51 protein-coding genes, 3 tRNA genes and 2 rRNA genes (2 of these 56 cut by a window edge) are annotated in these 57,671 nt (G+C 37.0%); 7 read left to right on the top strand and 49 right to left on the bottom strand.

The window, feature by feature from the left end:
• Both KKI21_02470 and KKI21_02465 read right to left on the bottom strand, forming a co-directional pair.
• A 23S ribosomal RNA gene (locus KKI21_02470) occupies window positions 1-835 on the bottom strand (it extends 2,883 nt beyond the left edge of the window).
• A 245-nt stretch (window positions 836-1,080) separates the two neighbouring features.
• Window positions 1,081-1,749, bottom strand: a complete 669-nt coding sequence (locus KKI21_02465) for a hypothetical protein (GenBank protein MBU4285066.1) — start codon at window positions 1,747-1,749, stop codon at window positions 1,081-1,083.
• Window positions 1,750-1,903: 154 nt separating this feature from the next.
• Between KKI21_02465 and murC the strand changes: the two genes are divergently transcribed.
• Window positions 1,904-3,190 (top strand): UDP-N-acetylmuramate--L-alanine ligase, encoded by a 1,287-nt coding sequence (gene murC, locus KKI21_02460; protein MBU4285065.1) that lies wholly within the window; start codon window positions 1,904-1,906, stop codon window positions 3,188-3,190.
• A gap of 48 nt (window positions 3,191-3,238) precedes the next feature.
• Here murC and KKI21_02455 read toward each other — a convergent pair.
• The 12 genes from KKI21_02455 to rpmF all read right to left on the bottom strand — a co-directional run bounded on the left by KKI21_02455 (window position 3,239) and on the right by rpmF (window position 9,879).
• Window positions 3,239-3,309 (bottom strand) — tRNA-Ala (locus KKI21_02455).
• A gap of 23 nt (window positions 3,310-3,332) precedes the next feature.
• Window positions 3,333-3,404 (bottom strand) — tRNA-Ile (locus KKI21_02450).
• A 57-nt stretch (window positions 3,405-3,461) separates the two neighbouring features.
• A complete protein-coding gene (locus KKI21_02445) occupies window positions 3,462-3,620 on the bottom strand; it encodes a hypothetical protein (GenBank protein ID MBU4285064.1) in 159 nt (52 codons plus the stop codon).
• Between the two features lie 262 nt (window positions 3,621-3,882).
• Window positions 3,883-5,367 (bottom strand): 16S ribosomal RNA (locus KKI21_02440).
• Between the two features lie 320 nt (window positions 5,368-5,687).
• Window positions 5,688-5,957 (bottom strand): hypothetical protein, encoded by a 270-nt coding sequence (locus KKI21_02435; GenBank protein ID MBU4285063.1) that lies wholly within the window; start codon window positions 5,955-5,957, stop codon window positions 5,688-5,690.
• Window positions 5,958-6,016: 59 nt separating this feature from the next.
• A complete protein-coding gene (locus KKI21_02430; protein MBU4285062.1) occupies window positions 6,017-6,610 on the bottom strand; it encodes an NYN domain-containing protein in 594 nt (197 codons plus the stop codon).
• Between the two features lie 152 nt (window positions 6,611-6,762).
• Window positions 6,763-7,386, bottom strand: coding sequence for a tRNA (guanosine(37)-N1)-methyltransferase TrmD (trmD, locus tag KKI21_02425; GenBank protein ID MBU4285061.1), 624 nt, complete (start codon window positions 7,384-7,386; stop codon window positions 6,763-6,765).
• Window positions 7,387-7,568: 182 nt separating this feature from the next.
• Window positions 7,569-7,889 carry a KH domain-containing protein gene (locus KKI21_02420; protein ID MBU4285060.1) on the bottom strand — a complete coding sequence of 107 codons (321 nt, stop codon included), beginning with the start codon at window positions 7,887-7,889 and terminating at the stop codon, window positions 7,569-7,571.
• 91 nt (window positions 7,890-7,980) lie between these two features.
• Entirely contained in the window at window positions 7,981-8,370 is a 390-nt protein-coding gene (gene rpsP / locus KKI21_02415; protein ID MBU4285059.1) for a 30S ribosomal protein S16, read from the bottom strand.
• Between the two features lie 42 nt (window positions 8,371-8,412).
• Window positions 8,413-9,114: a ribonuclease III gene (gene rnc, locus KKI21_02410; protein MBU4285058.1), complete on the bottom strand. Its 702-nt coding sequence runs from the start codon at window positions 9,112-9,114 to the stop codon at window positions 8,413-8,415.
• A 5-nt stretch (window positions 9,115-9,119) separates the two neighbouring features.
• The gene (gene nusB / locus KKI21_02405; GenBank protein ID MBU4285057.1) at window positions 9,120-9,563 is read right to left on the bottom strand and encodes a transcription antitermination factor NusB; all 444 of its coding nucleotides are present in this window, start codon (window positions 9,561-9,563) and stop codon (window positions 9,120-9,122) included.
• Between the two features lies 1 nt (window position 9,564).
• Complete coding sequence (gene rpmF, locus KKI21_02400) at window positions 9,565-9,879, bottom strand: 50S ribosomal protein L32 (protein MBU4285056.1); 315 nt, start codon at window positions 9,877-9,879, stop codon at window positions 9,565-9,567.
• 63 nt (window positions 9,880-9,942) lie between these two features.
• Between rpmF and KKI21_02395 the strand changes: the two genes are divergently transcribed.
• The 3 genes from KKI21_02395 to miaA are packed head-to-tail and all read left to right on the top strand — an operon-like array spanning window position 9,943 to window position 16,744.
• A complete protein-coding gene (locus KKI21_02395; protein ID MBU4285055.1) occupies window positions 9,943-13,158 on the top strand; it encodes a DNA polymerase III subunit alpha in 3,216 nt (1,071 codons plus the stop codon).
• Window positions 13,155-14,876 (top strand): threonine--tRNA ligase, encoded by a 1,722-nt coding sequence (gene thrS, locus KKI21_02390; protein ID MBU4285054.1) that lies wholly within the window; start codon window positions 13,155-13,157, stop codon window positions 14,874-14,876. The genes KKI21_02395 and thrS overlap by 4 nt, the downstream gene beginning before the upstream one ends.
• Window positions 14,873-16,744: a tRNA (adenosine(37)-N6)-dimethylallyltransferase MiaA gene (gene miaA, locus KKI21_02385; GenBank protein ID MBU4285053.1), complete on the top strand. Its 1,872-nt coding sequence runs from the start codon at window positions 14,873-14,875 to the stop codon at window positions 16,742-16,744. Before thrS ends, miaA begins: the two co-directional genes overlap by 4 nt.
• An 8-nt stretch (window positions 16,745-16,752) precedes the next feature.
• On the opposite strand, the gene KKI21_02380 is transcribed toward miaA, so the two are convergent.
• From KKI21_02380 to KKI21_02280, 21 genes are all read right to left on the bottom strand, one after another.
• The gene (locus tag KKI21_02380; protein MBU4285052.1) at window positions 16,753-17,121 is read right to left on the bottom strand and encodes a hypothetical protein; all 369 of its coding nucleotides are present in this window, start codon (window positions 17,119-17,121) and stop codon (window positions 16,753-16,755) included.
• A 43-nt stretch (window positions 17,122-17,164) separates the two neighbouring features.
• Window positions 17,165-18,628 carry an Asp-tRNA(Asn)/Glu-tRNA(Gln) amidotransferase subunit GatB gene (gatB, locus tag KKI21_02375; protein ID MBU4285051.1) on the bottom strand — a complete coding sequence of 488 codons (1,464 nt, stop codon included), beginning with the start codon at window positions 18,626-18,628 and terminating at the stop codon, window positions 17,165-17,167.
• Between the two features lie 78 nt (window positions 18,629-18,706).
• Entirely contained in the window at window positions 18,707-19,402 is a 696-nt protein-coding gene (gene thyX, locus KKI21_02370; protein MBU4285050.1) for an FAD-dependent thymidylate synthase, read from the bottom strand.
• Window positions 19,395-19,868 (bottom strand): dCMP deaminase family protein, encoded by a 474-nt coding sequence (locus KKI21_02365; protein ID MBU4285049.1) that lies wholly within the window; start codon window positions 19,866-19,868, stop codon window positions 19,395-19,397. Before KKI21_02365 ends, thyX begins: the two co-directional genes overlap by 8 nt.
• A gap of 113 nt (window positions 19,869-19,981) precedes the next feature.
• Window positions 19,982-20,893, bottom strand: coding sequence for an FAD-dependent oxidoreductase (locus tag KKI21_02360; GenBank protein ID MBU4285048.1), 912 nt, complete (start codon window positions 20,891-20,893; stop codon window positions 19,982-19,984).
• Window positions 20,890-21,117 carry a glutathione S-transferase N-terminal domain-containing protein gene (locus tag KKI21_02355; GenBank protein MBU4285047.1) on the bottom strand — a complete coding sequence of 76 codons (228 nt, stop codon included), beginning with the start codon at window positions 21,115-21,117 and terminating at the stop codon, window positions 20,890-20,892. The genes KKI21_02360 and KKI21_02355 overlap by 4 nt, the downstream gene beginning before the upstream one ends.
• 4 nt (window positions 21,118-21,121) lie before the next feature.
• Window positions 21,122-21,574 (bottom strand): hypothetical protein, encoded by a 453-nt coding sequence (locus tag KKI21_02350; GenBank protein ID MBU4285046.1) that lies wholly within the window; start codon window positions 21,572-21,574, stop codon window positions 21,122-21,124.
• 30 nt (window positions 21,575-21,604) lie between these two features.
• Window positions 21,605-22,510, bottom strand: a complete 906-nt coding sequence (gene amrS, locus KKI21_02345; protein MBU4285045.1) for an AmmeMemoRadiSam system radical SAM enzyme — start codon at window positions 22,508-22,510, stop codon at window positions 21,605-21,607.
• Window positions 22,511-22,517: 7 nt separating this feature from the next.
• Complete coding sequence (locus KKI21_02340) at window positions 22,518-23,441, bottom strand: thioredoxin domain-containing protein (protein MBU4285044.1); 924 nt, start codon at window positions 23,439-23,441, stop codon at window positions 22,518-22,520.
• Window positions 23,442-23,447: 6 nt separating this feature from the next.
• Window positions 23,448-23,810 (bottom strand): iron-sulfur cluster assembly scaffold protein, encoded by a 363-nt coding sequence (locus KKI21_02335; protein ID MBU4285043.1) that lies wholly within the window; start codon window positions 23,808-23,810, stop codon window positions 23,448-23,450.
• A 10-nt stretch (window positions 23,811-23,820) separates the two neighbouring features.
• The gene (locus KKI21_02330) at window positions 23,821-25,014 is read right to left on the bottom strand and encodes a cysteine desulfurase (protein ID MBU4285042.1); all 1,194 of its coding nucleotides are present in this window, start codon (window positions 25,012-25,014) and stop codon (window positions 23,821-23,823) included.
• A gap of 4 nt (window positions 25,015-25,018) precedes the next feature.
• A complete protein-coding gene (locus KKI21_02325; protein MBU4285041.1) occupies window positions 25,019-25,903 on the bottom strand; it encodes an EamA family transporter in 885 nt (294 codons plus the stop codon).
• Window positions 25,900-27,066 (bottom strand): glycoside hydrolase family 1 protein, encoded by a 1,167-nt coding sequence (locus KKI21_02320; protein ID MBU4285040.1) that lies wholly within the window; start codon window positions 27,064-27,066, stop codon window positions 25,900-25,902. The genes KKI21_02325 and KKI21_02320 overlap by 4 nt, the downstream gene beginning before the upstream one ends.
• A complete protein-coding gene (locus KKI21_02315; protein ID MBU4285039.1) occupies window positions 27,066-28,226 on the bottom strand; it encodes a hypothetical protein in 1,161 nt (386 codons plus the stop codon). The genes KKI21_02320 and KKI21_02315 overlap by 1 nt, the downstream gene beginning before the upstream one ends.
• Before the next feature lie 19 nt (window positions 28,227-28,245).
• Complete coding sequence (locus tag KKI21_02310) at window positions 28,246-29,430, bottom strand: tyrosine--tRNA ligase (GenBank protein ID MBU4285038.1); 1,185 nt, start codon at window positions 29,428-29,430, stop codon at window positions 28,246-28,248.
• A 190-nt stretch (window positions 29,431-29,620) separates the two neighbouring features.
• Entirely contained in the window at window positions 29,621-30,787 is a 1,167-nt protein-coding gene (locus tag KKI21_02305) for an MFS transporter (GenBank protein MBU4285037.1), read from the bottom strand.
• A gap of 190 nt (window positions 30,788-30,977) precedes the next feature.
• A tRNA-Gln gene (locus tag KKI21_02300) sits at window positions 30,978-31,048 on the bottom strand.
• 15 nt (window positions 31,049-31,063) lie between these two features.
• Entirely contained in the window at window positions 31,064-32,179 is a 1,116-nt protein-coding gene (gene dnaX / locus KKI21_02295) for a DNA polymerase III subunit gamma/tau (GenBank protein ID MBU4285036.1), read from the bottom strand.
• A complete protein-coding gene (locus tag KKI21_02290) occupies window positions 32,148-32,837 on the bottom strand; it encodes a GtrA family protein (protein ID MBU4285035.1) in 690 nt (229 codons plus the stop codon). Before KKI21_02290 ends, dnaX begins: the two co-directional genes overlap by 32 nt.
• Before the next feature lie 22 nt (window positions 32,838-32,859).
• Window positions 32,860-35,316, bottom strand: coding sequence for a type IV secretion system DNA-binding domain-containing protein (locus KKI21_02285; GenBank protein ID MBU4285034.1), 2,457 nt, complete (start codon window positions 35,314-35,316; stop codon window positions 32,860-32,862).
• Between the two features lies 1 nt (window position 35,317).
• Window positions 35,318-35,692: a hypothetical protein gene (locus tag KKI21_02280; protein ID MBU4285033.1), complete on the bottom strand. Its 375-nt coding sequence runs from the start codon at window positions 35,690-35,692 to the stop codon at window positions 35,318-35,320.
• 40 nt (window positions 35,693-35,732) lie between these two features.
• Here KKI21_02280 and KKI21_02275 point away from each other — a divergent pair, with 40 nt between their 5' ends.
• A complete protein-coding gene (locus KKI21_02275; GenBank protein MBU4285032.1) occupies window positions 35,733-37,505 on the top strand; it encodes a glycosyltransferase family 39 protein in 1,773 nt (590 codons plus the stop codon).
• On the opposite strand, the gene KKI21_02270 is transcribed toward KKI21_02275, so the two are convergent.
• The 8 genes from KKI21_02270 to secD are packed head-to-tail and all read right to left on the bottom strand — an operon-like array spanning window position 37,506 to window position 46,801.
• Window positions 37,506-38,090, bottom strand: a complete 585-nt coding sequence (locus KKI21_02270) for a hypothetical protein (protein ID MBU4285031.1) — start codon at window positions 38,088-38,090, stop codon at window positions 37,506-37,508.
• Window positions 38,072-39,301 (bottom strand): serine--tRNA ligase, encoded by a 1,230-nt coding sequence (serS, locus tag KKI21_02265; protein ID MBU4285030.1) that lies wholly within the window; start codon window positions 39,299-39,301, stop codon window positions 38,072-38,074. The genes KKI21_02270 and serS overlap by 19 nt, the downstream gene beginning before the upstream one ends.
• 8 nt (window positions 39,302-39,309) lie before the next feature.
• Window positions 39,310-40,617 carry a lysine--tRNA ligase gene (locus KKI21_02260; GenBank protein ID MBU4285029.1) on the bottom strand — a complete coding sequence of 436 codons (1,308 nt, stop codon included), beginning with the start codon at window positions 40,615-40,617 and terminating at the stop codon, window positions 39,310-39,312.
• Window position 40,618: 1 nt separating this feature from the next.
• Window positions 40,619-42,157 carry a type IV secretion system DNA-binding domain-containing protein gene (locus KKI21_02255; protein MBU4285028.1) on the bottom strand — a complete coding sequence of 513 codons (1,539 nt, stop codon included), beginning with the start codon at window positions 42,155-42,157 and terminating at the stop codon, window positions 40,619-40,621.
• On the bottom strand, window positions 42,154-43,440 hold the full coding sequence (locus tag KKI21_02250; GenBank protein ID MBU4285027.1) for a hypothetical protein: 1,287 nt from the start codon (window positions 43,438-43,440) through the stop codon (window positions 42,154-42,156). Before KKI21_02250 ends, KKI21_02255 begins: the two co-directional genes overlap by 4 nt.
• A 32-nt stretch (window positions 43,441-43,472) precedes the next feature.
• Window positions 43,473-44,513: a hypothetical protein gene (locus KKI21_02245; protein MBU4285026.1), complete on the bottom strand. Its 1,041-nt coding sequence runs from the start codon at window positions 44,511-44,513 to the stop codon at window positions 43,473-43,475.
• A gap of 45 nt (window positions 44,514-44,558) precedes the next feature.
• Complete coding sequence (gene secF / locus KKI21_02240) at window positions 44,559-45,449, bottom strand: protein translocase subunit SecF (protein ID MBU4285025.1); 891 nt, start codon at window positions 45,447-45,449, stop codon at window positions 44,559-44,561.
• A 2-nt stretch (window positions 45,450-45,451) separates the two neighbouring features.
• Window positions 45,452-46,801, bottom strand: a complete 1,350-nt coding sequence (secD, locus tag KKI21_02235) for a protein translocase subunit SecD (GenBank protein ID MBU4285024.1) — start codon at window positions 46,799-46,801, stop codon at window positions 45,452-45,454.
• 109 nt (window positions 46,802-46,910) lie between these two features.
• On the opposite strand from secD, the gene KKI21_02230 reads away from it, so the two are divergent.
• Entirely contained in the window at window positions 46,911-47,294 is a 384-nt protein-coding gene (locus tag KKI21_02230; protein ID MBU4285023.1) for a hypothetical protein, read from the top strand.
• Window positions 47,295-47,494: 200 nt separating this feature from the next.
• On the opposite strand, the gene secA is transcribed toward KKI21_02230, so the two are convergent.
• The 6 genes from secA to KKI21_02200 all read right to left on the bottom strand — a co-directional run bounded on the left by secA (window position 47,495) and on the right by KKI21_02200 (window position 56,796).
• Window positions 47,495-50,053, bottom strand: coding sequence for a preprotein translocase subunit SecA (gene secA, locus KKI21_02225; protein ID MBU4285022.1), 2,559 nt, complete (start codon window positions 50,051-50,053; stop codon window positions 47,495-47,497).
• Window positions 50,054-50,055: 2 nt separating this feature from the next.
• Window positions 50,056-51,117, bottom strand: coding sequence for a hypothetical protein (locus tag KKI21_02220; protein ID MBU4285021.1), 1,062 nt, complete (start codon window positions 51,115-51,117; stop codon window positions 50,056-50,058).
• Window positions 51,118-51,140: 23 nt separating this feature from the next.
• Window positions 51,141-52,943, bottom strand: coding sequence for a hypothetical protein (locus KKI21_02215; GenBank protein MBU4285020.1), 1,803 nt, complete (start codon window positions 52,941-52,943; stop codon window positions 51,141-51,143).
• Window positions 52,944-53,213: 270 nt separating this feature from the next.
• Window positions 53,214-53,972: a hypothetical protein gene (locus tag KKI21_02210; protein MBU4285019.1), complete on the bottom strand. Its 759-nt coding sequence runs from the start codon at window positions 53,970-53,972 to the stop codon at window positions 53,214-53,216.
• 10 nt (window positions 53,973-53,982) lie between these two features.
• Complete coding sequence (locus KKI21_02205) at window positions 53,983-54,549, bottom strand: hypothetical protein (protein ID MBU4285018.1); 567 nt, start codon at window positions 54,547-54,549, stop codon at window positions 53,983-53,985.
• 12 nt (window positions 54,550-54,561) lie between these two features.
• Entirely contained in the window at window positions 54,562-56,796 is a 2,235-nt protein-coding gene (locus tag KKI21_02200; GenBank protein ID MBU4285017.1) for an O-antigen ligase family protein, read from the bottom strand.
• 80 nt (window positions 56,797-56,876) lie between these two features.
• On the opposite strand from KKI21_02200, the gene KKI21_02195 reads away from it, so the two are divergent.
• On the top strand, window positions 56,877-57,671 hold the 5' portion of the coding sequence (locus tag KKI21_02195; GenBank protein ID MBU4285016.1) for a sugar transferase. It continues 576 nt past the right edge of the window; 795 of the gene's 1,371 nt are visible here — the first part of the coding sequence; it begins with the start codon at window positions 56,877-56,879; its stop codon lies off the right edge, out of view.

The raw sequence follows: 57,671 nt of genomic DNA, 5'->3' as shown, positions 1-57,671 counted from the left end.
GCACGGCCGATGGGTTCGGACCTCCCCCCGATTTTCATCGGGGTTCATCCTGGCCATGGGTAGCTCACCTGGCTTCGGGTCTTACGCATACTGTTATAAAACGCGCTATTAACACTCGGTTTCCCTACGCCTCCGTCCTTTACGGACTTAGACAAAACAGTCTACGGTAAACTCGTTGGTTCGTTCTGCAAAAAGCACGCCGTCACCCCGCTAATGCGGGGCTCCGACTCTTTGTAAGTGTATGATTTCAGGTACTATTTCACTGCCCTTGTCGGGCTACTTTTCACCTTTCCCTCACGGTACTAGTTCACTATCGATCATTAGAAGTATTTAGCCTTTCCTAGATAGTTCAGGATGATTCCCGCGAGACTGCATGTTCTCGCGGTACTCAAGATTAATGACTAGGAGTATAAGACCCTTTTCGCTTACAGGACTATTACCTTCTTCGGTAGGGCTTTCCATCCCTTTCAACTAAGGAAGTCTTAGTTTTGTATTCACTCCCCGGGATTTCTCCCGACGTCACTATCTTACTACCCCTAATAATCCCACAAATGCGGGACCATCAGGTTTGGGCTCTTCCCTTTTCGCTCGCCACTACTTGGGGAATAAAGTTTTTCTCTGTTCCTCCGGCTACTGAAATGTTTTACTTCGCCGAGTTCACCTCCCAACAATAAAGTCGGGATAATATAGTTTATCACTATATTGGGTTTCCCCATTCGGACATCCCCGGATCTAAGGTCGCTACACACCTCCCCGAGGCTTATCGCAGTTACGCCACGTCCTTCTTCGTCTTCTAATGTCAAGGCATCCACCATACACCCTTAATATATAACCTGCTTAATATAGCTGGCAATTTATAGATACTACTACTTATTATTACTTTTATTACTTGCTATACATATTCAATTTTCAAAGTTCAGGATTGAAAAAACCGCTTTTAGCGGTTTGACATCCACGGGTATGAAAATACCTGGTTTTATCAACCGCTCTTTTTTATAAATTGTTTTTGGTTTTTTCTCATATAAACTAACAACACTACCATTGTAAATGGTAAAAAATCGCGTGTCAAGTCCTCTATTACTATCTATCGCTTAAATCCTGCCTAATTTTGTCCAGAATATTAGCTGCCAGATCCTTTCCTCCTAGGCCGAATGCAAGACCGCCTGCAATCGTAATCATAGCAATAATTCCAATAATGATTGTCTGGATTAAAGCTGCGGCAATTCCTAATTGGGTTAAAGCAATTACAAAACCGAAAATCAAAATTGCCCACTTCACAACTCCGGAAATCGCATTTGCTGATGAAAGGCCGGCAGTATCAGCACTGGCTTTCACTAATTTCTGCATAAACTTCGCAACAATAGCTGCGGCCAAAAGCATGATAGCGGCAATCACAACATTAGGTATGTAATAAAGGATGCCCTTTAAAAACAGAGTTACCTCTACTAATCCTAAAATCTCAACTGCTGTCATTAAGAAAACGATAATGAAAAACCATTTTACAAGTTCTTCAAAAAACTTCGGAGAGTCCAATTTTAATCTTGCTTTGGCTAATGCTTTCTGAAAATTAAGCCTTTCTAAAAGCAGATCAAGTTTTATAGCTTTTATCATTCGGTTAACCATCTTGCCCAAGAATATAGCAATCAACCAGCCTACAATGAAAACGATTAAAGATGCCAATAATGTCGGTAAGAACTCAATAAAGCTCTGCCAAATTTGCGTCAATGAATCAAGTAATATTTCTAACATAATAAAATAATTTTAATTCTTAATTCCCTGCCCGCCACGCAAGACAGTTTGCTGACGTTGCAGGCAGGTCGACCTTTAATTTAATTATAACATAATTAATTATAGCACAAAATTAATTTGGCAACAAAGATTCTCTGTGATAAAATTTAAACTTATGTTCGACCACGTTAAGAAAATACATTTTATCGGAATTGGGGGTGTCGGAGTGTCTGCAATTGCCAGAATGGCGCGGTTAAAAGGTATAAAGGTTACTGGTTCTGATATTTCCGCGGGAAAAACGACTGAACGGATTGAAAAAATCGGGGGGAAGGTTTTTATTGACCACAAAAAAGAAAATCTGCCTTCAGATACAAATATGATTATCTACTCCCCTGCCATAACCGAGGATAATCCAGAATTAATTTATGGCAGAACGCTAAACATTCCAATTTATTCGTATCCAGAAATCCTTGGATTGATTTCCAAAGATATGTATACCATTGCCATATCCGGAGCCCACGGCAAAACAACCACTACTTCCATGCTTGCTGAATTGATGATTTATGGAAACTTAGACCCTACTGTTGTTGTCGGCGGATTTTTAAAAAAACAGGAAGATAATTTTGTTTTAGGAAGCAGTAAATATTTTATTGTTGAAGCCTGCGAATATAAAGAATCATTCTTGAACCTGACTCCGAATATTCTCGTAATTTTAAATATTGATAGTGACCATTTGGATTATTATGAAAATATTGAAAACATCCAAAATGCTTTTGCAAAATTAATCGCCAAAACAAAAGAATATATTATCTGCGATTTAAATGACGAAAATACGGACAAAGCAATTAAAAAAGCAAAAAAAATAAACCAATTGGCAAAGATAATTGATTATAATGAAGGAAAAGCCGATATTAAATTATCCATTCCCGGCGAACACAATCTTAAAAATGCGCAAGCCGCGTTTGACGCGGCCAAATTGTGCGGAATAGAAGAAAAAACCGCTTTAAAAATCCTAAAAAATTATACTGGCACCTGGCGCAGGTTTGAATTTATGGGCAATGCAAAAAATGGCGCATTACTTTACAATGACTACGGCCACCACCCCACAGAAATAAAAGCAACTTTAAAAACCTGCAACGAACAATATCCAAACTATAAACTGATTGTTGTTTTCCAACCGCATTTATATTCGCGCACAAAACTTTTATTAAATGATTTTGCAGAAAGTTTTAATTTGGCAAATGAAGTTATTATCACTGATATCTATGCTACGCGTGAAAAAGATGACCACACAATCCATTCCAAAGATTTAGTTAAAGCAATGCAGACCGTCAATGCGAAATACATCAGTAGTTTTGACGAAATAAAAAACTATTTGGAACAAAATACTGATAAAAATAGTATTATTCTCTTTCTCGGCGCGGGAGATGTATATAAGATTGGAGAAGAAATGAAAAAATAAGATGAATTAAAATATTAAAAAATCTCGCATAGCGAGATTTTTTAATTGTGGACCTAAGCAGAATCGGACTGCTATTTCCGCATTGCAAATGCGGTGTTCTACCATTAAACTATAGGCCCGAACAAAATTAAGACGAGTTGAGTGGGCGTGGAAGGAGTCGAACCTTCTACTTCTTCATTATCAGTGAAGCGTTCTACCGGTGAACTACACGCCCTTCTCAAAATTAATCCCGCGTCGCGGGATTAATTTTGATAAGATTTTTTAAAATCTTTTAAGCTTTGCCTAAAATCCTGAACATTCCAGTTCCACAAACAGGACAAATTCCTTTCAATGCCCTTCTGTCTCCCCCCTTCCCTTTCATTTTAACCTCTACTGCATTTTTCATCTCTTCTTTTTTTCTGCATTTTACGCAGTATGCTACATCTGCCATAATGTTTTTTTTATTTAATAATTACTAATTCTATTATACAGCTAAAATAATACAATATGCAATAGAGAACTAAAAATCCCCCGCAACGCGGAGGATTTTTTGAATCAAATCTTTTATAGTTATCCTGATACTCGCCTCGCTTCGCGAGTCGAAGCGGGCCTGATTTTTATTTGGACAAAAATCTAAATCCCTCTTGTCCGCCGAAGCTTTACGCAAAGGCGGATTCAATCGACTCTCCTTAGCATCCAAAATGGTTACTAAGTAAAAATATTTTCCATCCACAGGTTCCCCTACGGATGCCTTGTTATGACTTCACCCTAGTCACCGAATTCACCTTAGGTCCCGCAATGCGAGAATGTCAGGTGCCCCCGGCTTCTCTGGTGTGACAGGCAGTGAGTACAAAGCTTGAGAACGTATTCACCGCAGCGTAGCTGATCTGCGATTACTAGCGATTCCAACTTCATGGGGTCGAATTGCAGACCCCAATCCGAACTGGGACCGACTTTGATGGGATTGGCTCCACCTTACGGCTTGGCAACCCATTGTATCGGCCATTGTAGCGCCTGTGTTGCCCAGGACATCAGAGGGCCATGCTGATTTGGCGTCATCCCTACCTTCCTCCCCGTATCACGGGGCAGTTTCGTCTGACACATATAACAGACAACAGGGGTTGCGCTTGTTACCCGAATTAACGGAGCAACTCACGCCACAAGCTGACGACAACCATGCAGCACCTGTTCTAGTGTCCTTGTAGAAGACCCGACTTTCATCGGGGTTTCACTAGAATTTCAAGTCCTGGTAAGGTTCTACGCTTATCATCGAATTAAACCAGACGCTCCACCGCTTGTGCAAGCTCCCGTCTATTCCTTTGAGTTTTAGTCTTGCGACCGTACTTCCCAGGCGGAATACTTAACGCGTTAGCTTCGCCACCTGAAGGGTCGATACTTCAGACAGCTAGTATTCATAGTTTAGGGCGTGGACTACAAGGGTATCTAATCCTTTTTGCTCCCCACGCTTTCGTCTCTCAGGGTCAGAAATGCACCAGCTGAATGCCTTCGCCTTTGGTGTTCCCTAAAGTATCAACGGATTTCACCCCTACTCCTTAAGTTCCATCAGCCTCTCACACTCTCTAGTCTGACCGTTTCCCCTGCAGCTCCGATGTTGAGCATCGAAATTTAACAGAAGACGTATCAAACCCCCTACAGACGCTTTACGCCCAGTAATTCCGGACAACGCTTGGGGCACTCGTATTACCGCTGCTGCTGGCACGAGTTTAGCAACCCCTTATTCATAAGGTACACTCAAAAAATTGCTCCCTTATAAAAGCATTTTACATCCCGAAGGACTTCTTCATGCACGCGGCGTCGCTCCATCAGGCTTTCGCCCATTGTGGAAGATTCTCGACTGCTGCCTCCCGTAGGAGTAAGGCCCGTATCTCAGTGCCCTCGTTGGGGAACACGCTCTCACGCCCCCTACCCGTCATAGCCTTGGTAAGCTATTACCTCACCAACTAGCTGATAGGCCGCAGGCCACTCTCTCACCGATTCCGATTTGCACCGGAACCTTTAGTCCCGATAAATCGGGACACCATTGGGAATTATCCCCGCTTTCGCGGGGTTATGCCCAAGTCAGAGGGATGTACCTACGTGTTACTAACTCGTTCGCCATGGGTCTAAACCCATTCGACTTGCATGCCTTATCCACGCCGCCAGCGTTCGTCCTGAGCTAGGATCAAACTCTCAATAATAATTTTAGTTGTATCAGAACAACTATAAAAGATTCGATCTCTAATAACTCACACAAACTTACTGTACAATTACATATTTCTATTTTAAAGAACAATTTAAAACAGAGCTCAATTTTTGAACTAAATTCCAAAACTAAACTCTGTTTTAAAGTACGTTTAATTGTTCGCTCTTTTTACATAAGAATTATGCTTGCCCCGTAGTCAAACCAAAGGTTTGTACTACTGGGGTTAATTAATTATGTGTTTAAAATATATATCAATTAAAATCACGTGTCAAGCCCCTCTTTGTTTTTAAACTACGAGGAAAAAATTAAAAATTTCTAACGCCACCATTCATTGCCGTATTTCAACGATTCCCAAATACAATAAATAATAAATGCTATTGTAAGTAATCCCCAAAACCAGTGTGATTCATTGCTGAATATTTTTTTAATAAATCCTGTTTTTTTATGTTCTTGAAATTTTTTTGCTATATTCTGATCATCATTTGTTTTTTTAGGCATTTTAGCGCTTAAAATTTCAACACCTTCTCCTTGTTTATGTTGATCGGTCGTATCTACTAAAAATGATTTTTCTTTATTGTTCTCCATAAATTATTTTTAAAAATTAACTATTATTTAATAATACATCAAAATTTTCTTTTTTACGCTTAAAATGTATTTTTATCAAAATCTAATAATTCAAAAAAGGAACGTCGTGCCCTTCTTTTAACATCACATGACTTTTCTAGGTTCATTGAAAGACGTCCCTTGAAAAAAACCACCTCCACCTTTTTGCCAAATGTATTTTTAACTAAATTAACTGCGCTCTCATAATCTCCGTCATTAGAAACTATAATTGCCGTATTATATGCACCAGTAGCTGCCATGGCTACCATATCAGTAGCAAGTTGCGTATCAACATTTTTCTCTTGCAAGGAACCTTTTGGACCCCTTAGATTTCCATATTTTACATGTACCAAGGGCATTTTTTCAATTTCGGAATAATATTTTTGTGTAATTTTATATATTTTAATATGCCATTCATCTTCGCCTAATAAGTAAGAAGGTGGCTGGACGCAATAAAATCCTACATACGCCAAATTTCTATTTCCTACCAATTTTTCAGCCAATTTTAACGGATCGTAAAGACTAATCCATTTAGGGTCTGATTTTCTTAAATACTGAATAATTTTAAATACATTACTGTTATCTATAAAAACAGCGACTTTCGAAACTTGTTTTAATTTATTATCATAAACCATATAATTTTAGTATATTCTTATGTTGAACTTAAAACAAGAGACCCAAAGGGGCCTCTCGTTACTTATTACTGCCGAAGCAAATAATAAGGATCTCTTATGTTTAAATAGTATAAAAATTTAATTCGCGTGTCAAGCCCTCGACTTCGCTCGGGCTAAAGTCCTCTCCTCCACTCTTCTATTTTTTTATGATTGCCGGATAATAAAACTTTCGGGACAATTCTTTTTTTATTTTTTATCAAGGTAGATTCTGGTCTTGTATAAACCGGATAACTGCCTTTAATTTCTTCCAAGGATTCATGTTTTCCTAAAACACCGGGGATAAAACGGCTTACTGCATCAACAACAATCATCGCTGGAATTTCTCCGCCAGTCAAAATATAATCTCCTATTGAAATTTCCTCGTCAGCAATATATTTTGCAACCCTTTCATCAACTCCCTCATATCTCCCGCAAATCATAATCAATTGATTCAATTTACTAAATCGTTTCGCCATTTCTTGATTAAATTTCTTTCCTTTCGGAGAAAATAGAATAATTTTTGCTTTGCCCTTTTTTATTTTCTTGATCGCCTTTAAAATCGGTTCCACCATCATCACCATTCCCGGCCCCCCGCCATACGGCTTATCATCAACCTGCCTATGCTTATCGTCAGTATAATCCCGTAAATTATGAATTTTAATATCCACAAGCTTTTTTGCTTGCGCTCGTTTAATAATTGATTCGGAAAAATACGAATCAAATATATCCGGAAATATAGTTATTATATTAAACTTCATAAATTTATTTCAACTTTAAAATACCACAAATTTTACTAAAAAACAAGGAAAATTACAATAATTGTTATATATACACTTTTTCACGATCAAGAAAAAATGTATATAACTAAACAAACTAAAAACCGTGCCATAAATAGCACGGTTTTTGACAAGTTCTATGAACCCCGCCTTGGCAGGGCAAGTTATATCTTGAGGTCGTCGACTACGCTGTCAACATCCTTTTTCTCGCCTCGAACTGCGGGTCTTTTCCCGCCTTCTGGCTCTTCAATCTTGAGATTAACTCGGGCATTATTCTTGGCGCCAACGATTCTTAAAAGAGTTCTAATAGCTCCTGCTGTTGAACCACCGCGGCCAATTAAAGCACCCATATCTTCCGGATTGACTTTTAAGGTTAAAAGTACGCCCATTTCATCGACGATTCTTTCAATCTCAACGTCTTTTGGATTGTTAACAATGCCTTCAACTAATGATTCAAGAAATTCCTGATCTTTTGCTTTAGCCATGTTTTTCAATAGATTAAATGAATTACGGATTTACTAGTAGCCGACCTTTCTGCATTTCAGATGATAGCAGTGCTACTATCTTTTATGTATTTTATTCCTTTTTTGGTTCTATGTCAATCCCGACGCTCTCCGCATCTGGCGGAGAGGTCGGGACTCCGACCCCGCCTTCAGCGGGCGTCGGAGGTACAACATTCTTCGCCTCTTCGACTGTTTTTTTCTTGGGCTTCCATGCTTTTACCTTTGGTTTATCAATAATCTTTTCATCAACTAATAAATTATGCACGGTTGGAGAAACTTGCGCTCCTTTGGAAATCCGATACAAGATTCTTTCTTTATTAAAACTCTTCTGTTTCTGAATTTTATTATATGAGCCAAGCAGTTCCAAAAATTTTCCCTGAGGCCTCATGGTGTGTTCAACCAAAACAACCCGAAAGCTCGGGCTATTCTTTTTTCCAATTCTCTGTAATCGTATTTTTAACATGAATTTTAATATAACAGACAAAAATAATTTTGGCAATCGACTCTACTCCCATCCCTTTTCTTTTAACGCCTTTCTTGCTGCATCTTCCTGTGCTGCCTGCTTTGACGGACCATCGCCTTTAGCAATAAGGTCCCCTTTTAAATATACCCCAACTACAAAATTTCTGGCATGGTCAGGACCTTTCTGCTCAATTAATTCATAATTAGGCGTAATCCCTTCCTTGCCCTGCGCTTCTTCCTGAAAATGGCTCTTTGGATCTAAATATAATTTCTCGCTTAAAACTCTTTCTAGTTCGCAAATTAAGTTCTCACAAAGAAATTTTTCCGCCTTAGCAAATCCTCTATCCAAATAAATCGCCCCGACAACTGCTTCAAATGTATTAGCCAAAATAAATTGGCGGGCACGTCCTATGTCCTGCCCTTCGCCTTTTGAAAGCATCAAATAATCATTAAATCCCAGTTTATTAGCAACTTCAGACAGCATCTTGCTATTAACCAAAGCTGCTCGCCAAGTAGTTAAATCCCCTTCTGGATTCTTGGGATAATTCTTAAAAAGATAATTTGTAACCACTAATTCAATTACTGCATCGCCTAAAAATTCTAAACGTTCGTTCTGCTCTGATTCGCAGCCGGGATTTTCATTTAAATAAGATCTATGAATAAAAGCCTGTTGCAACAAGCTTTTATTCTTAAATTTTATTTTAAAATTCTTCTCTAATTGATTAAGATTTTCAATCGCAGCCATAAATATTATTTATTCATTTCTCTAAAAATCGTCCCCAAAACTCCATTTACAAATCTGCCAGAGCTGTCCCCGCCATAACCTTTGGCTAATTCAATTGCTTCATTAATTGCCACTTTCGGCGGAACTTGCTCTTTATCGCCGAACAATAATTCATAAATCCCGATTCTCAGCACATTCCTGTCAACAATAGTAATCTGGTTCAAAGGCCATTCTGGAGCTGACTTAGTAATAATATCATCAATCTGTGATTGATGCTCTAAAACCCCGTGCGCCAAATTATTTATGAATTCATTTTCTTCAATTCCTAACCCAAATTCCTGTTTGTTTCTTTCAATAACTTTATCAATATTAAGATTTTTCTCTTGCTTGTCTCGCCCACGGGCGAAGTTGAAATCCAGTTCGTATAAAGATTGCAAGACTATTGAGCGAGCAATGTGCCTTGAAGACATATTATTTTTTAGACAATTCTTCTAAACTTAATGGTTTGACCTGCCTGCCGGTAGGCATGGCTTTTGCTGTTTCTTTAACTTCTCCTTCGTGTTCTTTTAGTTCTTTTTCCTTTTTCTTCTTGGCTTTCTTCTCTAATTTCGCCAGAACATCAATTCTTTCTACACCATTATAAAATCCGCAAAAAGCGCAGATATGATGCGGCAAAATCGGCTCTCCACATTTCGGACAGCTACCTAAAGTTCTCTTCTTTAATTTAAGATGAGATCTTCGCCTATTTCTTCTGCTTTTGGTATGTCTTTGTTTTGGTACTGGCATATTGATTTCAATATATCAGAAAAAAAATTTAAATGCAAATTTATCTTGTGATATAATAAGTTCATGGCGGAACAAAAGTTTACACACTTACACGTTCATAGTCATTATTCGCTTTTGGACGGATTGGCAAAAATTGATGAACTAATTGAAAAAGCCAAGGCAACAGGAATGGATTCCTTGGCTCTTACTGACCACGGCACAATGTACGGCGTGGTTGAATTTTATAAAAAAGCAACTTCTGCCGGTATAAAACCGATTATCGGCGTTGAAACCTATCTCGTACCAGGAAGCCGCTTTGACAAAACCGCAGGCAAATCCGATATCAGATATCATTTAATCTTATTGGCAAAAGACAAAACCGGCTATCATAATTTAATCAAACTCGTAACCAAAGCCCATCTTGAGGGTTTTTATTATAAGCCGAGAATCGACAAAGAAATTTTGAAAGAGTATCACGAGGGACTGATTGCTCTGACCGCCTGTCCGCAAGGAGAAATTCCGTCCGCGCTTCTGGCTGACGACATTGCCAAAGCAAAAAAACTTACCTTAGAATATTCAAAACTTTTCGGCAAGGACAATTTTTATCTTGAAATAATGGACCATCCGAATGATTTAAACCAGGTCCGTCTGAATGAAAAGATTGTCAAACTAGCAAAAGAAACAAATTTGCCATTGGTTGCCACTAATGATGTTCATTATTTAAACAAAGAAGATGCTGATGTGCACGATGTTCTGCTTTGCGTCCAGACCAACCGCACTGTTGGTGAAAAAAACAGAATGACTATGAAAGGCGAAGATTATTCCCTGAAACCGCCCGATGAAATGATTAGCGCATTTCGCAATATTCCGGAAGCGATTGAAAGCACCCAGAAAATCGCTGATATGTGCAACCTTAAACTGGAGCTTGATAAAATCGAGCTTCCCCACTTTCCTCTTCCTGAAGACGAAACAGCGAATTCTTATCTGAAAAAATTATGCGAAAAAGGATTGCGCAAAAGAGACTTTGGAGAAAATCTCAACCAGGCAAAAAAACAACTGAAATTTGAATTGGGGGTTATTGAAAAAACCGGCTTCGCTTCGTACTTCCTGATTGTCCAGGACGTAGTTAATTGGGCAAAAAATAACAACATTGTCGTCGGGCCAGGAAGAGGTTCAGCAGCAGGTTCGATTGTCTCTTATCTTTTAAATATCACTAATGTCGACCCGCTGAAATACAAACTTCTTTTTGAAAGATTTCTTAATCCGGAAAGAATAAGTATGCCTGATATTGATTTAGATTTTGCCGATATTAGACGAAATGAAATTGTTAATTACGTTGCAAAAAAATACGGAGCTGACCACGTTGCCCAAATTATTACTTTTGGAACAATGGCCAGCCGCGCTGCAATCAGAGACACTGGCAGAGCTCTCGGCTATACCTATGCTTTCTGCGACCAAATTGCTAAAATGATTCCTTTCGGCTTTGGATTAAAAGAAGCCCTAGAAAAGGTTCCCGAACTTTCCCAATCCTACGACACTGATGACCAGGTAAAAATATTGATTGATATTGCTACGAAATTAGAAGGCGTTGCCCGCCATGCTTCAACCCATGCCTGCGGAATTGTAATCACTAAAAATCCGATTGATTTTTATGCTCCGCGCCAATTTGCACCGCAGGACGAGAATTCTATTGTCACTCAATATGAAATGCACAGCATTGAAGCGCTTGGACTCTTAAAAATGGATTTTCTCGGCTTAAAAAATCTAACCACTATTGAAACAGCTTTAAATCTCATTGAAAAACTCCGGGGAATTAAAATTAATATTGATGATATACCATTAGACGACAAAAAAACCTTTGAACTTTTCAAAAGAGTAAATACAGTCGGGGTATTCCAATTGGAATCTTCCGGCATGAGAAAATATTTGCAGAAATTAAAACCAAATGACTTAGAAGACATTATTGTCATGATTTCTTTATACCGGCCCGGACCCATGGATTTGATTCCCGATTATATTGCCCGGAAACACGGAGAAAAAGAAATTAAATATGTCCATCCGAAACTCGAGCCAATCCTGAAAAATACTTACGGCATTACTGTTTACCAGGAACAACTGATGCAAATTGCAAAAGATTTAGCGGGATTTACCATGTCCGAAGCAGATGTTTTGAGAAAAGCAGTCGGCAAAAAAATTAGAAAACTACTTGAACAGCAGGCCGATAAAATGATTGACGGCATGGTGAAAAACGGAATTGATAAAGAAATCGCACAGAAAATATGGGATTCTATCGAGCCATTTGCCCAATATGGATTTAATCGTTCTCATGCAACCTGTTATGCTCTAATTGCTTACCAGACAGCTTATTTAAAAGCGAATTATCCAGAGGAATTTATCACTGCTTTAATGCAGGCAGACCAAAAAGACCTGGATAGGATTAATATTTTAGTTGATGAGGCGAAAAAAATGGGCATCCAGGTTTTAGCTCCGGATATCAATGAAAGTTTTGATAATTTTACGCTCGTCCCTGCCTCGCCGGCAGGCGGGCCTCCATCAATTCGCTTCGGATTAGCAGCAATAAAAAACGTAGGTCATAATGTTGTGGCAGCAATTGTTGAAGAAAGAAAGCAAAATGGAAATTTTCAAACCATGGCTGGTTTCCTCACTCGCCTTACTCCTCAAGCGGGGAAATCAGCAATTATCAATAAAAAATCTCTGGAAAACTTAATCCGCGCAGGAGCATTCGATGCTCTTGCCCAAAGAAAAGAATTATTAGAACATTTAGAGGAACTCTTGGAATTCTCTAAAGAATCGCAAAAAACAAAAGATAACGGCCAAGCCAGCTTATTCGGCGAAGAACTAATAACAAATAAAAACCAATTATTATTCACTAACGGAAACGGCAATGGAAAAAGAAAATTGTTAAGCGAGGAAATCCAATGGGAAAAAGATTTACTGGGAATGTATATCTCTGACCATCCGCTTAAAAACCACGAAGGCTTCTTGAAAGGCAAAATAATCCAGATTAGGGACTTGCTCAAAGAGAAAAAAGATAGTAAAGTTAAAATTGCAGGGGTAATTATCAAGATTACCAAATTTATTACCAAATCCGGCAAGCCGATGCTGTTTGTAAAAGCGGAGGACTTGACCAGCGCGATAGAAATCTTGGTCTTTGCCACAATTTTGGAAAAAAATCCGACCATTTGGCAGGAAGGAAAAGTCATCTTGGTCGAGGGCCGCCTGACTGATAAAGACGACCAACTAAAAATCCTCTGTGATAATGCAGAAGAAATTATATGAAAATTGATACAATACGACATTCAATAAGCCACATTATGGCATATGCAGTTCAGGAATTATTTCCTGGAACTAAATTTGCTATTGGCCCGACAATTGAGAACGGATTTTACTACGACTTCCATTTGCCCGCCGAAGCTCGCGGAGCGAAGGCGAGGGCGACCTTAGTTCCAGAAGATCTACCGAAGATTGAAAAAAGAATGCGCGAGCTAATCAAACAAAATATTGAATTCAAAAGAAAATTAGTCCCCAAGTCACAAGCTATAAAATTATTCAAAAACCAGCCATATAAATTGGAGCTTATAAAAGACCTCGACAGCAAAAACGCAACTATTTATATTAGCGGAGATTTTACTGATTTATGCAAAGGCCCGCACGTAAAATCCACAAAGGAAATTAATCCTGATGCATTTAAGCTGACAAAAATCGCTGGCGCTTATTGGCGCGGAGATGAAAAAAATCCCATGCTGCAAAGAATTTACGGAATTGCTTTTAATACTAAAGGAGAGTTGGATGCTTATCTGAAACAAATCAAAGAAGCGGAAAAGCGCGACCATCGTTTAATCGGCCAAAAACTGGATTTATTCAGCATTGACGAAGAAGTCGGACCGGGACTAATCCTCTGGCATCCTAAGGGAACGGCTTTAAAGGGAGTAATTGAAAATTACTGGGTTAATGAACATCTAAAAAACGGCTATGAAATAATCGACACTCCCCATATCGGCCGGATAAAACTCTGGCAAACATCAGGCCATACTGATTTTTACAAAGAAAATATGTTCGGCCCAATGCAAGTTGAAGGCGATAAATACTTAATCAAGCCGATGAACTGCCCGTTCCACATGAAAATCTATAAGACCAAAAGCCGAAGCTACAGAGATTTGCCCGTACGCTGGGCAGAACTCGGTACGGTTTATAGGTTTGAACGTTCCGGAGTTCTGCATGGCTTGACCCGAGTCAGAGGATTTACCCAGGATGATGCGCACATAATCTGCACCCCGGACCAATTGGCTGATGAAATGATGGCTGCTGTAAAATTCGGCATCAAACTTCTAAAAGAATTTGGATTTAAAGAATATAATATTTATCTGGCTACTCGGCCGGAAAAATATGTAGGAACTCCGAAGAATTGGGAAAAAGCAACCAATACTCTAAAAAATGTCTTAAATAAATTGAATCTAAAATACCAAGTTGATAAAGGCGGAGGGGTTTTTTACGGGCCGAAAATTGATATCAAAATCAAAGATTCATTAGGAAGGGAATGGCAATGCACTACTGTCCAGTTTGACTTTAATCTGCCGGAAAAATTTGATTTGACTTATATTGACGACAAAGGCAAAAAACAAAGGCCATATATGGTTCATCGAGCCCTGCTTGGTTCAATAGAAAGATTCATCGGGGTTTTGCTTGAAAATTATGCTGGTGCTTTGCCATTCTGGCTCTCCCCTATCCAGGTTTATGTTATTCCTATTGGAGACCGCCACGCGAAATATGCCGAGCAAATCAAAGAAAAACTTATGACTCATGGTTTAAGAATTAAAGTAAAGAATGAAAACGAAACTGTTTCTAAAAAAATCCGCGAGGGAGAAATACAAAAAATCCCTTATATGCTTGTAGTTGGAGATGAAGAAATAAAAAATAAATCTGTTCGCGTAAGAACCAGAGAAAAAGGAGATATCGGAATGATGAAAATTGAAGGATTTATCAAGAAAATAAAATGAGGTATTACATCAAAACATTCGGCTGCCAAATGAATGAAAGCGATTCCGAGAGAATCGCTTCATTTTTAGAACAACGAAATTATAGGAATACGGATAAAATGGAAAATGCTGACCTGATAGTAGTTGTCGCCTGCTCTATACGACAAAGCGCGATTGATAGAATCTTCGGCCTAAAGAAAAAATTTGCAAAAATCAAGGCAAAGAAAATTTTAACTGGCTGCGTTTTAAAGGCAGATAAACCTAAATTTAAATCTTTCTTTAACGAGATTTTATCAATCAATGAATTTCTCGGGAAAAAATATCTGGAGATGAAACCAAAATACTCCTGCCTCGCTGGCAGGCAGGCCTGCCTGCCAGCGAGGCAGACAAATCAAAAATCAGCATTTGTACCCATAATGACCGGCTGCAACAATTTCTGCTCTTACTGCGCAGTCCCCTACACCCGCGGCAGAGAGGTTTCAAGATCAACAAAAAATATAATTTTTGAAATAAAAAATCTCATTAAAAATAGATATAAAGAGATTATTTTACTCGGACAAAACGTTAATTCATATAAAGATCAGCCCACGGCTGACCACCCGCAGGGTGGCAAAACTACTTTTCCAATATTGCTTAAACTTATTTCCGGAATCCCGGGTGATTTTACAGTAAAATTTCTTACTTCCCATCCTAAAGATTTCTCCGCAGAATTGATTGATGTAATCACTGAATCGCCAAAAATCAGCAAAGAAATCCATTTACCGGTTCAAAGTGGAGACAATGAAATTCTGAAAAAGATGAATCGCGGATACACAACAGAAAAATATCTTAATTTAATTAGAAAAATCCGTGCAAAAATCCCTCAAGCAAAAATTACCACAGATGTAATTGTGGGTTTTCCCGGCGAAACAAAAAAACAATTTGAGAATACAGTCGGATTATTCAAAAAAGTCGGATTTGACATGGCTTATATTAATAAATATTCAACCAGGCCCGGAACGTTGGCCAGCAGATTTAAAGACGATGTCCTATGGAAAGAAAAGGTAAGGAGGTGGAGAGTTTTAAATAAATTAACCAAAACAAAACCTAAACTGATTGTCATTATTGGACCAACTGCTTCGGGAAAATCCACTTTTGCCATCAAACTGGCTAAAAAAATAAATGGTGAAATTATTTCAGCTGATTCAAGGCAAGTTTATAAAGGAATGGATATTGGCACAGGCAAGACCACGAAGAAAGAAATGCAAGACATCCCTCACCATATAATAGATATTGCTAATCCCCAAAAACAGATTAGTGTCACAGAGTACAAAAAATTGGCATTACAAGCAATAGATAAAATTTATAAACAAGGAAAAACACCGATTATTTGCGGCGGCACTGGATTTTATATTCAGGCAATGGTTAATGAAATAGTAATTCCAGAAGTTAAACCTGATTGGAAATTAAGAAAAGAATTAGAAAAGAAAACCGAGAAAGAATTATTTAAACAATTAAAAAAACTCGACCCGAATCGAGCAAAAAATATTGATGCTAAAAACAAACGCAGATTAATCAGGGCGTTGGAGATTATCATTAAAACCAATAAACCAATACCTCAATTAAAAAGCAGTCCCCGATTCAGTGTCCAGTATATTAAAATTGAAAAATCTTCAGCAGAGCTGAAAAAATTAATAGATAAAAGGGTTGATAAAATGATTAAAATGGGGCTGGAAAAAGAAGTGAATAAATTAGTCAAAAAATATGGCTGGACAACAGTATTGAAAAATACTATTGGCTACGCAGAATGGAAAAACTCCGAGAACAGAAAACAAATCATCGAGACGATTAAACTCCATACTCTTCAATATGCCAAGCGCCAGCTTACCTGGTTTAAAAAATTCGCCTGAATAAAATTTTAGCCCTTGCTTCCGAATTCCTCTTTGGCGATTTTCCTGGCCCTATCCATGGCCATTTCTTCAATTTTTTGCGGAGAATAAGCTTCTTTCATCAACTCTTCTCTGGCTTGAACCATTATCTCGTTCTGTATTTCCTGAGACAAAACATCAAGGGCGTGAACTTTTTCACCCTTTTCCTTTTTTTCTGCACGCACCACCCTCATATCCTCTCCCTGTTCTATAACGATATCCGATCCTTTCTGAAAATCAGTTGTTATTTGTGCTTCTTCGTTGATTCTCGCCAATTCATGCTCTTTGGCTATTCTTGCCTTATCTTCGGGAGTTAATGGAGGTTTTCTTTTAAAATCTCTATCCATGGTTTCAAACATAAAATTTTATTAATAATTATCCTCTTATTATATATTATAAAAATCATTTTGTCAATATATCCCGCAATATCTTGGCAACTATCTCGGGATTGGCTTTGCCTTTGGTCTCGCGCATTGCCTGACCAACTAAAAACTGCAATACGGTTTCCTTTCCTTGCTTGTAATCCTCAACTGGCTGGGGATTGTTTTTTATTATTTTCTCCGCAATCTTATCCAAGTCCCCTTCTTTGCTTAATTGCTTCAGGTTTTTAGATTCAATAATTTGCGAAGGGTCTGCGCCAGTTCTAAACATTTCTTTTAAAACTTCCTGCGTCCCGCTTGAGGAAACCTCGCCGATAAAAGTCAAATAAATCAATTCTGCAAAATTTTCCGCAGTTATTTTAATCTCCCGACTTGTAGAAACAAATTTTGGAAACTCAGTAATAATATAATTGGAGCTTAAAATTATCAATCTATTGATATCGGTTTTAATCTTGCCCGACTTTAGCCAAGCATTAAGCTCGCTTACTGCGTGCTCGAAAAAATCAGCCAAATATTTAAAATTCACCAATACTTCTGCGCTTTTTTCTGGTAATTTATACTCTCTTTTAAATCTTTTCCTTCTTGCTTGCGGCAACTCAGGAATTTCTGCCTGCAATTTCTTAATCAATTCAGCTTTAATGTCTAGTGGCGGCAAATCCGGCTCTGGGAAATAACGATAATCATCAGATGTTTCCTTTATTCTCTGGGAGAATGTTTCCTGCTTCGCGTCATTCCATCCTCTTGTTTCATGTTCTACCTTACCTTGCCTACCGGCAGGCAGGTCGTCTTTTTCCAAAATCCTTTGCTGCCTGATAATCTCGTATTCAATTGCTTTTTCAACGCTCTTGAATGAATTAAGGTTTTTCACTTCAACTTTTGTGCCCATATTTAAACTTATATTTGCTTCCACGCGCATCTGTCCCTTTTCCATATCAGCATCGGAAATTCCCAGATATCTTAAAATTAATTGCAATTCTTGGGCAAAATTCTTTGTCTGTTCAGCAGAATGGATGTCCGGCTCTGTAACTAGTTCCATTAAAGGCATGCCAGCGCGATTATAATCAACTAAAGAATATCCCTGCCTACCGGCAGGTAGATCGCCTTTGTCATGCATTAATCTTCCAGTATCTTCTTCCAAATGTATTCTCCTGATTTTAATATTATTCAATTCTCCCTTAAAACATAAAGGAGCTTCAAATTGCGTAATCTGATAACCTTTTGGCAAATCAGGGTAAAAATAATTCTTTCTTTCAAACCAAGTTTTCTCTGCAATTTTGCAGTTTAAAGCCAATCCTGCTTTTATTACACTGTAAATTGCTTCTTCGTTAATAACAGGCAAACTCCCTGGCTGAGCAGTACAAATCGGACAAATATTTTTATTTGCTTCTTTTTCCAGAGGGTCGTTCAAACAAGAACAAAACATTTTTGTCTTTGTTTTTAATTCAACGTGAATCTCCAGCCCAATTGTAGGTTCATACTTATTCATAGTTCAATTATATTTTATATCAAAACAATAAAAAAATGAAGCTCTGTTGGTTATCTAACCAATAGAGCTTCTTAAAATTCAGTCCTCCTTTCTGGCTAATTCAATGAAATCTTCAAAAAGAGAAGGAACTTCCTTGATGACGATTTCAAACATTAACTTGGCCATTCTGCGGATTTCCCATTCCGCATCTTTGGCAAGGCGCAGATTGAAGAAATATCGCAGAGAACAGACATTGCAGTAGAAATAGCATGGCGTATTCCAGAAAACTGGCATAATTTTTCTGCTGTCTTGCTTGGTCGCGCCGAGTCTCCGTTTTTCTTCGTAATCTTCAATTGCTTTCTTCGCTTTTTCTTCGTCGATTGCCAGGAGTTTCCGTACTTTTTGTTCATCATTGACGTAGTCGTAAGTACAGTAGATGAAATTGTTCTCGCTAGCCGGGACAAATCTTGTACTCCGGTACGTCCATCCCACGCCGATGCGATGTCTTACCCATTGGTTCTGAAGGCTTTTCGTAATGCCGGAAACAAGAAACGTGAAACAAACGGATTCCAAAGGCGTATGATGCCTCTTTTTGATCAAATCCCGATTCAACCGCAGATCATCATCCTGGGTTCCTTTGGATTCATGACTTACCCGAGCAGTAAAACCAGGCAGGGTTTCGGTAATGCACAAATCAACAAACCTTCCAACCGGCTTAGAGATAGCCACCAACTCGACTAACGGTTCTACACTCCTGAATAAACCCTTTCTTAAATACTTCCATCTGTCAATCATTTTTTCCTCCTCTCTGAAATTTTTCCAATTTGATTTTCTTTTCTTGAAAAAGTTTACTGACTTGCGGCCATTCCTCCTCATATTTGATTTTGTAAACGAATCTCTTAATTCCAAGATTCACAAGGTGTTTGGCACAATCGTAACAAGGAGACAAAGTACAATAAACAGTTGAACCTTCAAGACCCACTCCATTTCTGGCAGCATTCACAATGCCATTCATCTCAGCATGAGCTCCCCTACATTTTTTTGAACCAGAAGGCATTATCACATCATTAACCTTTTTAGCGCAGCCAATTTCACTACAATGATTATCTCCCCCTCTGGTAGGACCATTAAATCCTACTTGTAAAAATTGTTTCTCCTTGGCAAAAACTGCGCCAACCTGATAGAGAATACATGCCGATCTATCGGCAATATTCTCAGCCATCGCCATAAAAGTTTCATCCCAGCTCGGTCTTTTTTTCATATTTCCTCCTCTGTTGAATTTTAAAGAGCGATCCTCCTTAATTATTGTATTTAAAGCATAATCCTATAATAAAAACCCGTCAATGACGAGTTGATAATAGAAAATCAAAGGGATTATTTTTTTTCTAAATAATCTGTGACTGCTAAAACTGCTTTTGCGCCTTCGCCGCAGGCAATTACAATCTGCTCGTATTTAATATCAGTAATATCTCCTGCTGCGAACAATCCCGGTGTTTTTGTATAATTATTTTTATCAATTACAATCTCCCCTATTTTATTCAACTCCACTAATTTTTCAGCAAACCCAACCTTTGCTTCCATGCCAACAGAAATAAATACTCCTTGTACTTTTATTTCATTATCCTTACTTGTTTTTCTATCCTCATAAACCAAGCTATCTACAAATTTTGTTCCTTTAATCTCTTTTATTGCTACATTTGTAATAAATTCTACTTTTCCTGTATTGGCTAATTTTTCCTTGGTAGTCGGGTCTCCTTTCATTTCTTCAAAAAATTCCAAGATATAAACTTTTTTGGCATATTTTACCAAATCCAACGCTGTGCTAAAGCTGGAATTTCCTCCGCCAACAACTGCCACATCCTTATTTTTAAACATCGGCGCATCGCAGGTTGCGCAAATACTCACCCCCTTTCCTTTAAATTCTTCTTCGCCTGAAACATTTAACATTCGCGGAATCTTGCCAGTAGCAATAATGACTGTTCTCGCTTCATATTCCAGTTCATTGTCTCTTACTAAAAAATTGTCGCCCTTTTTATCCAGATTAATCACTTCTTTATCCTGTTTTATTTCAATTTCGAATTCTTTAAGATGTTCTGTCATCTGTTTAATCAACTCTGTACCTGAAATAATTTTCGTTCCGGGCCAATTTTCGATTTCATTAGCTTTAACTATCTGGCCGCCCCATTCCTTGGTAATTAAAAGAGTTTTTAATTTTTTCCTAGCAGCATAAATCCCGGCAGTTATTCCAGCCGGCCCTCCACCAATAATAATTAAATCGTATATCATAATTTTAATAATTGCTTAATGCGTTCTTGATTAAATCCTATAATAATTTCCCCATTAATATCTATGACAGGCACCCCGTATTGCCCTGACTTTTCAATCATTTCCTTCTGGGCTTCCAAATCCTGCGAAACATCAATATCTTGAAATTCTATATTGCGTTCTTTTAAATAACCCTTGAGAGCCACGCAATATGGGCAGCTCGGAGTTGAAAATACTCTTACCATAAAATTATATACTTAGTGAGTCCTTAATTTTTTGCATTATCTCATCAAGTTTTTCCTCTAATGCTTGCTTCAAATTTTCTTTTTGCTTTTCTATCGCTTTTTGAATCGCATTGTTTAGCGCATCTTTGGCTTTGTTCAAATAAGACTGATAAACACCATTCAACTTCTCGGCTAATTCCGTATTTCCCTTTAAAAGCATTTCTTTGGCTTCTATAACTCTCTTTTCCGCAAACACCTTGTATCTTTCCGCCCGGTTTTCAGCGCCAAAAGTGAAAAATATAACAATCTTCTCCCACCAGATTTTCAAAAAATAAAATTTACTGTCAGCCGATATTTTGGGCCCTGGTAGATCATTTGGAAACCCTGCCTCGACTCGCGCAACGCGAGGCTGGACAGCCAAAAGATAAATAGGAATTACTACACCTAAAATTATTAAGATTAAGATTATTTTCCCCATACATTTTTATTATATCACAAAAATAAAATACTACACATTTCCCGGATAAACATATCTTAAACCAACCCTTTTGCCGATTTCAACTGCTTGATGAATTTTTTCAACTGGCGTAGATGGGATATCCGACAATTTATATTGCGGGAAAAAGCGCGAAACGTGCCAAGGAATTTCATCTCCTAATTCTTTTTTAATAAATTCGGCAATGTTTTTTAGTTCTTTTTCTGAATCATTCTTGCCAGAAATTATCAGAGTTGTAATTTCCAAATGGACTTTCCCGCCTTGACTCGCGAAGCTCGTCGACGCGAGACGGGTCAAATTTTCTAAAACCGGCTTAAGCCGCGCTCCACAAATTTCCTGATAAAATTTTTCTGTAAATCCTTTCAAATCAATATTAATTGCATCCAAATAAGGACCAACTAAGTCCAAACATTCTTTAGTCATATATCCATTAGAAACCCAGATGTTTTTTAATCCCTTTTTATGCGCTAATTTCATGCAATCCAAAGCAAATTCCACAAAAACAGTTGGTTCGGTATAAGTATAAGAAATGCTCGGGCATTTGCCATCTAAGGCGTCTTGAACAATCTGTTCTGGGGTTTTGTCCCGACCATAGTCCTGACTTGGATCGGGACCGCGGTCTGGACCAAGCTGGGATATATCCGCATTTTGGCAATGCAAGCAGCGAAAATTACAGCCAGCCGTGGCAAAAGACAAAGAAAAAGTCCCTGGCAAAAAATGATACAGGGGCTTTTTCTCAATCGGGTCAATATGTTCGGCAATTATTTTGCCGTAGACCAAACTATATAATTTTCCGTTTTGATTTTCACGCACTCCGCAGATTCCGCGCTTTTTATCCAATATAACGCATCTGTGATTGCACGCATTGCATTGAACTTTACTGCCACCTAATTTTTTGTAAAGTAATGCTTCTTTCATATCTTGGTTATTCGCATCCGCCAGTTGAAGTTGTACCAGAATCAGTTCCTAAGCTCGTGGAACATTCTGATGGCGCAGTGCTAAATCCTGCGCAAATAGCAGATTTATACCCTTCTGCGCTTCTTGTTCCTGTAAATTCCTTGTCATTAATTATAAGCTGAGGCGAACCGCTGATGTCGTATTTCTTTCCTAATTCAACTTCATTCTCTAATAAAGAAATTTTTTCCTCTGCAAAACAGGTCTTCACATTATTAACATCAACTCCGGAATTCTTGGCAATTTTTTCCCAGCAAGCATCAACATCTTGATAATTGCAAGAAGCATTTATTTGCTTTACAAAATCCCAGAATTTTTCTTTTTGATATTTCTGCACGCATAATTCTCGAATACCTTGATTTAATTCCTGTATCCCATGCATTGAGCAATATTTGCCATTAGCTACACAGTAATCAGAGCCGCCGCCTTGGTAATTTTCGTAAATCACATAATGCAATTCAATATCCGCCTTATCCTTTAATAAATCAACGACCTCTATCATTATTTCTTCTGCCTGATTGCCATAAGGACAAAAACTCATTACAAATAAATCAGCGTTTGTTTTGTCTTGTTTTGGAATATCGCTATTGGCATCGCTACTGGCAGTTGTGTCTTCTGTAATTGCTATGCCGCTTGGAAATATTAATTTTCCATCAAGAGAAATATATGAAGTCATTTCTTGTTCTCCGACTTTAAGTTCTAATTTGTACACCCCATTTTCCTTTACCACGTCTCCGACTAATGTTGCAGTAGCCTGGCCTTCTAATACTTTATCGATATAATCTATAACTATCTCTCCGGCCTCTTTTGAAGATATCCCTTTTTGGCTGTAAAGCACCTGAGCAATACCCAAAACAATCAGAATTATAATTATTGGAATTAAAAGTTTTTTCATATTTTATTACTTGTATTTATTAATCGCATCTTTTAATGCCTCAGTGACTAACTGAGCACAATGAATTTTTAATGGAGGTAATGTTCCCAATTCATCAGAAACATCCTGAAAACCGATTTTTAATGCCTGCTCTAATGTCTTGCCTTTTGCCAGCTTACAAATCATATCTGAAGAAGCAATGGCTGAGGCGCAGCCCAATGTTTCGAATTTAATACCTTTTATTCTCCTGCTTTTTTCGTCAATTTTTAAATATAAAGTCAGTAAATCTCCGCAGCGCGGATTACCTGCTTTTCCAATCACGTCCGGATTATTAATTTTACCAAAAAACTTGGGATTAGTAAAATGCTGCATTATTTGTTTGTTATAAATAGCCATAAATTTAGCGGCCGGAAATTTTTCTTAGTTTTTCGACTACCTTTGGCAAAATTTTTATAAAATAATCAATTTCTTTAATTGTTGTATATTTCCCCATACTCACTCTCAAACTAGAATGCGCGTCTAATTCGGGCAATCCCATCGCGATTAAAACGTGCGAAGGCAACAAGGTAGTTGAAGTGCAGGCCGAGCCGGTTGAAACAGCAATCCCTTCTTGGTCCAAAGCAATAACCAGGCTTTCCCCTTCAACTCCCAAAAAACTAAAATTAACGATGTTCGGCAATCTTTCTTCTGGTCGTTTCGAGCCATTAACCTTGCTGCCTTGGACGTTTTCTAGAACACCGTCTACTAATTTATTCCTTAATATTTCCATTTTTCGAATTTCGGCTTTCGTATTTCTGATTTTTGCAATCGCCTCCCCCATACCAACAATACCGGCAACGTTTTCCGTCCCTGCCCTCAATTTCCATTCATGGCTCCCGCCAGTAATTAACGACGCAATCGGCGTACCCTCTTTAATATAGAGAATCCCGACTCCTTTTGGCCCGTAAATCTTATGGGCTGAAAGTGTTAACAAATCAACTTTCAAATCATCAACTCTGCAGTCCAGCCAATTCGCTGCCTGAACCGCGTCAACGTGGAAATAAGTCGGATGCTCTTCGTTTTTGTTAGTTTCGCCAATAATTTTTCCGATTTTCTTAATTGGCTGCACAGAACCAACCTCATTATTCGCGTACATTATTGAAACTAAATCAGTTTCAGGAGTAATCTCAGCCCTAAGGTCATCCAAATTTATCAAACCATCCGGCCCTACTGGCAGATAAGTTATCCTGATTCCTTCTTTTTCCAAATCCCTGCAGGTTTCCAGCACTGCTTTGTGCTCTATTTTTGAAATAATAATATGAATTCTCTCCCCTGCTTGTTTTTTACGTTTTAGAGCCTTTATTAAGCCCCTGATCGCAAGATTATCGCTTTCTGATGCAGAGCCCGTAAAAACAATTTCCAATGGCTTGCAGTTTAAAAACTTAGCCACTTTTTTCCTGGCTTCATCAATTGCGCTGCCTCCCTCTTGGCCAAACTTATGTATAGACGATGGATTACCGTATTTATCAGTTAAATACGGCATCATTTTTTTTAAAACTCCGGCATCTAATGATGTCGTGGCAGCATAATCAAAATAAATCCTTGACTTACTCATAATATTATATTACCAAAAGACTTAATCCTATACAAATAAAGATGATGGCGACGATCTTTTGAATAAGAACCTCTTTATTAAACTGTTCTTTCAAAACCGGAATCTTCTTCAATAATAATAAAGCCAAAATCAAAACAAAAACATACTGCAATCCCTGAAAAGCAGTTGTCAAAGTTACGCTTCCCAAAAATACTGCCAGATACAAGAATAAGCTCCCCGCAACATTTAAAGTCCTGCCTAATATAAAGAATTTTGTTGTTTTTGATTTAACCTGTTTCGTTTCTGAAAATATAAGCTCTCGGTTCTTTTTCAAAAACAATAAAGTTAGAGCTATTAACGCTACCCCAACCCTTACCCAAATCAGACCGCTGACAAAATTGGTTCCTAAAAATAAATACTTAGTGATTACCCAAAAAAGCGCAAAGAAAAAAGCTGAAACAATAGATAATCCCAAAACCCCATTTCCCATAAAATGCTTTTTCCTAAACCCTACAACTAAACATCCCAAAACCAATAATAAAAAAGCTATTATCTGTTGAAATGTTAGAAATTCTTTTATAATACAGGAGCTCAAAATCAAAACAAATACTGAACTTGCGGCGCCTACAAAAGGCACGACCCTGGAAATTTCTTCTCTGTTTACGGCTTTATAAAAAAACAGGAAAGCACTAATCTGCGCAACTCCAGCAATTAAACTCCAAAAAACTTCCGCGCCATTGGGCATTACAAATCCAAATGGAATTAAAACTAAAACAAATATGCCTAAAACCCCAACATAGAAAGAATAAACCACTTGGTGCGGCATTGACCTGGAAAGGATATATTTATCAAGTATAAAAACTAATGCGTAGAAAAACTGGGCTAAAATTACTAATAAAATCCAACTCATAAATTTATTCCATTATTCTTACAAATTCCCGCGTAAACCTTACTGCTTGGGCGCGGAATTCGTTGAAGAGTTTTATAATCAATTTCAATCAAGCCAAAATGTGGCTCAAATCCTTTATCCCACTCAAAATTATCCAATAACGACCAATGGAAATATCCGCGCACATCAACTCCTTCTCCAATTGCTTTATGAACCCATTTTAAATGCTCAATAATGAATTTTGCCCGTTTTTCATCCTTGGCATCAGCCAAGCCGTTTTCCGTAATGTAAATCGGTTTCTGGTATTTTTTCAAATCTTTTAAAACGTGATAAATCCCTTCTGGCACAATTCCCCATCCAAGATCACTAACATTCCTGTTTTTAAAAATAAAATTTAAAAAAGAAGAACTAAAATAGAAATTTAAACCAATAAAATCCTGATAATTCTTAATCTCGTTTAAAAACCAATGATTCCATTTATAATTTAAAACTAATTCTATGATACCGCGATACCAAATATTATTCTTAGCTATGCCGACTATAGCACGAGGAGAGATTTCGTGAATTTTTTTATAAGCTAATTTATGCGCTTCGACCAACTGGTTTAAAACCTTTTGGGAATTGCTGTAATTTTTCTCGAATGGCGGCCAGTCGCCGCGCAAATAACAATGCGAAACATAAACATTCGGCTCATTTAAAGTAATCCAAAACTTAACTAAATCCTTGTACTCTAATATTATTTTCTCAACAAATTTTTCAAAATCTTTTGGTGCGTCTTTATTCAACCACCCGCCTTGACTCGGCGAGGCAGGCCCGCCCTTCTCAGCAAACCAAACAGGCAGAGTCCAATGATACAAAGTCACAAACGGCTCCAGCCCTCTTTCTTTAAGCGCCAAAATTACTTTTCTGTAATGCTCAATTTCTTTTTGGTCAAATTTTCCTTTCTCGGGTTCAATACGAGCCCACTCAATTGAAAATCGGTGGGCATTATTATTTATCTCTTTTGCTAAATTAAAATCCTCTTCAAACCGATTGTAATGGTCGCAACAAATTCCAGCATCAAATTTTTCCCCGGCTACACCCTGCCTGCCGGCAAGGCAGGTCCAATCATTTTTTATCCCTCCTTCCACTTGATATGCAGATGTAGCTGTGCCCCAATAAAAATTTTCTGGGAATTTTAACATTACTGCACGATTAAAATATTGTTATAATTTTCGGTCAGCATTTTTTCCGCTTCTTTGATTTTTACATTTAATCTCATAATATTAAACATATTCAGCTCTTCTCCTTCTGACCTCTCAAGAAAGTATAAAGAATTACTGGAACCGTCAAATGCCAGTTGGCTGATATAGCTTCCGGAGTATATCTCATTATCCGTTTCCTTGTATAAATCAACCAAGTGGATTGTCTCAATTATTTCATTGTTTTTACCTGACTTTTGTTCTGTGTAAAAAAATCCTTTTTCTGTATCTAGCCAGATTTTGTCACTGATTCTATCTGTGGTTAAAACCGGTTTATAGTCTCTTTTTTCGAAATCGCCCAAATAAAGCTCAGTAATTTCCTTATCGTTTTTCTTGCTGTAGATCTCGTAAAGAAACATCTTGCCGCTTGGCGAGAATTCTATATTCTGGCAATTGGTCAGATTAGTATTGCAGCCTTTTGGAATTATATATTCTACTCTCTTGGTTTTTATATTTATTCTACCCAAGCTTTTGATATTCGCATCAAAAATTCCCTGAAAATAGACATAATCTTCATTCCAGCGCTTTAACAAAAGCACATTTTCCTCAAATTTTGCTAATAGTTGCGGACTTTCACCGTCTGCTATACTTATCCATAACTCCCTCTTCGTATCGTTCTTCTCTATTTCCTCATAAGTTGAATCTTTAATTTCTTTAATCCATGCAATGCTATTGCTATCCGGAGAAAAAACCAAGCTGGTTGAATCAATCGGCTGTTCAATTTTCTTTTCTGTTCCGGTTTTTAGATTGACCAGAATCGGATCATAATAAATCCTGCTTGCTATCATGCCGTTGCCTAAATCTCCTATCTGCTCTTCCTTTGATTTTTTAAAATAAACTAATTGGCGCCTGTCCGGCGAAATAAAAGAATGGCGGGGCGGCTTGTATTTGCCTAAATCAACTTCCTGAGCAGCAACCGTAATAATCTTTTCGCCTTCGCCTTTATTATCTAATAAGAACAAATTGGCTTTATTCCCATCAAGTCGGTAATAAAAAACTCCTTCGCCCAGTTTCGGGCTAAGGATTTTCCAAAGCAGGATTCCAAGAATAATACCGATTAGAACTGCTATTAAAATAAAGAAAGTTAATCGCTTTCTCTCCATGAAAACCAGTATAACATATCTAAATTATCTTTGCAAAGAACCTCTTGCCTTTCTGAATTACGCTTCCTCGATTAACTGTGATGTCAATCGATTTTATTTCTTCGCCGTCAATTTCAATCCCGCCCTGCTCAATCAGTCTTTTTGCGTCTCCTCTGCTCGTTGCCAGTTTTGTTTCAACCAAAACATCAACAATATCCCTTCCTGCTAATTTATATTTCTGGATTTCGTCCGGTAAATCTTTTTTCTGGAAAACCGAAACAAAATATTTTTTGCCCTTTTCTGCGCCTTTTTCTCCCCAATAGATTTTTACGATTTCAAAAGCCAATTCCATCTTGATATCGCGCGGGTTAGTTATTTCCAGTAAAAGTTTTTTTCCATATTCCCTGATTTTATCCATATCAATGCGGGTACAATGCACAAAATAAGTAATAATCAAATCATCTGAAATGCTCATCACTTTTCCGAACATATCTTTTGGCTCGTCTGTAACATTAATTGTATTCCCCCAACTTGAGCTCATTTTCCTGCCATCAGTTCCCAAAATTAGATTAGTCATTAAAATGTCCTGCGCTTCCTGGCCATAATGTTCTTGCAATGTCCTGCCTGCTAATAAATTAAATCTTTGGTCTGTCCCGCCAAGTTCAACATCTGCTTTGATTGCAATACTGTCATATCCTTGCAATAAAGGATATAGTAATTCTCTTAGAGAAATGTGTTTTTCTTCTACTAATCTTTTTCTGATATTTTCTCTGGCAATAAATTCTCCTAATGAAAATTGGTTTGCTAACTTACTAATCTCGCCAAAATTAAGTTTTTTAAGCCATTTTGAATTATGTTCGATTTTGGCTTTTTTAACATTGATAATCTTTCCTGCCTGCTCAACATAATTTTTCATATTTTTCTTAACCTGTTCTCCGGAAAGCATCGGCCTTTCGGAATCTTTGTCAGAAGTATCGCCTACCATGCCCGTAAAGTCGCCTATAACAAAAATAATCTCGTGGCCAAGCTCCTGAAAGTCCTTCATTTTCAACAATGTAACTGCTCTGCCAATATGAATATTGGGGCTGGTGGGGTCAATTCCAAGTTTCACCCTTAATTTTTTGCCAGACATCAATTTCCCGCGCAAGTGTTTTAGGTCAATTACCTCGCTTACCCCGCGGGTTAATATCTCTTCTATTTTGTTTTCATCTATTTTCACACTCATACCCTGTAGTAGATTTTTGACTAATTAAAAATTAATCATTATGTATGCCTGTAGTATTTTGGTCCGACGGACGTCGGACCAGTCAAAAATTCACTACGGGGCATAACTTTATTTTAGCCCTTAATCCGGATTTATACAATCCAATCACCAAAATTTGGGATCTTGATTACTTTTTTATATTCTGGGCTGGTTAGCCTAATTGCTTCGTATCCTTTAACCCCCAAGCAAAATAGATGCCAGAAAGAAGAATAATGGCTACAAAAATAAATAAATATTGAATTGCAAAAAAATTAAGAAGTAATGTAAATAAAATCATTGTTGATATAAAAGATAATGGTCCGCTAGTGCGAAGAAAATTAATAAAATCGATATGTTGAACATCTACAACCTTAAAGAAATATGTTTCTCTCATTATCTCAATTAAAGCAGCTCCGCATCTACTTAAAAATAATATTAACGCCCAGACAATAGCACTAGTAGATTTAGTAAAAAAGAATAAAGCGCAACTAGCTATCAAGATTAAAAAACCAACAATCAATATTTCTTTTTCTCTAAAATGCTTATCAGCAACAATCCCAGCAGGTAGCTCTAAAAAAATGTAAGGCAAAAGCATAAAAGTAAACATAATTCCTATCGTGGACCAGCTAAAACCTAAATATTGGTTCAAATATATTGGCACATAGATAGTCATGACAGCAAAAAAGAGCTGCAGTAAAAAAGCAATAAAGAATATTCCTTTTAAATTTTTGTTCTTTAGAAATTTCTTAAATACATACAAAATATTATGATGCTCGTATTCACAATTATCTTTTAATTGCTTTTTCTTTATCAATAAAGTAAAAACAACAGGTATTAATAACAAACCGGCAACAATAAAAGTTAAACGATAATTATTGTTTCCGATTAAATAACCAGCTAATAAAGGAGATATTACCCATCCAAAATTAAGAACAGTAAAATAAACGCCTCTTGTTTTGCCGGTTGTACGATCTAAAGAACAACTTTCAATAAAAACATCCATATTTATCCAAATTAAAACAGTAGTAACTGTAAAAAGAATAAAGGATAAAAATAAAAGATAAGGAGAACTAGTTAAAACAAGAAATATGATTGATATAAGATTAACTATTAGAACTATTATGCTTAGATAATAATTAGTTAATTTTTTAATTAATCCCGAAAAGAATAAAATAGCGATTAAGCTTACAAGCATCGCTGCAATAAAAAATATACCTAACCATTGTAATCCTACGAATTCTTCAATAAATGAAGAACGAATATATGCAGGAAAAGCTGTTGAGACAGCTAAAAGAAAGGATATGAAGTATAAGGTTTTTAAGTTTGTTTTTTTATCCATATTTTTATTCTATCAAAAAATTGCCTAAAAGGCGATTTTTAATGCTCTCCGGTCTGCCTCGATAACGCGCTGACTCGTGCTGCCGGACTTGGATTCCAGCCTCGACTAGACGCCCGCTTCGCCATAGCTTTAGCGAGGCGAGTCGAGTCTAGGCGGGCAAACCTAGATTCACAATTTTTTGAGTTCAGGCCTGCCGGACTAGGATTCGAACCTAGATACTGGGCTTCAAAGGCCCATGTCCTACCATTAGACGATCCGGCAGGACTGAACTCAATTTTACCTATTACAAATCTCTACTGCTGCTAATTCCATATTTATTTGCGGGAAAGAAGAACTCTTCATGCGATATAAAGTTTCAAGCAGAATATCAATCATTTTTGAAATTTCTGCCAAAGAAAACTCTTCTGACTGCCTTAATGCAGTATTTAACTGTTCCGCGCTTATTTCTTCTTTTATCAGTTTTGAAAGGTCTTTATCAACCCTTAAAAGCATCAATTTTCTAGAATAGTTTATCAATGACTCGATAAACTGCACTAAATCATATCCCTGATTCACAAATTTATCAACAAAGCCCAAGGCTTCGCTGGAATTTTTCTTTGCCAATAAATCAATAAATTTTATTGCCAGATTAATATCAACAATGCCCAAAATATTTTCAATATCTTCTACGGAAATTTCCTTATCGCCGGGCTTGTCCGCCGATGAGGCGGAAAACGCAATCACCTGCCCCAACATACTTTCCGCATCCCGCATAAACCCTTCAGAATTCAAAGCAATAATCCTTAATGCTTTCTCACTGATTTTAACCCCTTCTTTTTTAGCAACCATTTCCAGTTTTTTAATTACATTCAACAAAGACAATTTTCTGAAATCAAATCTTTGGACGCGCGAAAGAATGGTTGGCAGCATTTTATGCGCTTCGGTTGTGGCAAGAATAAAGATGGCATGGGCAGGCGGTTCTTCTAATGTTTTTAATAGAGCGTTAAAAGCAGCTGGAGTTAATTGATGCGCTTCATCAATAACAAAAACTTTGTATTTGCCGCGACTCGGAGCAAATCTGATTCTTTCTCTTAATTCCCGGACTTCATCAATTCCCCTGTTTGAAGCAGCGTCAATTTCAATTAAGTCCATTGCCCTGTTTTCCATAATTTCCAAACAGGATTCGCACTTGTTGCACGGCTCAAAACTGAAATTGTCCTGGCAATTCACTGCTTTTGCCAGAAGCCGAGCCACTGTGGTCTTGCCTGTTCCGCGTGGCCCGGCAAATAAATAAGCATGGGCAACTTTATTGCCATTCAAAGCACTGGTCAGGGTTTTTATAACATGGTCCTGGCCAATCACCTCGGAAAATTTCTGAGGTCTATATTTGCGATAAATCACTAGTTCCGCCATCTTTTTTGTTAAATACGATAAATTTATAACCTACAAAATTCCACGTCATTGAGATTGCCGAAGCAATCGCTGCAGCAATAATAGCCCACTGCTCTATATTCAATCCCCCCATTGCAGGAATGAATTTAAAAATAGACGAAGCAATTCCGACATTAATTAAAAAACCAATAATCGAAACAGTTATAAATTGTATAAATTCTCTGCCTAATTTTTCTGTAGTTTTCTTTTTAAATGTCCAGAGTTTATTCCAAATATAGCTATTAATAGTGGCAATAATAAATGAGGTCGCCTTTAATAAAGTAAAAAGAATAATTGTTATAGAGAAAACTTCAAACAGGACCTTATCCGAATTAATACCGGAGCGCTTAAAGGCAAAAATAAGAAAACTTAATACTCCCCAATCAACCAAAGTATTCAATCCGCCAACCAAAATAAATTTTGCCACCTCATAAGCAACTTTAATCTTTTTGCTGATTATACTTGCCAAATAAAGAAAAATCAAACACGCAATCGGAAAAATTATCGGCAAGATTATAGTTATTAATCCGTGAATCTTATCGTACAAATCCGGATTCAAAATTCCCTTGGCCACTGCCAGAATCAACCAGGCAACAATTTCGCCCAAAAATAAAACCGCGATAATATCGTTTTTTTTCATTAATCTTAATTTTTACTAATTATTATTTTAAATTTATTTCTTCTGATAAAACATCAGCGCCAGGAGTATTGTCCGTTTTAATTTTAGATCTTTCAAAAATTTCTTTATCCACAATTGTTTTTTCGCGTCCATATTTCATACGTGAAAGTTCTTTAATTTTCATTGCAATTCGAGAATCTCCCTTTGCCGGAAGATTGCATTTAATATTGAATGGCACGCTGGTCGTATTATTTATCAAAAGCTTCAAGTAAGCATTGAAATTATCAATATTTAATAAATCTTGTGCGCTAAAAACCGGCTCAAATTGTTTTACTAAGAACTCTGCATCATTGGCTCCAACCCTAAAAACAGCCATACTACCGACATTTCCAAATACTGCATCTTTAATTTTATCTTCTAATTGCCCAATGAATTGATGAGCTATAATTAAATTTAATTTATATTTTCTTGCTTCAGCTAAAATTGTTGAAATACTGTCTGTTGTAAAATTCTGAAATTCATCAATATAAAGATAAAAATCAGGCCTTTGATCTTCTGGGGTATCTACTCTGGAAAAAGCTCCCATTAAAAACTTCCCAACAATAATCAAACCTAATAGATAACTATTTAAATCTCCCATCTTGCCTTTTGATAGGTTGGCTAAGAAAATTTTCTTTTCGTCCATTATTTTTCTGAAATCAAAAGAGCTTTTCTGCTGGCACAAAATAGGGCGCATAATATCATTTGCTAAAAATATATTTGTTTTGGAAGTGATATAAGGAACAATGTTTGCCAACGAGGCCTCTCCTCCTGCCTTTTCAGCTTCCTTTTCCCAAAAATCTTTAACTACAATATTGTTTGTTTTTGAAAGCTTGTATTTTCTGAATTCTGCATCAGCCAAAACCTTGGGAACCTCTAAAAGCGTTGCTCCTGATTCTGGGTCATCCATAACCAATAATAACGCGCCTCTCATATATTGCTGAAACACAGGACCCATTCCTTCTGGCGCTTCAGGAAATATTTTCTTGAAAATATTTATCATTTCATTAGCAAGAAAAGTTTTTTGTTCTGGAAATTTCGGGTCATATTCAAGCATATTTAAACCCATTGGCCTTTCAATGTCTCCTGGATTAAAATAAATAACATCTTCTGCTCTTTCTGGCGGAATCATTCCCAAAATATCATCAACATCTGAACCATGCGGATCAATAAAACAAACTCCTTTGCCATTAATAATATCCTGCTTAATCATATTAATCATTAATTTTGTCTTGCCTGTTCCAGTTTGCCCAATAACGTAAAAATGCCTACGCCTGTCATTTTCAGCCATTCTGATTTCAGTTTCCTCGCCCCTAAAAATATTCTTGCCGAGCAATACGCCTTCTTTGGGAATATTTATCGGCGGAACTGATTCCTTGGCTTTCAGCCATTTCATTTTGGGAGAACTAAGCGAAGTTAATGGAAAATGGAAAATACTTGCGACCTCCTCACTATTTAAAATCATTTTTTGTTTTTTACTAAATACTCTGAATGAGAAGTAGAAGCAAAGTTTTTTCAGCCCATTTTTTTTCATCTTTCCCAATCTCAAAGAATTAAGATTAGGCGCGCCGAATTGATAAAAAGAACCTTCCATATGGGATAAAAGCTCTTCTGACCTTTCCTGTGTTTTTCCTGAAAATAAAAGCCGGATATTCACCTCAAATCCGGTTTTTGATATTTTGGATTGCAAAGATTTTATTGTTTCCTGGGCATCAGGAGTAACTTGCGGTTGAACTTGCTGTGGTTCGTCTTTTTTGGGCTTTTTTATTTCTTTACCTTTTATGGCGTCATTAAAACTTTGGCCCCGATTCATTTTTCTGATTATAGACAATCCGAATTTATCCCAGTTTTTCAGAGATGGCTTTAAAACAATCTGTAATGCCCCGCCCTCGCCGGTTTCTTCTATCTTGCTCAATGCAGTAGAAATGTTTTCCAATGGGTCAATTTCTAAATCTTTATAAGTTTTAATCGGCAAAATACTGTTTTTCTCCAGCTTTAAAAATCCGCCGGCGCAAGCCCCTTGGGGATTGAAAATATTGTAATCTTCAACCTTTTGTACAATGGCTTTTGGATAAAATCCGTAAACTTGTTTTTCCAGAAATGTTTCGTATTTCCTGGGAGCCGCGAGATAAAAAGAAATTTCTGTGCCAGAAAATGGAACAGCCATCTCCAAAACAATATACGGCTGGCCATAGGAAAACTGAATTTTTGAGCCCCTTTCCCTCAAAGAGCCCAAATTTGATAAAAATTGCTCCATTACAGCAATCCTGTTTTTCTTTTCTTCAGATGACAAGTCCTCTTTTGTCTCTCTGGGTATCTTGATTAAAAACAAACTCATATTCAAAGCCCTGACAATTAATCCCCTGCCCCTCGATCTTTCAACTAACAAAATAAACGCCAATCCGCCGATTAGAAGTACAATCAATCCGCTGACAATATAAATAAATTGCATTGTCTCCATATTATATCGCTTTCAATTTTCCTTGTTCGACTAATTTTTTATAAAACTCATCTACCAAGGCATCGTGGAATTCATCCAAAAGATAAGGATTGTCAAGATTTTTGGCAACTTCCACTGCTTCGACAATTCCTTTTTCAAAAGCCATTTCAATCAGAAGCTGAATCTGTCTGTCTTTTGGCTGGTCTTTTAATTTCTGCGCTGTCTGCGCAGCAACTTGCTGCTGGCTAATTACTGGCTGGGCTGTAGTTATTCTCTCGGAAATAGCTTCTTTTAAAATTTCTTTTTGTTTTTCCGGACTCAACTCTCCTTCTTTGTTTTCTGGCTGCTGCAAAGCCTCGGCTTTTTTTGCCTCAAAATTTTTATATATCTCTTCCATATCTACTATTGTACCACATTAGATGATATAATTAAACTATATGAAAAAATTAGCGCCAATTTTATCTATAGTTTTGGTTTTATTAATGCTGGTCCTGGCAACTATCAGCCAAAAACAGGAATCAGCGATTATGGACGAAGTTGCCCACACTCCTGCGGGCTATTCTTATTTAACCCAAAAAGATATGCGTTTGAATCCGGAACACCCGCCTTTATTGAAGGATTTATCAGCCATTCCCGCGCTTTTTATGAATGATATCAACTTTCCGAAAGATTTAAAATCCTGGACAAGCGAAGTAAACAGTCAGTGGGATTTCGGGTTTAAATTTCTATACGAATCTAATAACAACGCTGATAAAATTATTTTCTGGTCCAGAATTCCAATGCTTCTACTACTGATTCTTTTGGGTTTTTTCATTTATCGTTGGACAAAAGAATTGTACGGAAAACTTTCTGCTTTGCTTGCGGTTTTCCTTTTTTCTTTTTCTCCAACATTCCTAGCGCACGGTCGTTATGTTACTACTGATGTCGGCGCTGCTTTCGCATTTTTCTTTGCCTCTTATTTCTTCATAAAATATTTGAAGAACCAAAACGGGAAAAATCTGTTTTGGGCAGGAATAGCTTTTGGCATTGCCCAGCTTATAAAATTCTCTTTGATTTTGCTTGTCCCCTATTTTGGAATCTTGATTCTGATTTGGGTCTATATCAAATGGCGGGAAAATAGACAATTCTGGAAAACATTTTTTCATTATATTTTTAGATTCGCCCTGATTATGATTATCGGCTATATTCTTGTTTATCCTGTTTATCTGTTCCATACTTATAATTACCCGCAAGAAAAACAAATTTCCGACACAACTTTTATTGCTTCGCAATTTCCAGTAAAACCAATCGGCGACCTGACAATTTGGATGTCTAAACAGCCGATTTTGAGGCCGTATGCCCAGTATGCCCTAGGATTGTTCATGGTTTTCCAAAGAGCAACTGGCGGAAATACTACTTATTTCCTGGGAGATGTAACCAATAAGGGTTGGAAGAGTTATTTCCCTATTGTATATGCCATAAAGGAACCATTAGTGCTACACATATTAACCATTATTGCTCTTTTGTTCCTGGCTTGGCAAACTAAGTTCCGTAAAACCCGCCTGCCAGCGAGGCAAGTTGAAAATTTTCTGAAAAACCATTTTACAGAAATTGCAATGCTGATTTTTCTAGCCATATATTGGGGCGCAAGTATTACCAGCAATTTAAATATCGGCATACGTCATATTCTCCCTACATTTCCATTTGTTTATATTCTTGTTTCTGGCCAGATAAAAAAATTATTCAATCAAATCCATAATAAAAAAAGAGTTTTTATTACTTGTTGCCTGCTACTCGGAACTTTATTGGCATGGTATGCGTTTTCATCCTTATCAATCTATCCTTATTACCTCACTTATTTTAACGAATTAATTGGCGGCGCTAAAAACGGTTATATATATGTAACCGACTCCAATCTCGACTGGGGCCAGGATTTAAAACGTCTGGCAGAATGGGTTGAGAAAAATAACATCCAGAAAATTAAAATCGATTATTTCGGCGGGGCAAATGCGAAATATTATTTAGGAGACAAAGCTGAAGAATGGCATGCGGATTATGATCCGCAAAAAGCAAAAAACAGCTGGTTAGCTGTTTCCGCAACTTTTCTGCAGCAGAATCGCGCCATAGCGACAAAAGGATTTGAAATAAGAACTGACTACTATGTCTGGCTCAATAAGTACGAACCAGTAACAATTATCGGCAATTCAATTTTTGTATATTATATTCCGTAATTACTTATAGTAAATTCTGTTTTCAATTCTCAAATCAATATACTGCAGACTCATCCTATTCTCGATTTTCTCATCTAAAGCCACTTTTAAAGCCAAAAGCTGGCTTTTTATGTCTCTTTTTAAGCTAAATAATATATACCAACTCTCATTGGTCACAACCCTCAATATTTCTATTGGAAATGATTCTATATCAAAACTCGCAGCCCTTAAACTCATCTTAGAGAATAATTCGTCTTTCGCATGCAATAAAATATCCAGAAAACTCTTATCTAAAATCTTGTCCCATAATCTATAATCCTTCTCGGAATAATCTTTTATCAGTAAAATTAAACTGCCGCTTGTGAGCAACGCATCCTTAAAAATAATTCCATCTTTGTTAAAATAAAAACAATTACCAGTATTCTCTTTACAAATAATACCTATTTCCTGCTCGTCTCTTATTTCTGGCTTCTTTTTAAATAAATTCTCTCCGATAGATGAGAAAAATAAAATATAAGCCAATCCAGCTAATATAAAAAGAGAGATAATCCAGATTATCGCTCTTTTATTTGTTCTTTTTTTCTTTCTTATTTTGTAGTGATACATTTTATTCCGGTATATTTTCTTAAAGCTTTTGGGATTTTAATGCTTCCGTCTTTTTGCTGATAATTTTCAATAATCGCAATTAATGTTCTACCGATTGCAAAAGCCGTGCCATTTAAGGTGTGAGCAAATTCCAATCCGTTTTTTGTTTTATATTTAATGTTTAATCTTCGCGCCTGAAAATCAGTGCAATTTGAGGTGGAATGCGTTTCTCTGTATTTATTCTGGCCAGGCATCCATGCCTCGATGTCATATTTAGCTACAGCTGGATGGCCTAAATCTCCTGTGCACATTTGCACAACACGGTAAGGTATTTTTAAAAGGTTCATCAGTTTTTCCTCCAAAGACAACAGAAATTTGTGTTCTTTTATTGAATCCTCTGACTTGCAAAAACTAAACATTTCAACCTTATCAAATTGATGAACTCTTAAAATCCCTTTTGTATCCTTGCCATAAGAACCTGCTTCTCTTCTAAAACAGGTTGAAAAACCAACATATCTTTTTGGCAATTCATTTTCATTAAAAACTTCGTCCGCGTGCATTGCGCCCAATGATTGTTCTGATGTGCCTACAAGATATAGATTGTCGCTATTGATATAATATGCTTCCTCACTATTCGTTTGCTCTATATAACCCATACCTTTGGCCATTTCCGGCTTTATCATTACTGGCGGGATAACTGGAATAAATCCTTCCCTTTTAAGAACTTTTAAGGCCAAACCAACTAATCCGAATTCCAAGAGTGCTGCCCCGCCCTTCAGATAACCAAAGCGCGAACCCGAAACTTTGGCTGCTCGTTTTACATCAATAATATCCAATTTCTCTGCGATTTCTAAATAATCTTTAGGTTGAAAACCAAATTTTGGCTTTTTACCTACTTCTCCAATAATTTTATTTTCCGATTCATCTTTTCCAATTGGCACATCATCTAATGACAGATTCGGGATTTGTGAAAATAATATATTGAAATTTAGCTCTACTTTTTTCAATTCTGGTTCCAGCTCCTTGATTTTATTTTTTAGTTCTTTCGCCTCTCCTATTTGATCTTTACCCATTTTTCTCTGCTCAGCTGTCAGTTTTTCAATTTCCTGAATTAATTCCCTTTTCTTTTTGTCTAATTCCAGAACTTTATCAATATCAATTTTAGCGCCTTTGTTTACGCAGGCCTTTCTCACTTTTTCCGGATTTTCTCGTAATAATTTAACATCAATCATAATTTTATTTATTGTTCATTTTTCGGCTTCATTGTCGGGAATAAAATTATTTCCCGCACTGTTTTTGAATTAGTTAATAAGACTGCCAAGCGGTCTATGCCAATGCCAATTCCTGCGGCTGGCGGCATACCGTATTCCAATGCTTCAATAAAATCCTTATCATACTGGTGCGCTTCCAAACTGCCTTCTCTTCTCTCTATTTCCTGCGCTTTAAATCTCTCTGTTTGGTCAAATGGGTCATTTAATTCGGAAAATCCATTGGCAATTTCCAATCCATTAACAATTAATTGGAAGCGCGCGGCTTTTTTAAAGTCCAGTTTTTTCGCCAAAGGCGAAATTTCTATGGGATGATTAATGATAAAACACGGTTCTTTAATTTTTGCAAAAACCTCTTTTTCATCCTTATTTCCGACAGCTTTGCTGTATTCCACTTTTTTAAACCTTTTTCCGAAAATCTTCTTATCTAATGAACCCAATAATTTTTCCGTAAAATCCATCATTTTATTGTAATCCCAATAAGCTGCATAAAATTCCAACATAGTGAATTCCGGATTATGCTCCCTGTCCATGCCTTCATTTCTGAAATTTCTGCCCAACTCATAAACCTTTTCAAATCCGCCGACTAATAATCTTTTTAAATATAATTCCGGCGCAATCCTTAAATACAAATCCATATCCAGGGCATTAAGATGCGTTTCGAACGGCCTGGCCTTTGCTCCACCAGCCATTGTTTGCAGCATGGGAGTTTCAACTTCCAAAAATCCGTTTTCATTCAAAAACTCCCTGATTTTTCTGATAATCTCCGAGCGCTTTATGAATTTATCTTTAACTTCCCTATTCATCATCAAATCCAAATATCTTTTTCTGAATCTTTCTTCAACATCTTCTAATCCATACCATTCGCTCGGCAATGGCAATAATGATTTGGTTAAAATTTTCCAACATGAAACTAATAAGGTTTTCTCACCTTTCTTTGTTAAAAACAATTTACCAGAAACCTGGATGAAATCGCCGATATCCGTGTTTTCCAAAAATAACTTATATTGCTTTTCGTTGACTTCATCTTTTTTAAAATAAACTTGAATCTGTGCAGAACCATCTTCAATATGGCAAAAAGTCGAACCACCATGCTCCCTAATTGAACGCACCCTGCCAACCAGGGTTATTTTTTTGTTTGCCAGTTTTTCAAATTCATCTATCGCCTCCTTGTTCGTATGCGTACGCAAAACTTCGGCCGGATACGCATTAATTCCAGCTTTTTCCAAATTTTCCAGTTTTTGTATTCTAATTTTCTTTATTTCTTCCAAATTATCCATATTATTTTTCCTCTTTTTTATACTCTACTGCTTTTTTGATTGCTTCGCGGACGCCAGCAAGATCAATTTCCGGTTTTTGCTTTTTAATTAGCTGAACATTTGGTTTTTTCTCTCTTTCTTTTTGTAAACAGGATGAACAATAGACCGGCCTTACCCCGTCCGGCTTGAAAGCAACTTTGGTCTTTTTACCACAATCAGAACAAACTGCCTCAAATTTTTTCGCTTCTTCTTCTGTTTCAGTTGCCTCACTCCATCTGGAAATTTTCTCCTCTACTGCTTTTCGCGATATAGTATATCTTTCGCGGGAGAGCTTGATAATTTTATCCTCAAAAGATTTTTCAGGAATTAGAAACGGAGGTATGGTCTGAGCGCTGAAAGCCCGAGAAGCAACGCCGTCAATCATTAGTTTTAAATAAATAGTATATTTGGTCAGATTAACTAAATCATCGGCAATAAACACTGGCAGAAATTCCCTTTCCAAAAACTCGGCATCATCTGCGCCAACACGAAAAGTAATCAGGGTTCCGACATTACCGAAAATCGCATCTCTTACTTTAGTATTCTTGCCTTTGTCTCCCATGGAGTCCAATTGGGCAACATATTGATGGGCCAAAGTCAGACAGAGATGGTATTTTCTCGCTTCAGAAAGAATGGTTGCAAAAGCATCTGTGGCAAATGTCTGAAACTCATCAACATAAAGATAAAAATCCTTTCTTTCGTATTCAGATATATCTACCCTGCTCATAGCTGCAAGCTGCAACTTAGTTATTACCAGGGCTCCCAATAATTGACTGACATCCTCACCTACTCTTCCTTTTGAAAGATTAACAATTAAAATTTTCCCTTGGTCCATTATTTCGCGCATGTCAATTGACGATTTAACCTGTCCAATAATATTTCTAATTAAGGGGGTAGAAATAAACTGTCCTATTTTGTTTTGAATCGGCGCTACTGCTTCTTCCCTGAATCGGTCAGGATACTTGGCAAATTCATTTGTCCAAAACGCTTTTACGCTGGGATCAGTAACTTTTCCAAGCACTTTCTGGCGATAATCCTTGTCAGCTAAAAGACGATTAACACCCAAAAGAGTTGAGCCGGGATATTCCAGTAATGATAAAATCGCATTTCTTAAAATATATTCCATCCTTGCGCTCCAAACATCAGGCCAGATTTTCTTAAATACCCCCATTAAACCAGAAACAACCAAATGGCGATATTCTGGCTCAACATTCTCCATAATATTAAAAGTAATAGGATATTCTAAATCAGCTGGATTGAAATAAATTACGTCATTTACCCTGTTAGACGGAACAAAATCAAGCATTGTTTCAGCAAAATCTCCATGCGGATCAACAATTGCCACGCCATGCCCATTTTGGATATCTTGAATTGCCATATTTTTCAGAAGTTCTGATTTGCCTGTGCCAGTTTTTCCAACTACATATACGTGCTGGCGTCTGTCTTCCATCTTTATTCCAAATTTGGTCCGCTTGTTGCGAAAATTGGTCTCGCCTAAAATTGTTATCTCATTTTCGTTCATATTGTTGGAAGCTCGCTAGGCGGTCCGCCTTTTTTAGCTTCAATCTTAGACAATCTTTCAGCTTCAACAAACTTTCCAGGAAGATGAAAAATTGTTGCCAGTTCCTCAATATTAAAAACAAATCCTCTGGTCTTAAGTTTATGAAACGGAAAAAATCTTTTCTTGAAAATACCCACAAAAAATCTTCTCTGTCCCGGCTCTCTTTTTCTTTTGAAGATTTTCCCCCTGCCAGGAGTGGATTTTTTATTAATTTTAAAACCATTTAGATTTTGGGTATTAAATTGTCTGAAAAATCCAGCTACTACTGTTGGCTTGTCTTTGGAAAAAAGATCTTTAGGCGCCCAATACATAAATCTTATCATTGTCTTAAATCCTATTTTCCCAATATTCCTTTCAACTGCCAAAACAACTTCTTTCTGGCCTGGGGTTAAAAACGGCATAACTTTTTCGACTTTCTTTTCTTTGCCAACAGCGCTTTCCTCGCCACCCAAACCGAAAAATCTTACAATACCCTGACCTAACGCTTCAAGCCAGCTTCTAGCTTCTTCTACTATCATTAATCCTTTCTTGCTTTCTTTTACTTCTCTGCCAATTATTTTTCCAACTAGATTTTCCCCGTCTTTTATCCATTGTTTGTCAGTAACTGGGCTGATTGGGCTGATTAAGATATGAATGGCAATACTTTCTTTCGGATTCAAACTGCTTAAAAATTCAAAAAGTCCGGCAATGGGGTCAGTTCTTTCTTCTGCTTCTTTTTCCTCAAAAAACACCGGATAAGTCCTAATAGGATAAGCATCCTCCTTGGCTAAAATTAATTCTGTGCCCCAGGCATCAAAATCCGCGGTCGGAGTGCCAGGCGGGATACTATCTACATAATCCTCTGCATCTATTATTTCTGCTTGGGGATATTGGGCATAGAGATGAGATTCAACAAGATTCCTGTATTTCACTTCGGTCCTGATATAAAAATGAATTTCCCCGCCATGCCCAAGCATCTCAATACTAAACCATGGAGGAAGGTCGCCTTTTATATATTTCTCCTTGAACTTTCTTGCCTTTTCGGAAGCATGGATACCGGCAAAAAATTGTTCCATTGCCTTTGGCGTCTTAATCACGTCGCGTGGAAATTTTACTTCCAAAACAATCCATTCCAAACCCCGTACATATTTAACAATAAGATAATTCACCCAGAAATGCCTTAAAAATAAAAAAAGAGCTATTGGTGCGATAATCCACCAATAACTCACAAATATATCCCTATAAATATTAAGGATTTCAGTCATGAAATAGTTAAATTGCTTGTTTTAAGACCATTTTAAGCTAAAATATACTTTCCATCCTCCAATCTCTTCACTTTTGGAGACCGGTGAAGGTTCAAAATGATTGTATTTGGTCTAACCTGCCGTTTTGTCAGAACAGAATCAATAATTTCTTTCCTGGTTAACGGTTTTTTGTTTTCAGCCAAAGTTTTCTGGATCACTTCCTCCACTGTTCCTGATTCATAGCCCCAATCAGTAAGGGCATAGGTTCCTCTTCCCACTAAAATAAATCTTGGGTCTTTTATTAATTCATTATGAACAGTCTGGGTATAAGCCGGCTTATCTACGAATATTTTATTTATCAACTCAGTGATAGCAGTAAAATGGCGAGGTTCGCCTTCTTTTTTAAGGGTTAAATAGGCACGGTCTTTTACTCCCTGCGGAGAAATCTCCGGCCAATAACTTAAGCCGATTTCTTCGAAAATATTCTTATTAATTTCTCTAGAGATTTCCAAAACAACGGAAAACATTTTTGAAGGAATATTGGAATGCTTTCTGGAAAGCAAATCAAAAACTTCTGATTCATGAAAAACTTTATCGTGCTTCTTAAAATGGTCAATCAAAAAATCAATAATTTCTTTGGCTTTCTGATGAGCAGATTTATGGGCAACCCAGTAAGGATGGAATTTTTCATCTCTGGCTATTCTCTGGAACGGCTCGCCTAAGGTCAAGGCCAAATAAATATAGCCCTTTGAAGCATGGGGTTCGGTTGTTCCAGTTGCAGTATGATACAAATAATTCTCTCCCATAATATGGCCATGCGCGAAAAACAAATCATTCAAATAATCGAAAGCTGCCTCAAAAAACGGCAGAACTTTTTCTGATTTAAGAATTTTTATCCCATTTTCTTCTAATTGCCTGACCCTTTCTCTGGTTATGCCATAGTTTTGGCCAATAGCTTCCAGAGTTTCGCTTTTGCCATTTCTTAAACCAAATCGGCGCTCAATAACCTCCCTGACTCTCGGATTGCTCAAATGCAAAAGCGCTTTCTCTATTTTTTTAGAAATGTCTTTAGAAATGGTTGATTTCTTGTTCATATGTTTATTTTTATAGAATTAATATACTATAATAAAAATTGTCTGTCAAGAACCAATTCTTTTTCTACTCCAACTTATCAATAAAGCGCTGGCAATAAAAAGCGAAGTATACGTCCCTACAATAATTCCGATTATCAGTGTTAAGGAAAAATATTTCAAAGTTTCGCCTCCTAAAAAGAATATAGAAAAAAGAATCAAAAGCGTGCAAAAACCAGTACTAAGCGAACGGCTGATTACCTGGTTCAAGCTTTGATTTATTGTCCCAGCAAAATCTTCTGACCTTGTTCTTAAGATGTTTTCCCTTACCCTGTCAAAAATAATTACCTTGTCATTAATGGTATAACCTAAAATAGTAAGCAAAGCAGCTACAATTGGTATATTAAACTGAACATTATTGAATTTACCGAGCAAAATCAAAACAAAAACCGGAATGATAACATCGATTGCCAGAGTAATAATAGAAACCAGTCCGTATTTCCAGCCGCTGATTGGCCAAGAAAGCTTTCTGAACGCGACAGCAATATAAATAAGCAATGAAATCATGGAAATAATTATCAAGGCAATTGTTTTATTGCGTAATTCTCTGCCTATTGTCGGGCCAATACTCTCAAATCTCCTCTCCTCAACTTTTGAAATTTCGTTTAAACTGGACAGCATTTGCTGATGGATATTTTCATCAATGTTTTTAAATCTCAAAATTGTACCCTTTTCTCCTGTTGGCTGAATAACAATTTCGCCTAAATCGAATTTATTCAGTTTTTCCTGGATAACGGCATTATCTGGCCTATTTTCAAGCTCAAATTCCCAAATTGTTCCGCCCAGGAAATCAATTCCGAGATTCAATCCAAAAACAAGCAGGCAAACTATGCTGGCAATAATGAGAATACTAATCAAGAAGTAATGTATTTTATAATATTTTACAAAAGGAAAATTCATATTTATAGCCAAAGCTTTTTAATTTTCTCTCCATTTGTGCCGAAGAAAAACTTAATCAAATAATTAGTGATTACGATTGCTGAAAACATGTTCACCAGATTACCGACAACCAGAGTAAGGGCGAATCCTTTAACAAAACTAGTGCCGAAAATAAATAAAATCAAACCAACCAAGATAGTGGTGAAATTTCCGTCCCTAATTGACGGCCATGCTCTCTTAACGCCATTGGTTAAAGCATCAAGATAATTCCTTCCACTCTTTAATTCTTCCTTGGTTCTGGAAAATATCAAAATATTGGCATCAACGGCCATGCCCATTGAAAGCAAAAAACCGGCAATGCCAGCTAAAGTAATAGTCACTGGCACTAATTTAAAAACAGCCAAAAGCAATACAATATAAATTATTAGAGAAATGGAAGCGAAAAATCCGCTTAAGCGATAAGAAATAATCATAAATAAAAGTATTGCCAAAAATCCGATTATTCCCGCTTTCAAACTCTTAGTTAAGGAGTCGTGTCCTAAAGAAGCTCCGATGCTCTGCTGACCGATTAAATTAATCGGCACTGGCAAAGCCCCGGTATTTAATCTCTCAGCCAACTGCTTAGCTTCTTTCTGGGTAAATTGTCCGCTAATCTGGGCCTTGCCACTCGGAATTTCTTCATTCACAACCGGAATACTGATTGGCGCTCCGTCTAGATAAATAGCCAATCTCTTTCCTATGTTTTTCTTGGTCAAATCAGCAAAAATTTTCGCACCTTCGTCATTAAACTCCAAAGTGACATATGGCTGATAAGTGGTCTGGTCAAATTCTAATTGCGCGCTTTTCAAAAATCTGCCGGTCAAAGAAGTGTTTATAAAATCTGTTCCATCTATGTTTTCTTCTTTAAATTCCAAATACGGAGTTCCACCAATCATTTCAATTGCCTCAGCAACATCCCTAACTCCGGGCAGTTCTACAATCAGACGATTGGAGTCCCCTACTTTATTAATCTGAACCAATGGCTCGGCAACGCCGAATAGATTTACCCTTCTTTCAATTAAATCCCTAATTCCGTCCATAGATGAATCCCTGTCTATTTCTTCTATTCCAATAAGATTTGCTTCATAAACTAAATGCGTCCCGCCTTGTAAATCCAACCCCAATCTGAATGGCAACTTATAAAACTTAGGAACATTAATTCCGATGTGTGAACTTATCCAATTAGCAGTTTTATCCCAGATTACTGGATAATCCAAAGAGCCGGCCAAAATAAATAAAATAAAAATCCCCAGCACAATCAGCCGGATTTTACTTTTTTGCTTGCTGACGAAATTTCCTTTTTCAACTGTTTGTTGTCTTTCTATAAAAGCCATAAAATTTTATTGTAAAGTAAAAAAAATAATTTGTAAAGAATTTTGCGCCTACTGTTGACAAAATCTGCGGTTATGATATAATGATAACAGCGTTTAGGAGGCGCTAAAAATGAACATTAAAAAAATCGGAAAAGTTCTTTTGGTTTTATTTCTGGTGGCAATCTACGCCAATATCGGGTACTGGCTCGGGACCGAGCAATATCTCTCCGACCATTCAACAAGTTCCACCAGCATTGTGCAATCGTTTTTCCAGGGACCAGAAAAGATTCTTTACTCCCCGATAATAGGAGTTACAATCAGTAAAACAATGCTTGTGTTTACATTTTTTTGGCCAACACTTATCGCGTTCGTTGTTTTGCTCTGGCTGGGACATTTCATGTTCGTTGGGGGATTATTTAAAACCATTGGCCTCATCCCTTCCATTGTCCTGACCATAGCTGGAATCTTGTACGCCAGAAAAATCTGGGTGAAAAAACACCAAAAGACCGGCTAAAAATCTCAATGTTCTTTAAACGGCCCCGCAGCTGCAGGGCCGTTATTTTATTTCCCATGGCACTTTTTATATTTCTTGCCTATTCCACGTAAATTTGCTATCATTAACTTATCTGTAGAAAGGATTGGCCGCCCTTTTTACTTCTCCGAAAAGGAGCGACAAAGATAGGCTACCGCGAGAACAACAATCTCGCGGTTTTTTTATTTCCCGCAACAATGCTTATACTTTTTAGGACGACCGTCTGGATGAGTCGCTCCGCATGGGCAGGGATCATTTCTACCCACCTTCGTCCCGACTTTGGTCGGAACTTCGGCGGGCAAGCCCACTTCGCCTTTCCCCATTCTTTGTTTCAGCTCCACTTTTAATAACATCTCAACAATCGCGTTATCAATTTCTTCCAGCATGTGCTTAAATAAACGATGACCTTCGTTTTTGTATTCAACCAATGGATCTTTTTGCCCATAGACGCGCAATTTTACACTCTCACGCAAACATTCCATTGTTTCCAAGTGCTCCATCCAAAGCATATCAATTGAGCGCAAACATACGAATTTTTCCAACCCCGCTCTCTCATTTTCAGGAACATCCCCGCCCAAACCTTCGGATTGTGGCGGGCCCGCCTGTTTGCGCTCCGCGCTTACGGCGGGTTTCTCAAATTTATTACAATATTGCTTATACTTGTCCTCTGTCATTAATTCCTTAACTTTCTGATGCATCTCTTTATCTGTTGCTTGGAATAAAATTTCTTTTCTCATTTTATAAATCGTTTCCCTGTGCTTATTCATCACCTCGTCATATTCCAAAACATGATGCCTGATATCAAAATTATATCCTTCAATCTTTGCCTGGGCTTTTTCAATCGCCGATGAAATCATCTTATTTTCAATTGGCTGGTCCTCGGGAATTTTCAAAGCATCCATCAGGGTCTTAATCTTCTCAGAACCGAATCTCTGCATTAATTCGTCTTCCAATGAAACAAAAAATTCAGTAGAGCCAGGATCTCCCTGCCTGCCAGACCTTCCTCTTAATTGATTATCAATTCTTCTTGCTTCATGGCGCTCGGTGCCAAGGACATGAAGTCCGCCAACGTCACAAACCCTTCGACCCTGCTCAGGATCTTGAGGGTTGCCCCCCAAAACAATATCAACTCCACGACCTGCCATATTGGTTGCAACTGTCACAGCTCCTAATCTTCCTGCCTGGGCAATAATCGCGCCTTCCCTTTCGTGCTGTTTGGCATTTAAAATCTCGCATTGTATTCCCTCTTTTTTTAAGAGCATTCCCAAATGCTCATTTTTTTCAATTGAAATCGTGCCCACCAAAACTGGCTGACCTTTTTCATAGCGTTCTTTTATTTCCTGAACAATTGCTTTAAATTTCCCTTGCTCGGTCTTGTAAATCTTATCTGGCAAATCTTTCCTAATCATCGGCTTATTAGTCGGCACAACTATGGTGTCCAATTTGTAAACCTTGTCGAACTCTTCAGCATTAGTTAATGCAGTTCCTGTCATTCCGGCTAATTTTTTATACATTCTGAAAAGATTCTGGAAAGTAATTGTTGCCAAAGTTTTCGATTCCTTCTGTACTTGCACATTTTCTTTTGCCTCTAATGCCTGATGCAACCCGCCGGAATAGCGCCTACCAGGCATCAACCTACCAGTGAATTCATCAACAATAATCACTTCCCCATTGCGCACCACATAATCCTTATCTCTTCTAAATAGGACTTCCGCGCGCAAGGCCTGTTCCAAATGATGCACTAATTGAATTCCGGCTTCATCATAAATATTCCCGACTCCCAAGGTTTTTTCCACTTTATCCATGCCTGCATTAGTTAAGGTTGCCGCGCGCATTTTTTCATCAATTTTAAAATCAATGTCCTTTTTTAATTGCGGAGCGATTTTGGAAAATTTCTTGTAAAGCTGGGCTGATTCCACATCTGGCGCAGAAATAATTAAAGGAGTTCTGGCTTCATCTATTAGAATACTGTCTACTTCATCAATAATTGCGTAATTAGAAGCTCTTTGCGCCATCTCGTTTTTATCATAAGCCATATTATCCCGCAAAAAATCAAACCCAAATTCATTATTAGTGCCATACAAAATATCAGCGCTATAAGCTTCTTTTCTACTGCACGGTTTCAAAAATTCCTGCACCACTTTGAACCCACCCGCCTCATCACGTTCTTTGTCTAATTTTAGTTCTGGCTTGCCCGCCGAAGCCCCCGCCTGCCGGCGAGGCAGGTTGGCGTAGGCGGGGTCATAAATATAAGAAGTTTCATGATTTATACATCCCACGCTAAATCCAAGAAAATTATATATTTGCCCCATCCAAACAGCATCTCTTCTGGCTAAATAATCGTTAACTGTAACCAGATGCGCGCCTTTTCCCTCTAATGCATTCAAATACAATGATAGGGTTGCGGTTAATGTTTTTCCTTCTCCGGTTCTCATTTCTGCAATTTTCCCCTGGTGCAGAACAATGCCTCCGGCAAGCTGTACGTCAAAATGTCTTTGATTTAAAGTTCTTTTCGATGCCTCCCGCACAGCAGCAAATGCTTCCGGCAAAATATCATCAAGCACTACGGAGGTCTGTCCTCCGTAGTTTTCTATTTTTTTTCTAAATTCTTTAGTTTTATTTTTTAAATCCTCGTTAGAAAAACGCTCGAATTCTTTTTCGAGCTCATTTATTTTCTCCACAATCGGCTGGACTTTATTCAAATATCTTTTATTCGGATCCCCGAATAATTTTTCCAACATAATTATTTAACATTCCACCTTGCATCTGTGCCACACATATATAATCCGGCATTAACTTTATCTATAAATAAACTTCCTGATGTGCCGCAATCTCCGCTCGGCGAAGCAATCCCGGTAGTAATCATTACTCCATCATCCAACCGAATGCCGCTGCTTGAAACAGATGCCACTCCGCTAAAATAAATATCTTTTACATACATAGTATCGGAAACAGAGGCAGTGCCGTCAACAGAGAGAGTATAAGCAGGAGAAGAATCAAGAATACCAAGATATTTAGCGCTGGCAGTAGATAGATCTCCGAAGATCAGACCGCCGATATTCATATAATTATCTGCTGTAGCACTTAATGTATCTATATCATATCCAATAACAATATTATTAGAACCATAGGTTAAAGCGTCTCCTGCTTGATAGCCAACAAGAATATTCTTTGAACCTGTTCGAACATTAAATCCGCTTTTATATCCAAAAATTGAATTGTTCGAAGATGAATATCCGGTACTATTATTGCCGTCCCCGGCTCGATATCCAACAGCTGTATTAGCTGTAGAAGCAGGCCAGGCTCCTAACATGGCTGACCAACCAATCGCTACATTATACGAACCCGTCTCATTCCAATCTAATGCCGAATCACCAACAGCCACATTGTAATCTCCGGTTGTATTCAGTTCCATTGCATAACTACCAATCGCAACATTATAGTCACCTGAAACACTATTAGATAAAGCATACGTACCTGCGGCGGTGTTGCGTTGTCCTGTATTGTTTAAATAAAAGGCGTCATAACCGATAGCCGTATTCTGATCAGCCGCTCCATCATCGTTCTGATATCCTGCCTGATAACCAACAAATGTATTCCAACTACCCGTAGTTGTTGTTTCTATCCCCGTACCTACGAACGTGTTGTAATAAGTGGCATTTGTTGAAAAATTAGTTCCACTTAATGTCCCACCTGCGGAAATATTATCTCCGATTGTTGTTGTGGCATAAACAATCACTCCAAATACAAACACACAAATCAAAACACTGAAGAACACTCCGAAAAATTGTTTATTGTTTTTCATAAATTTTTTATTTATTAATTATTTCACAACCCCATTTTATCCTCTCCTTTTGGATACCAATCCAATTCTGATTTGTTAATTATAAATATTGATTCCGGTTTTCCGCCTTGAGATAGAAAGTTCTCGCCGGTTATGTTTAACCAACTTAAAATTCCTGTATCCTCGCCGGAAATCTCTAAATTATAAACCTTGGGCGAATCAACATAACGGTAATAATTCGATGTCTTGAATACATCTCTTACTTCCGGACTAACGGTTTTAACTGCTTTCCATCCGCCAGTCAAATGGCCATACATATTAAAGATAACAGGATTAAGGAATAATCTTTTATAGCCATGTTGGCTAATGATGAAAATATCAAAATCACCAACTGCTCTGATTAAATCCCCTTCTTTTAATCCATAATCCTCTGGCTTGGGCAATTCTTCTCCAGGTGGCTCAACTATTTCATCAAAGAGAGTCGTAACTGCTGAAAGAATAAAAGGATTTGTCGGTTCATTGCTTTGAAAATCGCTTTTCTTAAATTGATTAGAAATAGCAATCGTAACCGAATCAACTCTTGTTTTGAAATCAGGTATTTTTAATACTCCGCTTTGATTTTCTAATGTTAATTTTCCAACTACTGTCTGCTGGTCTATGTAATCAACGATGTAATAAACATTAAAATCCCCCTGTCCCATAAAACCTTCAAACTCAATTTCCAAATCTTTAGCAATAGTGCTTGCATCCTGTTTATTAATAAAACGATACCAATAGGGCGACCAATCCTTTACCTGCTGCGAGATATTAATTACGCTTGCTGATACGATGCTGTAAGTGATTGGTGAAATCTGGACATTTCCTTTCAAATACGGATTTTTGTAGCCGTATATTCCGCTATAGATTGATTTGTCATTCAGATAATCAGCAATTACCCAATTATTAAATATCTGAGAAAAAGTAGAACTATATCCTTTTTCTTTTAATGCCTGTTCAATGCTGTAGATTCCCACTTTATTGTTTTTTATCATTAAAGAAAAAATATCTTCGCCGAACTGCTCAGCCAGATAATGGCCCAAAAGATTCACTGATGGATAATCATACCTGTCGCCTTTCCACTCGGTCAGGGAATCTGATGGCTGGAAAAGAAAATCTTCAACGCGCCTTTCTAAATTGCTTCCTACGTAATCGCTATCCAGTCCAGCTATTGTTGGAGCATATTCACTTCTCAATTCATTAAGCCAAATATCTTCTTGAACATTATTAAGTCTTTGTTTTTGATTCCAATTAATCATATGCTGCAATTCATGGGCAATCAAACCGTGAACTAAACTGGTGCCAACCTGGCTGACATTGATATAAATCATTTCTCTGTTATTGGAAGTAGGTTCCTGTAAGTTGGCAACTTCATCTCTTTCATTAAAATATCCTCCTGCTGTCTTTTTTAACTGCGTGAGAAGAATTGTAATTCTTTCATCGTTATCAATTCCAGGATTCCATTCCGAGCCGAAAATATATCTTAAGGAAGGATAGGTTTTCTCATTAAATTGAACAGCAATGTCATCTAATCCGTCAAGAAAAGAACTTTGCTGGGCCAGAGACAATTCCTGCCAAAATGGATCTTCAACATAAAAATAAGCATTAGCAGAAACCTTTTGTAATGTAGCTGCTATCTTTGTTCTTGTTTCATAATCAAAAGATGAATCAACAAAAAATTCCCTGCTGTCGCCAACTTCAAAAGCAGCAAAAACAGAACAACTGCAAATAATAAAAATCCCGCCTGAAACCAGCAGGATTGATAAAAATTTCTTATATTTCTGAATCGAATTAGATTTTGGAAAAAACATAATTATAATTAATTATATCCTAAATTGCGTTGCCAAAGGAGCCGGGAAAGTAAAACCCCAATACTTAGTGTTGAATGGGTACTAGTTCCCGAACTCCTTAAGCAACACAATCCATAGTTTAAGTATAACTGGAATGAATAATACGTGTCAAATAGAAAGAAAAACGTCGACTAAAAGCCAGACGTTTTTCCCCAAATATAGAGTTTTCCCTTTCGGGATCACCCATTCAACTGTTTATATACTAGCAGGTAAAAAATTGGCTGTCAAGTATTAATAAGAAAATTCAGCATCTATAGTGATATCTTTATCAAATTCCTGACATCCGAGAGCAAAAATCTTGAACATTGGAGAAATATCAGCTCTGTCCAAAAATTCCAAAGATTTATTTTCATTGCTTAGACAAGTTCCATTCTGAAGATTATTGCACTTTAATTCAATTAAAACCTCAAACTCCAAAAACGTTTCTCTGTCATAGGGATAAATATCACCTAAAGGATAATCAGAAAGTTCTATCAACATATATTCTGTACCCCCTAATTTTATTTCCTGCTCATAACCATTCACCACTAAAGTCATTTTAGAGACATATGATTTTTCCAAAGCATAAACCTTGTCTTCTCTGACGCTCAATTTGTCGCTGAAAAAATACAGCCAAAGCTTGCGTATATCTAAAATCGTATTGACTGAATTTTTGATTTTATATCTGCCCAAACTGACTATACTAGATCCGCCATCTTTTGGTATTGTCCATATTTTATCCGGTTCTTTTGTTATTGTGGGCTCAATGGTTGCCGGGCTTGCGCATCCATATTTGGAGAAATCCGTAATTACTTCAGAACGCCTTGGGTTATCCTTGAGAGAAACTGGCTTTGGCTTATATTCTTCTGAAGTTGAATTATTCGGTGAATTTGGGTCATCTCCTGGTTTCCTATAATCAAGATAGATGAAAATTGCCGCAACAACTACAGCTAAAATCACGGGCGCAATTATAGCCCAGTTAATCTTTTTACTTTTATTTGTATCTTCCATATTTTATTTATTACTTAATCTGGAAATTTCCCGCAATTTGATAAAATAGATTTTTGTATCCTTCCCAGCTTTCCTCAAGCGTATTGAACGAGATTATCCAGACATCTTTATCCTTAATATTTACAGCCAATAAAACTTTAAAATCAATATCCTGCTGAATAATGTCTGTTTCCATAAAATAAATTGGTTCGCCATCCATATTCCTGCCTTCCTCCTTTGATATTTTTACTTCTGGAAAATTTCCCTTTAAAGAAGTTTCTATTTTCTCCAGATAATCATTATTGGTTTTTTCATTAAAAGTATCGTAAACAACAGAGTAATAACTCCTAAAACCTATTTTCGCAGCATCCGCATTGTTAATCTGTTCTTTATTATTCATTGCTGTTGCAAAAGAACCCATTACAGCTTCTACCTCCACCCATCCATCTGGTAATTCAATAACGAAGCCGTCTTTGTTTATTTCGGTTTGTGCGTTTTGCTGTGGCAGCGTCTTTTTAAAAATAAAAAAATAAGCCAGAACCAATCCTGTTAATATAATAAATAATATTACCAGAATAATTAATGTTTTTTTATTCATCTGTTTATTGTTTTAACGCGGCAATGAATTAATGAATTTCTCGGCATCTGATTTAAAATTCGGATCAATTTCAGCTGATTTCAGCGCTTCTTTTTTAGCATTTTCGTAATCTCCAATTTTAGCGTATGCAGCAGCCAAAGAAGCATGCAGTTGAGCATTGCTTGGCTGTTTCAATATTGCCAACTTGTAAACTTCTACAATTTTACTATAATTCCCGACCTTGTCATAAATATGAACTAAACGCATTAAATCATTTATACTGCCTTTGTAATTGTATCCCATTACTATCGCCTTTTCAACAAGTTGAGCAGCTTCTTGGTAATGACTTGAATCGTATTGGCCATTTTCATAAGCAGCCATACCCAAAAACCAGTAAGAAATGGCTACCTGCGGATTAAGGTTTAATGCTTCCTTGAAACTATCATAGGCCTCTTTATATTTATCGAGTGATAATTGCGCTTGTCCAAGTTCATACCATATTCTTGGATTCTTTCTATTTAAATCCAGGGCTTTGCCGATGAATTCTTCTGCCAGTTTACCAGCTGTATCCGCCTCCTCATCGATTAAAAGAATATACATTCTTCCAACATAAAGATAAGGCGTTGTGTCTAGGGAAAATCTTTCGATATTCTTTTTTACTGCTTCAATTGTGTAATGCGCCAAATTTACATCAATGGTTTTATTCTTCTGTCTCTGTGCTTCAATAAGCTGTATGGTAAAAGTAGCTAATTTGTGGGTTATGTCATAATTAACCTGCGGATTATCATAGCTCAATGCTTTTTTGTAATACTGGAAAGCCTCATTCGCATCTCCCCTTTGGCCAGCTACAATTGCTCTAGTGCAGGCATAATTGGCTTTTGCCGGTTTAATTCCGGTTTGATATGTCAATATTAAGACAAAAACCAATAAAATCGCAGCCAAAAAGACAGATGGCTCTTTTGTCGGTATTGAATAGGTCTCCTCTTTTAAATGAAGATTATTTATATATCCCAATATCAAAAAGAATAAAAAATAATTAGCAAATGTGTCAAAGATAAACAAATTCTGTCCAATATAGGCAATAAGCATTGCTATAATTATGCCAAAATCAGAATTCTCGATTTGCTTTTGCTTAAATTTTTTAATCAGAATATAAAAGATGCTGAAAAAAATGAAAATATAACTTAAAAGACCAACTATGCCCATGGTTGAAAGCATTTCCAAAATTATATTATGGGCCCTGTCCCAAATTGTTTCGGACCCCAGGCCGGAAAAATGTCGGGAATCAAAATATTTCATATGCAGAAAAGTAAAATTTTCCGGACCCCATCCGAAAATCGGTTTTTCCTTCCAGCCATTGATTGCGCTTTCCCATGACCATAATCTGGTTTGGATAGTGTCACTCTTAAAAGAAATATCAGTGATTCGCTGCAGTAAACTATTATTTTTAACCCAATCTTTATTCTTCTCTAACCAGATAATGGTACCAAAAATTACGAAAACAATAATTGCTACCAATAAAAGAATCTTTATTCTCCGGCTTTTCTGGAAAAAAAGAAAAAACAATGCCAGAAGCAAAAGACTGCCAAAAAAACTTATAATAGCTCCTCTTACTGCGGTCATCAATAAAACCGGAACGCCCAAAATAAGAATAGCAGCAAAAAACCCTTTCTCAGCAGGCCGAGTTATTTTTCTAGAGAGAAATAAAATTGCCAAATATAGAATAAATAAAAGATAGCCGGCAAAAAGAGCAGGATTGCCAATGGTGCCAATTACCCTATCTCCATGCTGCCAGCCAACGAAAAAATTGCCCAATTTCAGGCGCTGACCATAAGCGAAAAGAATAGAAAGAAAACCAACAAAAAGCGAAACTTTTAAAATTTTATCCCAGTCAACTTCTTTCTTAATAATACTAATTAAAATTAGAAAATAGACCAAATAATGCAAAAAACTGAAAATTCCCCCCATTCTTTCAATCGTCCCCCAAAAACTGGAATAAAAACTATTTCCTACTAAGCCGCTGAATAAATACAGAAAAGCAAAAACAGAAATACTGATTAAAATCATTGTCCACTTTGGCCGATATCTCTTATCAACAATGATTAACGGAATATAAAAAACCGCCATTATTCCCACAAGGATTCTAAAAATAATCACCTTGCCGAAATGAAACGGCGATAGATATTGAGAGAAAATTACCAACGGCAAAAACAAAGAAATAAAAACCCCCCAACGGAGTATTTTCGCAAAAGCTTCAGAAATAACCATAATACAATTATTATATGTTTACATAAATTTCGTGTCAAACTATTGTCAATAAAAATAAATTGAGATAGAATGAAGCCAATATGAAAACAAAGAAATTAATCCTTCTTATCGGAGATTTAGTTATTTTATACGTTTCTTTGACCATCGCTCTTATAGTCCGCTATAAAGAGTTTGATTTTGGCACTTTTCAAGCCCACTTTATCCCCTTTTCAATTGTTTATTTGGTCTGGATAATTGTTTTTTATATTCACAATCTCTACGAAATAGATATTGCCAAAAATAATATCGTTTTTTCTTCGGCCCTAATCCGAGCATTAATTATTGGCGGATTAATTTCAATTGCATTTTTTTACATCATACCGGGATTCATTATATCTTCAATCACGCCAAAAACAAACCTATTTTTAAATATCGTCTTTTTCGTATTCTTATTCTACGGCTGGAGATATTTATTTAATTTATTAGCAGGATCTTTAAAACTAAAAACCAATATAGCGATTATCGGCTACAATCCACAAGCCATTGAGTTGGCAAAAGAAATAATCAAAAATCCTCAATTGGGCTACAAACTGAAATTAATTATTGAGAATCATGAAGAAGTCGACCGAACCGAATTGCCCGAAATAAAAATAACACAAGGATTTAAGAACTTAAGAGAAACATTACAACAAGAAAGAGTAAACATAGCGATTGTCACGCCAGAGGTTTATAAATCACAGGAATTAATCCAAAATCTTTTTGAATGCATTAAATATAAAATTGACTTTGTAAATTTGCCCGAGTTCTATGAAAACATAACGCAAAAAATTCCACTTACGGCAATTAATGAAGTTTGGTTTCTAGAAAATATATCCCAGGAGAAAAAACAACCTTAT

The organism is Patescibacteria group bacterium (genome assembly GCA_018897295.1).
GTDB lineage: Bacteria > Patescibacteriota > Minisyncoccia > RBG-13-40-8-A > RBG-13-40-8-A > JAHILA01.
Note: the sequence above shows the minus strand (reverse complement) of the source record. Positions and strands in the feature narration are given on the sequence as shown.

Bases quoted from the DNA above. Each gene is read 5' to 3' on its own strand.
- KKI21_02290 (MBU4285035.1), bottom strand. From the start codon at position 32,837: ATGAAAAAAAACGATATTATCGCGGTTTTATTTTTGGGCGAAATTGTT.
- murC (MBU4285065.1), top strand. From the start codon at position 1,904: ATGTTCGACCACGTTAAGAAAATACATTTTATCGGAATTGGGGGTGTC.
- KKI21_02435 (MBU4285063.1), bottom strand. From the start codon at position 5,957: ATGGAGAACAATAAAGAAAAATCATTTTTAGTAGATACGACCGATCAA.
- KKI21_02310 (MBU4285038.1), bottom strand. From the start codon at position 29,430: ATGAGTGTGAAAATAGATGAAAACAAAATAGAAGAGATATTAACCCGC.
- KKI21_02255 (MBU4285028.1), bottom strand. From the start codon at position 42,157: ATGAACGAAAATGAGATAACAATTTTAGGCGAGACCAATTTTCGCAAC.
- rpmF (MBU4285056.1), bottom strand. From the start codon at position 9,879: ATGCCAGTACCAAAACAAAGACATACCAAAAGCAGAAGAAATAGGCGA.
- KKI21_02445 (MBU4285064.1), bottom strand. From the start codon at position 3,620: ATGGCAGATGTAGCATACTGCGTAAAATGCAGAAAAAAAGAAGAGATG.
- KKI21_02230 (MBU4285023.1), top strand. From the start codon at position 46,911: ATGAACATTAAAAAAATCGGAAAAGTTCTTTTGGTTTTATTTCTGGTG.
- KKI21_02355 (MBU4285047.1), bottom strand. From the start codon at position 21,117: ATGGTAAGAGTATTTTCAACTCCGAGCTGCCCATATTGCGTGGCTCTC.
- KKI21_02420 (MBU4285060.1), bottom strand. From the start codon at position 7,889: ATGGCTAAAGCAAAAGATCAGGAATTTCTTGAATCATTAGTTGAAGGC.
- KKI21_02280 (MBU4285033.1), bottom strand. From the start codon at position 35,692: ATGGAAGAGATATATAAAAATTTTGAGGCAAAAAAAGCCGAGGCTTTG.
- KKI21_02395 (MBU4285055.1), top strand. From the start codon at position 9,943: ATGGCGGAACAAAAGTTTACACACTTACACGTTCATAGTCATTATTCG.
- KKI21_02350 (MBU4285046.1), bottom strand. From the start codon at position 21,574: ATGGGGAAAATAATCTTAATCTTAATAATTTTAGGTGTAGTAATTCCT.
- thrS (MBU4285054.1), top strand. From the start codon at position 13,155: ATGAAAATTGATACAATACGACATTCAATAAGCCACATTATGGCATAT.
- KKI21_02270 (MBU4285031.1), bottom strand. From the start codon at position 38,090: ATGTATCACTACAAAATAAGAAAGAAAAAAAGAACAAATAAAAGAGCG.
- KKI21_02215 (MBU4285020.1), bottom strand. From the start codon at position 52,943: ATGTTTTTTCCAAAATCTAATTCGATTCAGAAATATAAGAAATTTTTA.
- KKI21_02320 (MBU4285040.1), bottom strand. From the start codon at position 27,066: ATGTTAAAATTCCCAGAAAATTTTTATTGGGGCACAGCTACATCTGCA.
- KKI21_02465 (MBU4285066.1), bottom strand. From the start codon at position 1,749: ATGTTAGAAATATTACTTGATTCATTGACGCAAATTTGGCAGAGCTTT.
- gatB (MBU4285051.1), bottom strand. From the start codon at position 18,628: ATGAATAAGTATGAACCTACAATTGGGCTGGAGATTCACGTTGAATTA.
- KKI21_02365 (MBU4285049.1), bottom strand. From the start codon at position 19,868: ATGAAAAAAAGACCGAGCTGGGATGAAACTTTTATGGCGATGGCTGAG.
- secF (MBU4285025.1), bottom strand. From the start codon at position 45,449: ATGAATTTTCCTTTTGTAAAATATTATAAAATACATTACTTCTTGATT.
- KKI21_02245 (MBU4285026.1), bottom strand. From the start codon at position 44,513: ATGAACAAGAAATCAACCATTTCTAAAGACATTTCTAAAAAAATAGAG.
- KKI21_02315 (MBU4285039.1), bottom strand. From the start codon at position 28,226: ATGGAGAGAAAGCGATTAACTTTCTTTATTTTAATAGCAGTTCTAATC.
- miaA (MBU4285053.1), top strand. From the start codon at position 14,873: ATGAGGTATTACATCAAAACATTCGGCTGCCAAATGAATGAAAGCGAT.
- secA (MBU4285022.1), bottom strand. From the start codon at position 50,053: ATGTTGGAAAAATTATTCGGGGATCCGAATAAAAGATATTTGAATAAA.
- KKI21_02330 (MBU4285042.1), bottom strand. From the start codon at position 25,014: ATGAGTAAGTCAAGGATTTATTTTGATTATGCTGCCACGACATCATTA.
- KKI21_02200 (MBU4285017.1), bottom strand. From the start codon at position 56,796: ATGGTTATTTCTGAAGCTTTTGCGAAAATACTCCGTTGGGGGGTTTTT.
- KKI21_02250 (MBU4285027.1), bottom strand. From the start codon at position 43,440: ATGACTGAAATCCTTAATATTTATAGGGATATATTTGTGAGTTATTGG.
- KKI21_02380 (MBU4285052.1), bottom strand. From the start codon at position 17,121: ATGTTTGAAACCATGGATAGAGATTTTAAAAGAAAACCTCCATTAACT.
- KKI21_02325 (MBU4285041.1), bottom strand. From the start codon at position 25,903: ATGAGTTGGATTTTATTAGTAATTTTAGCCCAGTTTTTCTACGCATTA.
- trmD (MBU4285061.1), bottom strand. From the start codon at position 7,386: ATGAAGTTTAATATAATAACTATATTTCCGGATATATTTGATTCGTAT.
- nusB (MBU4285057.1), bottom strand. From the start codon at position 9,563: ATGTCTTCAAGGCACATTGCTCGCTCAATAGTCTTGCAATCTTTATAC.
- serS (MBU4285030.1), bottom strand. From the start codon at position 39,301: ATGATTGATGTTAAATTATTACGAGAAAATCCGGAAAAAGTGAGAAAG.
- rnc (MBU4285058.1), bottom strand. From the start codon at position 9,114: ATGGCTGCGATTGAAAATCTTAATCAATTAGAGAAGAATTTTAAAATA.
- rpsP (MBU4285059.1), bottom strand. From the start codon at position 8,370: ATGTTAAAAATACGATTACAGAGAATTGGAAAAAAGAATAGCCCGAGC.
- secD (MBU4285024.1), bottom strand. From the start codon at position 46,801: ATGGCTTTTATAGAAAGACAACAAACAGTTGAAAAAGGAAATTTCGTC.
- KKI21_02430 (MBU4285062.1), bottom strand. From the start codon at position 6,610: ATGGTTTATGATAATAAATTAAAACAAGTTTCGAAAGTCGCTGTTTTT.
- KKI21_02260 (MBU4285029.1), bottom strand. From the start codon at position 40,617: ATGGATAATTTGGAAGAAATAAAGAAAATTAGAATACAAAAACTGGAA.
- dnaX (MBU4285036.1), bottom strand. From the start codon at position 32,179: ATGGCGGAACTAGTGATTTATCGCAAATATAGACCTCAGAAATTTTCC.
- KKI21_02285 (MBU4285034.1), bottom strand. From the start codon at position 35,316: ATGGAGACAATGCAATTTATTTATATTGTCAGCGGATTGATTGTACTT.
- KKI21_02220 (MBU4285021.1), bottom strand. From the start codon at position 51,117: ATGAAAAACAATAAACAATTTTTCGGAGTGTTCTTCAGTGTTTTGATT.
- KKI21_02360 (MBU4285048.1), bottom strand. From the start codon at position 20,893: ATGATATACGATTTAATTATTATTGGTGGAGGGCCGGCTGGAATAACT.
- KKI21_02340 (MBU4285044.1), bottom strand. From the start codon at position 23,441: ATGAAAAAACTTTTAATTCCAATAATTATAATTCTGATTGTTTTGGGT.
- KKI21_02210 (MBU4285019.1), bottom strand. From the start codon at position 53,972: ATGGAAGATACAAATAAAAGTAAAAAGATTAACTGGGCTATAATTGCG.
- KKI21_02205 (MBU4285018.1), bottom strand. From the start codon at position 54,549: ATGAATAAAAAAACATTAATTATTCTGGTAATATTATTTATTATATTA.
- thyX (MBU4285050.1), bottom strand. From the start codon at position 19,402: ATGATTGACAGATGGAAGTATTTAAGAAAGGGTTTATTCAGGAGTGTA.
- KKI21_02305 (MBU4285037.1), bottom strand. From the start codon at position 30,787: ATGGATAAAAAAACAAACTTAAAAACCTTATACTTCATATCCTTTCTT.
- amrS (MBU4285045.1), bottom strand. From the start codon at position 22,510: ATGAAAGAAGCATTACTTTACAAAAAATTAGGTGGCAGTAAAGTTCAA.
- KKI21_02275 (MBU4285032.1), top strand. From the start codon at position 35,733: ATGAAAAAATTAGCGCCAATTTTATCTATAGTTTTGGTTTTATTAATG.